The organism is Candidatus Cardinium hertigii, from assembly GCF_050864855.1.
Classification (GTDB): domain Bacteria; phylum Bacteroidota; class Bacteroidia; order Cytophagales; family Amoebophilaceae; genus Cardinium; species Cardinium hertigii_C.
Genome location: NZ_JBOZWW010000048.1, coordinates 1 through 57,671, shown reverse-complemented (window position 1 = coordinate 57,671; position 57,671 = coordinate 1). Strand labels below are relative to the sequence as shown.

Annotated in this window: 44 protein-coding genes, 2 tRNA genes and 4 pseudogenes (1 of these 50 running past the window's edge); 23 read left to right on the top strand and 27 right to left on the bottom strand. The window is 35.7% G+C overall.

Going from position 1 to position 57,671, the window contains the following annotated elements; all coding sequences use genetic code 11:
• From priA to ACRRVB_RS02150, 4 genes and pseudogenes are all read right to left on the bottom strand, one after another.
• On the bottom strand, positions 1-47 hold the 5' portion of the coding sequence (priA, locus tag ACRRVB_RS02165) for a replication restart helicase PriA (protein ID WP_432466359.1). It extends 2,332 nt beyond the left edge of the window; only the first 47 of its 2,379 coding nucleotides appear in the window; its start codon is at positions 45-47; its stop codon lies beyond the left edge, outside the window.
• 92 nt (positions 48-139) lie between these two features.
• Positions 140-288 (bottom strand): annotated as a pseudogene (locus ACRRVB_RS02160) (IS481 family transposase); the annotation flags it as partial.
• 17 nt (positions 289-305) lie between these two features.
• A pseudogene (locus tag ACRRVB_RS02155) lies at positions 306-515 on the bottom strand (IS982 family transposase); the annotation flags it as partial.
• A 209-nt stretch (positions 516-724) separates the two neighbouring features.
• A complete protein-coding gene (locus tag ACRRVB_RS02150; protein ID WP_432466345.1) occupies positions 725-1,525 on the bottom strand; it encodes an exonuclease domain-containing protein in 801 nt (266 codons plus the stop codon).
• Between the two features lie 138 nt (positions 1,526-1,663).
• Here ACRRVB_RS02150 and mutY point away from each other — a divergent pair, with 138 nt between their 5' ends.
• From mutY to ACRRVB_RS02135, 3 genes are all read left to right on the top strand, one after another.
• A complete protein-coding gene (gene mutY / locus ACRRVB_RS02145; protein WP_432466344.1) occupies positions 1,664-2,806 on the top strand; it encodes an A/G-specific adenine glycosylase in 1,143 nt (380 codons plus the stop codon).
• Between the two features lie 237 nt (positions 2,807-3,043).
• Entirely contained in the window at positions 3,044-3,253 is a 210-nt protein-coding gene (locus tag ACRRVB_RS02140; protein WP_014934820.1) for a cold-shock protein, read from the top strand.
• Between the two features lie 91 nt (positions 3,254-3,344).
• Positions 3,345-4,472, top strand: coding sequence for a DEAD/DEAH box helicase (locus ACRRVB_RS02135; RefSeq protein ID WP_432466343.1), 1,128 nt, complete (start codon positions 3,345-3,347; stop codon positions 4,470-4,472).
• 202 nt (positions 4,473-4,674) lie between these two features.
• Here the strand turns inward: ACRRVB_RS02135 and ruvB are convergent, their stop codons facing one another.
• Complete coding sequence (gene ruvB / locus ACRRVB_RS02130) at positions 4,675-5,697, bottom strand: Holliday junction branch migration DNA helicase RuvB (protein ID WP_432466342.1); 1,023 nt, start codon at positions 5,695-5,697, stop codon at positions 4,675-4,677.
• A 47-nt stretch (positions 5,698-5,744) separates the two neighbouring features.
• Between ruvB and ACRRVB_RS02125 the strand changes: the two genes are divergently transcribed.
• The 3 genes and pseudogenes from ACRRVB_RS02125 to ACRRVB_RS02115 all read left to right on the top strand — a co-directional run.
• Positions 5,745-6,542, top strand: coding sequence for a CPBP family intramembrane glutamic endopeptidase (locus ACRRVB_RS02125; protein ID WP_432466341.1), 798 nt, complete (start codon positions 5,745-5,747; stop codon positions 6,540-6,542).
• An 11-nt stretch (positions 6,543-6,553) separates the two neighbouring features.
• Positions 6,554-7,879: a UDP-N-acetylmuramoyl-L-alanine--D-glutamate ligase gene (murD, locus tag ACRRVB_RS02120; protein WP_432466340.1), complete on the top strand. Its 1,326-nt coding sequence runs from the start codon at positions 6,554-6,556 to the stop codon at positions 7,877-7,879.
• 158 nt (positions 7,880-8,037) lie between these two features.
• Positions 8,038-8,265, top strand: a pseudogene (locus tag ACRRVB_RS02115) (transposase); the annotation flags it as partial.
• Positions 8,266-8,348: 83 nt separating this feature from the next.
• On the opposite strand, the gene ACRRVB_RS02110 reads toward ACRRVB_RS02115, so the two are convergent.
• From ACRRVB_RS02110 to ACRRVB_RS02070, 9 genes are all read right to left on the bottom strand, one after another.
• Positions 8,349-9,112, bottom strand: a protein-coding gene (locus ACRRVB_RS02110) for an IS5 family transposase (protein WP_432466339.1) whose coding sequence is annotated in 2 segments (ribosomal slippage) — positions 8,349-8,740 and positions 8,740-9,112 — 765 coding nt in all. Because the reading frame shifts where the segments join, the coding sequence is not laid out codon by codon here.
• A 79-nt stretch (positions 9,113-9,191) separates the two neighbouring features.
• Positions 9,192-9,347, bottom strand: a complete 156-nt coding sequence (locus tag ACRRVB_RS02105; RefSeq protein ID WP_432466338.1) for a hypothetical protein — start codon at positions 9,345-9,347, stop codon at positions 9,192-9,194.
• 170 nt (positions 9,348-9,517) lie between these two features.
• A complete protein-coding gene (gene ileS, locus ACRRVB_RS02100) occupies positions 9,518-12,805 on the bottom strand; it encodes an isoleucine--tRNA ligase (protein WP_432466337.1) in 3,288 nt (1,095 codons plus the stop codon).
• Between the two features lie 74 nt (positions 12,806-12,879).
• On the bottom strand, positions 12,880-13,434 hold the full coding sequence (locus ACRRVB_RS02095) for a DNA-3-methyladenine glycosylase (protein ID WP_432466336.1): 555 nt from the start codon (positions 13,432-13,434) through the stop codon (positions 12,880-12,882).
• A 66-nt stretch (positions 13,435-13,500) separates the two neighbouring features.
• Complete coding sequence (locus tag ACRRVB_RS02090; RefSeq protein WP_432466335.1) at positions 13,501-14,076, bottom strand: hypothetical protein; 576 nt, start codon at positions 14,074-14,076, stop codon at positions 13,501-13,503.
• Between the two features lie 196 nt (positions 14,077-14,272).
• A complete protein-coding gene (locus ACRRVB_RS02085; RefSeq protein ID WP_432466334.1) occupies positions 14,273-14,929 on the bottom strand; it encodes a LysE family translocator in 657 nt (218 codons plus the stop codon).
• Between the two features lie 68 nt (positions 14,930-14,997).
• Positions 14,998-16,839: an ABC transporter ATP-binding protein gene (locus ACRRVB_RS02080; protein WP_432466333.1), complete on the bottom strand. Its 1,842-nt coding sequence runs from the start codon at positions 16,837-16,839 to the stop codon at positions 14,998-15,000.
• A 66-nt stretch (positions 16,840-16,905) separates the two neighbouring features.
• Positions 16,906-18,084, bottom strand: coding sequence for a radical SAM family heme chaperone HemW (gene hemW / locus ACRRVB_RS02075; protein ID WP_432466332.1), 1,179 nt, complete (start codon positions 18,082-18,084; stop codon positions 16,906-16,908).
• 33 nt (positions 18,085-18,117) lie between these two features.
• Positions 18,118-20,625: a valine--tRNA ligase gene (locus ACRRVB_RS02070; RefSeq protein ID WP_432466331.1), complete on the bottom strand. Its 2,508-nt coding sequence runs from the start codon at positions 20,623-20,625 to the stop codon at positions 18,118-18,120.
• Positions 20,626-21,036: 411 nt separating this feature from the next.
• On the opposite strand from ACRRVB_RS02070, the gene ACRRVB_RS02065 reads away from it, so the two are divergent.
• The 3 genes from ACRRVB_RS02065 (at position 21,037) to ACRRVB_RS02055 (ending at position 23,558) form a co-directional block, all read left to right on the top strand.
• Positions 21,037-21,879, top strand: coding sequence for a lysophospholipid acyltransferase family protein (locus tag ACRRVB_RS02065; protein ID WP_432466330.1), 843 nt, complete (start codon positions 21,037-21,039; stop codon positions 21,877-21,879).
• A 344-nt stretch (positions 21,880-22,223) separates the two neighbouring features.
• Positions 22,224-22,607, top strand: a complete 384-nt coding sequence (locus ACRRVB_RS02060; protein WP_432466329.1) for an MFS transporter — start codon at positions 22,224-22,226, stop codon at positions 22,605-22,607.
• 51 nt (positions 22,608-22,658) lie between these two features.
• Positions 22,659-23,558, top strand: a complete 900-nt coding sequence (locus ACRRVB_RS02055) for a hypothetical protein (RefSeq protein WP_432466328.1) — start codon at positions 22,659-22,661, stop codon at positions 23,556-23,558.
• A gap of 317 nt (positions 23,559-23,875) precedes the next feature.
• Here ACRRVB_RS02055 and lipA read toward each other — a convergent pair whose 3' ends face one another.
• The gene (lipA, locus tag ACRRVB_RS02050) at positions 23,876-24,745 is read right to left on the bottom strand and encodes a lipoyl synthase (RefSeq protein ID WP_432466327.1); all 870 of its coding nucleotides are present in this window, start codon (positions 24,743-24,745) and stop codon (positions 23,876-23,878) included.
• A gap of 280 nt (positions 24,746-25,025) precedes the next feature.
• Between lipA and ACRRVB_RS02045 the strand changes: the two genes are divergently transcribed.
• Complete coding sequence (locus ACRRVB_RS02045) at positions 25,026-26,627, top strand: ABC-F family ATP-binding cassette domain-containing protein (RefSeq protein ID WP_432466326.1); 1,602 nt, start codon at positions 25,026-25,028, stop codon at positions 26,625-26,627.
• A 113-nt stretch (positions 26,628-26,740) separates the two neighbouring features.
• On the opposite strand, the gene ACRRVB_RS02040 is transcribed toward ACRRVB_RS02045, so the two are convergent.
• Positions 26,741-28,504 (bottom strand): ABC transporter ATP-binding protein, encoded by a 1,764-nt coding sequence (locus ACRRVB_RS02040; protein WP_432466325.1) that lies wholly within the window; start codon positions 28,502-28,504, stop codon positions 26,741-26,743.
• Positions 28,505-29,071: 567 nt separating this feature from the next.
• On the opposite strand from ACRRVB_RS02040, the gene ACRRVB_RS02035 reads away from it, so the two are divergent.
• Entirely contained in the window at positions 29,072-29,818 is a 747-nt protein-coding gene (locus ACRRVB_RS02035) for a YebC/PmpR family DNA-binding transcriptional regulator (RefSeq protein ID WP_432466324.1), read from the top strand.
• A 117-nt stretch (positions 29,819-29,935) separates the two neighbouring features.
• On the opposite strand, the gene ACRRVB_RS02030 is transcribed toward ACRRVB_RS02035, so the two are convergent.
• The 7 genes from ACRRVB_RS02030 to ACRRVB_RS02000 form a co-directional block, all read right to left on the bottom strand.
• Positions 29,936-31,498, bottom strand: coding sequence for a hypothetical protein (locus ACRRVB_RS02030; RefSeq protein ID WP_432466323.1), 1,563 nt, complete (start codon positions 31,496-31,498; stop codon positions 29,936-29,938).
• A 425-nt stretch (positions 31,499-31,923) separates the two neighbouring features.
• On the bottom strand, positions 31,924-32,418 hold the full coding sequence (locus tag ACRRVB_RS02025; RefSeq protein WP_432466322.1) for a glutathione peroxidase: 495 nt from the start codon (positions 32,416-32,418) through the stop codon (positions 31,924-31,926).
• 252 nt (positions 32,419-32,670) lie between these two features.
• A complete protein-coding gene (gene dnaE, locus ACRRVB_RS02020) occupies positions 32,671-36,108 on the bottom strand; it encodes a DNA polymerase III subunit alpha (RefSeq protein ID WP_432466321.1) in 3,438 nt (1,145 codons plus the stop codon).
• A gap of 259 nt (positions 36,109-36,367) precedes the next feature.
• A tRNA-His gene (locus ACRRVB_RS02015) sits at positions 36,368-36,443 on the bottom strand.
• A 280-nt stretch (positions 36,444-36,723) separates the two neighbouring features.
• Positions 36,724-37,155 carry a Holliday junction resolvase RuvX gene (ruvX, locus tag ACRRVB_RS02010; RefSeq protein WP_432466319.1) on the bottom strand — a complete coding sequence of 144 codons (432 nt, stop codon included), beginning with the start codon at positions 37,153-37,155 and terminating at the stop codon, positions 36,724-36,726.
• Complete coding sequence (gene lpxB / locus ACRRVB_RS02005; RefSeq protein WP_432466318.1) at positions 37,136-38,314, bottom strand: lipid-A-disaccharide synthase; 1,179 nt, start codon at positions 38,312-38,314, stop codon at positions 37,136-37,138. The genes ruvX and lpxB overlap by 20 nt, the downstream gene beginning before the upstream one ends.
• A gap of 385 nt (positions 38,315-38,699) precedes the next feature.
• On the bottom strand, positions 38,700-39,182 hold the full coding sequence (locus ACRRVB_RS02000; protein ID WP_432466317.1) for a hypothetical protein: 483 nt from the start codon (positions 39,180-39,182) through the stop codon (positions 38,700-38,702).
• Between the two features lie 584 nt (positions 39,183-39,766).
• Here ACRRVB_RS02000 and rfbD point away from each other — a divergent pair.
• The 4 genes from rfbD to ACRRVB_RS01980 all read left to right on the top strand — a co-directional run bounded on the left by rfbD (position 39,767) and on the right by ACRRVB_RS01980 (position 43,862).
• Positions 39,767-40,687: a dTDP-4-dehydrorhamnose reductase gene (gene rfbD / locus ACRRVB_RS01995; RefSeq protein ID WP_432466316.1), complete on the top strand. Its 921-nt coding sequence runs from the start codon at positions 39,767-39,769 to the stop codon at positions 40,685-40,687.
• A 137-nt stretch (positions 40,688-40,824) separates the two neighbouring features.
• Complete coding sequence (der, locus tag ACRRVB_RS01990; RefSeq protein ID WP_432466315.1) at positions 40,825-42,129, top strand: ribosome biogenesis GTPase Der; 1,305 nt, start codon at positions 40,825-40,827, stop codon at positions 42,127-42,129.
• 149 nt (positions 42,130-42,278) lie between these two features.
• Complete coding sequence (locus tag ACRRVB_RS01985) at positions 42,279-43,175, top strand: MlaD family protein (RefSeq protein ID WP_432466314.1); 897 nt, start codon at positions 42,279-42,281, stop codon at positions 43,173-43,175.
• Positions 43,176-43,265: 90 nt separating this feature from the next.
• Positions 43,266-43,862 (top strand): phospholipase D family nuclease, encoded by a 597-nt coding sequence (locus tag ACRRVB_RS01980; protein WP_432466313.1) that lies wholly within the window; start codon positions 43,266-43,268, stop codon positions 43,860-43,862.
• Positions 43,863-43,899: 37 nt separating this feature from the next.
• Here ACRRVB_RS01980 and ACRRVB_RS01975 read toward each other — a convergent pair whose 3' ends face one another.
• The 3 genes from ACRRVB_RS01975 to ACRRVB_RS01965 all read right to left on the bottom strand — a co-directional run bounded on the left by ACRRVB_RS01975 (position 43,900) and on the right by ACRRVB_RS01965 (position 46,711).
• On the bottom strand, positions 43,900-45,678 hold the full coding sequence (locus ACRRVB_RS01975; protein WP_432466312.1) for a hypothetical protein: 1,779 nt from the start codon (positions 45,676-45,678) through the stop codon (positions 43,900-43,902).
• A gap of 153 nt (positions 45,679-45,831) precedes the next feature.
• Positions 45,832-45,918 (bottom strand) — tRNA-Ser (locus tag ACRRVB_RS01970).
• Positions 45,919-46,099: 181 nt separating this feature from the next.
• On the bottom strand, positions 46,100-46,711 hold the full coding sequence (locus tag ACRRVB_RS01965; protein ID WP_432466311.1) for a DUF502 domain-containing protein: 612 nt from the start codon (positions 46,709-46,711) through the stop codon (positions 46,100-46,102).
• Between the two features lie 593 nt (positions 46,712-47,304).
• Here ACRRVB_RS01965 and ACRRVB_RS01960 point away from each other — a divergent pair.
• The 8 genes from ACRRVB_RS01960 (at position 47,305) to ACRRVB_RS01925 (ending at position 57,294) form a co-directional block, all read left to right on the top strand.
• Positions 47,305-47,964 (top strand): metal-dependent transcriptional regulator, encoded by a 660-nt coding sequence (locus ACRRVB_RS01960; RefSeq protein ID WP_432466310.1) that lies wholly within the window; start codon positions 47,305-47,307, stop codon positions 47,962-47,964.
• Between the two features lie 39 nt (positions 47,965-48,003).
• Entirely contained in the window at positions 48,004-48,903 is a 900-nt protein-coding gene (locus ACRRVB_RS01955; protein ID WP_432466309.1) for a metal ABC transporter solute-binding protein, Zn/Mn family, read from the top strand.
• Between the two features lie 240 nt (positions 48,904-49,143).
• Positions 49,144-50,043: a metal ABC transporter solute-binding protein, Zn/Mn family gene (locus ACRRVB_RS01950; RefSeq protein ID WP_432466308.1), complete on the top strand. Its 900-nt coding sequence runs from the start codon at positions 49,144-49,146 to the stop codon at positions 50,041-50,043.
• Positions 50,044-50,045: 2 nt separating this feature from the next.
• Positions 50,046-50,807 (top strand): metal ABC transporter ATP-binding protein, encoded by a 762-nt coding sequence (locus tag ACRRVB_RS01945; protein ID WP_432466307.1) that lies wholly within the window; start codon positions 50,046-50,048, stop codon positions 50,805-50,807.
• Positions 50,808-50,998: 191 nt separating this feature from the next.
• Positions 50,999-52,369 (top strand): ATP-dependent protease ATPase subunit HslU, encoded by a 1,371-nt coding sequence (hslU, locus tag ACRRVB_RS01940; protein WP_432466306.1) that lies wholly within the window; start codon positions 50,999-51,001, stop codon positions 52,367-52,369.
• A gap of 136 nt (positions 52,370-52,505) precedes the next feature.
• The gene (rseP, locus tag ACRRVB_RS01935) at positions 52,506-53,810 is read left to right on the top strand and encodes an RIP metalloprotease RseP (protein ID WP_432466305.1); all 1,305 of its coding nucleotides are present in this window, start codon (positions 52,506-52,508) and stop codon (positions 53,808-53,810) included.
• Between the two features lie 100 nt (positions 53,811-53,910).
• Positions 53,911-56,397 carry an endopeptidase La gene (lon, locus tag ACRRVB_RS01930; RefSeq protein ID WP_432466303.1) on the top strand — a complete coding sequence of 829 codons (2,487 nt, stop codon included), beginning with the start codon at positions 53,911-53,913 and terminating at the stop codon, positions 56,395-56,397.
• A gap of 465 nt (positions 56,398-56,862) precedes the next feature.
• Complete coding sequence (locus ACRRVB_RS01925; RefSeq protein ID WP_432466302.1) at positions 56,863-57,294, top strand: hypothetical protein; 432 nt, start codon at positions 56,863-56,865, stop codon at positions 57,292-57,294.
• Positions 57,295-57,324: 30 nt separating this feature from the next.
• Here ACRRVB_RS01925 and ACRRVB_RS01920 read toward each other — a convergent pair.
• Positions 57,325-57,671 (bottom strand): annotated as a pseudogene (locus ACRRVB_RS01920) (hypothetical protein); the annotation flags it as partial.

Sequence of the window (57,671 nt, the reverse complement as noted above, 5' to 3'; positions counted from 1 at the left end):
TCTTGGTACTTAGAAGGAATAGCGTAGGTTAAAGGTTTAATAGGCAAGGGGAGTATAATATCTACGAATTTTTTCAAGTGCCATACATTTTAAAAGCATCTGTAGAAGTAAAGATTTAATCTTACAGACAGTAAAAAAATTATAGTTTATAGTTGTCGTTTAAGTTTAGATTGTCAGATGTTCCTTTAATATATGCGATTTGATTATTTTTTTCAAATACTAATTTTTACTATCGTCCCAAGTTTGTATAGCTGTTTTACCATAACAATATTCCCCAGAATGGGGCCGTCATTAGAATGAAATTATTGTAAATGAAGATAATTAAATTTAAAATTTCTAAAGCCAATTACATGAAAAGCAATTGGTATGGTCATTATTTCGCTCAAAGTCAGTGAACATGTTCTAGTAGGTTTTCTCTGAGATGTAGTTAATAACTGGCTTTCCATATATGGAACAAATTTTTTTAAAAATTCATCAACAGTATAATATATTTCTACTAGTTTTGATACATTCATAATTGGCTCCTTTGCTAATTTGGTTTTTTGCATCTCCAAATTTAAAAGACAAAGGAGCTTTTTTAACCTTTTTCTATTACTGTCTAATCCAGAATTGACGTTAAGAGGAAAGAAAAAATAGTTAGTTGTAGACTGTTTCAGTCTTATAGAAATATCCTACGAAACAACATTTCTAAAAACCTGTCTGGTTTTTTCAGTCTATTATACTTTTAGTCTATTATACCCATTTTAATTTGGGTTAACTTCCGCTTGGTATCCAAAGAAAAATCACCTTGTATCATCCATTTATAATAAGAAGGTTCCAGTTTTAGCACCTCTGATACACTTTTTCCTTTGTGTTTGCCAAAGTTAAAGATGGGTATATGTTGCTCATTGTAGACCATTCTACCTGCAAAATCCACCATGTTCGTATTGGTTAAATTATGTAGGGTAGCCACATCGTTTTTTACGATACCCAATGAATGACCCAACGCATCTACTACTGGCTGATTTTCATATCTTTTTATTTGCTCCATCAATACCTCTAACGTAGCTTCTATGTCTACCATAGCGTTATGAGCGCCTTCTAGTTCCTTTTGACAATAAAATAGATAAGCTGCCTTTAAAGTTCTTTTTTCCATTAAGTGAAAAAGCTTTTGAACATCTACAATTTTACGGTTTTCTACTTTAAATGCTAATTCTGCCCGTAAAAAACTTTCTACTAATATAGGTATATCAAAACGCAGCAGATTAAAACCAGCTAGATCAGCGCCTCTTAAAAAGAGCATTAATTCTTTTCCTATTTGTTTAAACGTTGGTTTATCTTTTAGGTCTTCCGCATAAATCCCATGGATTAAACTAGATTCAATAGGAATAGCTTGTTCTGGATTGATTCTTTTATAAAAGGTCAAGCGATTACCATTGGGCATAAGTTTAATCATTGCAATTTCTATGATGCGATCGTGTACCACATTGGTACCTGTAGTTTCTAAATCTAAAAAAACAAGTGGATTGGTTAGTTGTAAAGGCATAGTAGTTTTTTTCGTGACGCTTGTCTTTGCAAGGATATTATTTTTTTACATAAAAAATGGTTTGCTCCCCTTTACATTTGTCTATGCTTGCCTATATTGCGCAATAGTTATGAATTATTAAGTGTATAGCAATACTGCTTGTCAAATATAATTAAAATATACATTACACTTTCTATTATGGTATCGTCTATGTTAATTAATACCATTAGCCATCTTATTTTTCGTAAGTTATTGCTTGCTTGGTATAAGTTACATCAGCGTTCTTTGCCTTGGCGTACTACTAAAGATCCATATAAAATCTGGTTATCAGAAATTATTCTGCAACAAACAAGAGTTGTGCAAGGGCTCCCCTATTATGAGCGCTTTATTGCCCAATATCCTTCTGTAGTCGCACTATCCCGTGCTGCAGAGCAGGATGTGCTCCGTTTGTGGCAAGGGTTGGGTTACTATGGTAGAGCGCGCAACCTACACCATTGTGCGCGAACTATTGTTGAAAAATACAATGGCATCTTTCCTACTAGTTACCGATCACTCCTTACATTGAAGGGAGTAGGCCCCTATACAGCCGCAGCGATTGCTGCTGTTGCTTTTAAGGAAGTAGTAGCTGCTGTAGATGGAAATGTCTACCGCGTATTGGCACGTATTTTTGGGTTAACCTATGATATAGGTACCTCGCAAGGTAGAAAACAAATGCATCAGTTTGCTAGCCTATTAGTAGATCCTATACAACCCGACACATATAGTCAAGCGATTATGGATTTTGGTGCACTCCAGTGTACCCCAGTAGCTCCTTTTTGTACTACCTGTATTTTCAACAGCTATTGCATAGCCTTCTATACCGATAAACAAAAAGTATTGCCTGTGAAAACCAATAAACTACATAAACGAGTCCGTTATTTCGACTATTTCATTTTTCAGTATAAGGAAGTTATATATATGAAAAAGCGTATAAAAAAAGATATTTGGCAAGGGATGTATGATTTCTATTTGTTAGAAAATAAACAGCGTTTGGTGGTAGATCAGATGGAAGATCCTTTGTTTAAATTAGCTAAAAACCATCATTTGTCCATTACTAGCTTTGAAAAAGAAGCGTGCCATTTGCTTACCCATCAGAAGTTGTTGGTAAAATTTCACAAGATCGAAGTTACCTCAGCTTTCTTGGAAGCAGCCAACGATCTATTTAATCAATTTTCCTTAGTATCATTTAATCGTTCACAGATTCAAACTTTGCCTAAACCTATATTGATTCAAAATTTTTTAAAAAGACTAAATGTTGTTTAGGTAAAAATTTTGAATAGCGCTTTGGTATCCATACCAGTATAGCCTCTATTTACTTAATTGGGTACCATTTTCGTAAGAAAAATTTTATTTTTTGAATAAAAATATTTACCTTGCACCACGCCTTTTTTCTAACCTTAAGTCAAGGTGCCTATAGGTTGCTCATTTAACAATTTTATAAGTAAAAGGTAGATTAAGGTGCTTCGCGTTTAATTTTTAATAATAGTTTTTTTGTTTTCCATGATGGAAGGAGTAGTAAAATGGTTTGATCCAGCCAAAGGTTATGGATTTATAAAGCCAGTAAATGGCGGTAAAGATGTTTTTGTTCATATAAGTGCACTTGTAGCCTCTAGAGTAAGCATGATAGACCAAGGTCAATCAGTAGGTTTTGAAATAACCAGTGATAGAGGAAAGGAAGTAGCTAGTAACATTAAGGTACTTGATGTGTAAGGAACAGAAGAAGAATGATTTAAATTTTAATATTATACTTTAATATACATTGCGTAATACTTTTCAAAAATATAATTTGCCATCAGCTCTTTTGGGAGCGTTGGCCAAGATGCAGTATGATTGTCCTACTGCTATTCAAGACCAAGTGATTCCAATAGCTTTAACCGGCCAAGACATTTTAGGTTCTTCTAAAACAGGTAGTGGAAAAACAGCTGCTTTTTCTATACCTGTAGTTGCACAGCTTATGAATGATCCTAAGGCCAGTGTACTGGTATTGGCCCCTACACGAGAGCTTGCTGAGCAAGTAGCAGGTGTGATGTCCAGTATGGTGCGTGGTTGTAGCCACTTGCGTACGGTATTATTGATAGGAGGTGAGCCCATTGGGAAACAGTTAATGCGTTTGCGTATGGATCCTAATATTATTGTAGGTACACCTGGTCGTGTGGAAGATCATTTATGTAGGGGCTCACTTCACTTGCATCGCACTACCTTTTTGGTATTGGATGAAATCGACCGAATGTTAGATATGGGTTTTTCTATTCAAATAGATAAAATTATTAAGCGTTTGCCCATAGAACGACAAACGTTGATGTTTTCAGCTACCTTGGATAGAAATATTGAGCGATTGGCTGGATCCTATTTAAGACAACCGGAACGGATTAATGTAGAAGTTTCTGATGATGAACCTAAAAACATACAAGAAGAATCTCTTTATGTGCCAGAAGCTGCAAAGTTCCAAGTTTTATTGGAGCAACTTAATCAACGGGAGGGATCTATTATTGTTTTCGTAAGAACTCAAATAAAGGCAGATAGCATCAGTTATCAATTACAGCAAGCAAATTTTAAAGTTTGCGCCATTCATGGTGGATTAAAACAACACCAACGAAAGCGTGTCATAAAGGACTTTAGAAATAAGCATTATACGATTATTGTAGCAACTGATGTGGCTGCAAGGGGATTAGATATTGATCATATCAAGCATGTAATCAATTATGATTTTCCCCAAGCTGCTGAAGATTATACCCATAGAATTGGTAGAACTGGTAGAGCAGGTGCCACAGGCTTTGCTTTGTCTATGATTTCTTCTCCTCAAGAAAGGAGGCTCTGGCGTATTATTCATAATGATCCAGTAGAAAAAGAGGCAAAAAGGCCATTTAGACAAAGCACAAATTTTAATCGGTTTAGGTCTCGTTCTTTTGGACGTAGTGTTTCAGGTTAAGTATTTTATTTGTTTCACTTAAGGGTTAGCTTTTCATCCATTGTTAAAAGCTAACCCTTTTTTTATAAAGAAGGTCCTGTCCTGTCTGTCTAAAAAAGGTTTAAATTAAGTTTTTAGTTTAAAACTTTAGTAGTTTATTATTACGCCCATATTATTGCCCTATTTTAAAGAATTTTGTTCCTCACAAAGGCAAAAACGGCCGCTATTTGTCGAAAAGCTCAGTGGTATAAGGCAATCCCAAATGCTTATAGGCAGCTTCTGTTGCAACCCTTCCACGTGGAGTGCGTTTGATATATCCTTCTTGAATAAGAAATGGTTCATATACTTCTTCTATGGTTTCTGCTTCCTCTAGACAAGCCGTTGCAATAGTAGTAAGTCCTACGGGACCACCCTTGAATTTTTGAATAATATTGGTAAGAATCCGTTTGTCCATTTCATCGAGTCCATTCTCATCTACATTCAAAGCTGTTAAACTTAATGCGACAATATCTTTGGTAATATGTCCATCCCCTTTAATCTGCGCAAAATCTCTGGTACGTTTCAGCAGATTATTGGCTATACGTGGGGTGCCTCTACTGCGCCTGGCAATTTCATAAGCAGCTGCTTGATCAATAGGACTACCCCATATACTACTGGCCCGCTGAACAATTTTAGTCAGCAAGGTGGTATGGTAGTAATCCAATCGCGCATTAATACCAAAACGGGCCCGTAGTGGTGCGGTTAGCAAACCTGAGCGGGTGGTCGCCCCAATTAATGTAAAACGATTAAGTGCCAATTGTACACTACGTGCATTAGGACCTGCGTCCAACATAATGTCTATTTTAAAATCCTCCATGGCGGTATATAAGTACTCTTCTACTATGGGATTCAGACGATGAATCTCATCTATAAAAAGTACATTAGAAGGCTCTAAACTGGTCAAAATACCAGCTAAATCTCCTGGTTTATCCAATACAGGTCCAGAAGTAACTTTTATATTGGTATTCAGTTCATAGGCAATAATATAGGCCAGTGTTGTCTTACCTAAACCAGGGGGACCATGTAGCAACACATGGTCTAAAGCTTCTTTTCTTTGTTTGGCAGCTGCTACAAATATTTGAATATTTTGGACTAATTTTTCTTGCCCAAAAAAATCATTAAATTGAAGAGGCCGTAAGGCTTTATCAAGTTGCTCTTCTGGTTTTTTAAGCACGCTACAGGGGCCATTGATAAGATCATGCTCCATTTTTTTAACTTTAACTCAATGAAGAATATACATAAAAAATAGCAAAAATGTGGTTAAAAATCAGATTACTCAAACGATTAATCCTATTTTGTATAGGAATTTATCTGCCTATTAAGTTTTTCATTCTATGGATCAAGTCAACGAATAAACCTTTATGGCATCATTACGCACTTGATCACTGTATATTGCGCATCATCATTTGTTGCATTGCTTGTATCTATTATTTACATCTGCAACAAAACAAAGGCACAAAAAATGGTATAGTACCCTCTATGCATCGCTACAAATTAATGATTCGTACCGTATTATTGCAACTCACAATGACATTTGGGTTACTATTACTAAGCAGTATTCAAGCAACATTATGGCATCCTAATGTACAGCCTATACGATATTTTAGTAGCAACATTGATTTTGTATACCGTGGGCTTGTAGAAATAACTTGCCTGGCTGCTATTTTAGAAGAACTGCTGTTTCGAGGTATTTTAGAAAAACTACTCTACAAAGTCATTTCTACCAGATTATGGATTACGCTAACTAGTGCGCTAGCTTTTAGTCTGATGCACGGTAATATGCGCAATAACCTATTGTATTTTGTGATGGGATGCTTTTTCAGCCATCTATATTACCAAACCAAAGACATTATTTATCCTATTATCGCGCATGGACTACACAATTTATGCGCCACATGTATCATGTATTTCAAATGGGATGAGCGATTAGATTTAGCCATAAATAGTTTAACAATTGTAACACGTATCATACTAGCAATTGGCGCTCTCTTAGGAGTGTATCAATATGTAAGCTATAGACTGATTCAGCCAAAAACAAAAAATACTATTTAAACCATACAAGTATGCAATTGGTTATATTAGGTGGAGGAGAAAGTGGCACAGGTGCAGCACTACTAGCCAAACAAAAAGGCATAGAGGTATTCGTTTCGGATATAGGTATCATTAAAGGTGATTATAAACATTTACTGAAAACTTATGCCATTCCATTTGAAGAAGGCCACCATACAATAGAAAAAATAAAAAGAGCTGACAAGGTCGTCAAAAGCCCTGGTATACCCGATGAAGCTGCAATCATTCAGCAGCTCCATGCATGCCGTATACCCATTATAGATGAAATAACCTTTGCAGCACCCTATGCAAAAGGTAGTATAATAGCTATAACAGGTTCAAATGGAAAAAGTACTACAGCACATCTGATTTACCATTTGCTCCATACAGCAGGATACCATGTAGCTTTGGCTGGGAATATGGGGTATAGTTTTGCAAAATGTCTTACAAAGGGTAGTTATGATTACTATGTATTAGAGCTTTCCAGCTTTCAACTGGAAAGCGTTAAAAATTTTAAACCAAATATTGCCTGCCTATTAAATATTACACCTGACCATTTGAATAGATACAATTATTCTATAGAAACCTATGCAAAAGCTAAATTGAATATATTGCGCAATATGACTCCATTAGACCACTTTATTTACAACAAAGCGGATCCAATCATTGCTGCATATCTTCAACCAGAAAATATTTTGCCCAAACTGCACCCTATTGATCCATGCTCTATTTGGAATAACGATGGATTATGCCAGTGTAATGTGCATGGCACTTCTTTTTCTATTGGCAGGGAACAAATCGCTTTACCAGGTAGACACAATGCATACAATGCTATGGTTGCCATTACAGCAGCAGCATTAGCAGGGGTAGCACCTAGAACCATTTCTGCTGCTTTACCTAAGTTTCATGGGCTATCGCATCGACTAGAATGGTGTGGTGCCCCACAAGGCATAAACTGTTATAATGATTCAAAATCCACTAATGTAGCCTCTACAAGGGCAGCATTGCTTAGTTTTAACCAACCTATTATCTGGATAGCAGGGGGAGTAGATAAAGGAAACGACTATAGCCTACTATTGCCCATTCTACAAGAGCGGGTAAAAGCAATCATCTGCTTGGGAAAAGACAACCGGACCATTATAAAAGCTTTCGGTCTGATAGAATTGCCCATACAAGAAACCGATAACCTAGATAAGGCCATACATATGGCACTATCCATTGCATCGCCTAGAGAAATAATCCTTTTATCCCCAGCATGTGCTAGCTTTGATTTATTTAAAAATTTTGAAGATAGAGGCAACCAATTTAAAAAAAAAATAAACAAACTAACTCAACAGTAAGTGCATCAGGCTATTTAGTCGGTCCTAAAATACCATATAATTAGTCAGTCCTGAAATACCATATAGTTATTTGTTAATCAGCAAATAAATGGTTGAATTTATATATGGTTAATAACCAGTTTTTACGTTGTTTTGTATAAAAAGCTTGCAAAATAAGGATAAAATCTAAGAAAATAAATCATAGCCTTGAGCGTTTGTTTGAGCAACGCTTGTCTAGTTTTCTTAACTCGAAACATCCATTATTCCAGTTATCTAATTCGATTCCTTGGCACTCCTTAGCATCAGATTTAGACCGCGGTTTTAGCTATGGACCTGGTCAGCCTCCTTTGCCTATTCGTTTAATTATAGGTCTCCTTATTATCAGTCATATGTATGGTATTTCTGATGGCACGCCGGTACAGGTGTGAAACAAATGGGGTGAAAGTCCCCAGACTCTAATTTGTCTATTTCGGAAGTCTAGATAGTGTCGTCATAAAAAGTTAGCCCATAAATGGATACATCTAATTTGGACAGCTGCCAAGAAGGATGCTGTGTTCTTTGCATACCTAGTGGAGATTCCTCTCCATTGCTTAATTTTGAGAAACATATTCTCAATAAGATGTCGGAATTTATATAAATTCTTGTCAAAATAACGTTTTGTTTTTCTGTTTTTCTTGGAAGGGATAACAGGAACAATACCTTTTTCTATAGTATATTTAATGATTTTATCGGTATCATAGGCACGGTCTGCCAACAAATGCTTTGGAGTTATCCCCTCAATAAGATATGGAGATTGGCTACAATCAGCTCTGGTACCTTCTGTGATAATAGCTCTGATCGGCATACCAGACGCATCCACGGCCAAATGTAGCTTCGTATTAAGCCCCCTTTTGTTCGACTCATAGATTGGTTGCCTCCTTTTGCACCCGTTCCATGTATATGTACTTTAATATAAGTAGCATCAATCATAAGCCATTTAAAATCAGTATTATTAATCAGTTTTTCTAAGATCCTCTCCCATATACCATTATCTCTCCAGCGAGAAAATCTACGATGAGTGTTTTTCCAATCTCCATAGCTCGATGGAAGATCACGCCAAGGAGATCCTGTACGTAAAATCCAAAATACTGCATTAATAAACAGTCTATTATCTTTGGCAACAGCTCCCCAACCTCCTTGTTGACCTGGAAGTAGAGGTGATAAAATAGACCATACTTTGTCTGAAATATCATGACGGTGAATCCATTTAGACATCTATAAATATAATTGATGTTATGATCTAAAAATATAATATGAACTACAAAACAAATATACAAAATATTTCATGACGACACTATCTAGCCTTATAGGCAGCATTCGTTGATGTAAGTTCCTTATCTTTTTTACTATGATCCTCTATAAGATTTGGGGAAATTTTATGGGTATGATTTATGCCACCACATCCGGCTAATAGTAGCAAATGCAATGCAAAACCTTTTTTTATTTTCATAATTATAATTTATTTATTTAGGTATTCATAATGTATGCTACTTATTTTAAAGGGGCCGTTTAACTACCCGATTTTATAAGCAGCTATATCTACTATAATGATACTAAATAGATCTTTAAAATCAAATTTGCCAAAATTCTATCTATCTATCTATCTATCTATCTATCTATCTATTCCACTTTGGTAAGTAGAACCGCTATGTTTAGATCCTCTATATGGCTTTCGAAGCCTACTAGTTCGGATACAAATTGTAGTTGTATGGCTTGTGTTTCTGTACAAATATAATCTTTATAGGTGATAATAGCCTGATTTATAGAATTTTCATATTGTTTTATATCAATGATAATTTTGTCTTGAATATTGAAGTTCAGGGTTTTACGCAATTGCTGAATACGGTGGACAAATTCACGTGCCATGCCTTCTTCTTGCAGCGCGTTATCCAAGGTAGTATCTAGTACAATGGTTATTTCACCCTCTGTGGCCACACACCATCCAGGTATATCTTCTGTAAGAATACATATATCTCCTAAGGTAAGGGGAATTACCTCATCTTGTAAGTGTAATAGATGGGTGTTACCTTGCTCTAAAGCATAAATTTCAGATGGTGTTAAGGCAATAATAGCCTCGTTAAGCTGTTTCATTTTAGGACCATACCGTTTACCTAAAAGAGAAAAGTTAGGTTTTGCTTTTTTTAGATGCTGGGTATTATCTAAGTAATGGATCTGTTTTACATTAATTTCTTTTTTAATAAGCGCTTCTAAACCAGGCCATCCAGCTGAAACAAAAAGACCTGCAATACTGATGCTAGATAAAGGTTGGCGCACCTTAATGCTATGTTTTTTACGTAAAGCATGTGCCAAAGAGACAATTTTTTGTACTTGTGCCATCTCTATTTCTAGACTTGGATCTAAGGCTTCTGATGCTGCTACTGGAAAATCTGATAAATGGACAGAATCATGCTTTTCTTTTTCGGTAACATGGTTCAATGCTTGATAGAGGTAATCTCCATAAAAAGGCGCTATAGGTGCCATTAGTTTAGCAACCGTTATCAGGCAATGATAAAGAGTCTGATAAGCAGCTTCTTTGTCCTTATCTTGTTGGTTTTTCCAGAATCTTTTTCTATTCAGCCGTACATACCAATTACTCAAATCATCTATTACAAAATCTTGAATCATTCTGGCCACTGGTGTAGGCTCATAGTGTTCATAGGCCTCTGTTACCACTTTAATCAATGTATGTGAGCGAGAAATAATCCACCTGTCACTCTGGGTTAGGTCGCTATTCGTAAGTAGACGTTTATTAAAATAGAACTGATCTAGATTGGCATAAAGTGCAAAAAAATTATATGTGCTGTGTAACGTAATGAAAAATTTACGTACTACCTCTGCTACGCCTGTGGCATCAAATTTTAAATTATCCCATGGATTGGCATTACTAATCATATACCAACGTATGGCATCTGGACCATATTGTGTCAATAGTTCCGTTGGATCAAGAGTATTACCAATGCTTTTAGACATTTTATTACCATATTTATCCAATACTAGTCCATTGACTACTACATTTTTAAAAGCAGGAATTTCAAAAAGTAATGTGGAAATAACATGTAAGGTAAAAAACCATCCTCGGGTTTGATCTATCCCTTCTGCAATAAAATCAGCAGGGAAATTTTTTTCAAATATTTCTTGATTTTCAAATGGATAATGCCATTGTGCACAGGGCATTGCACCAGAATCAAACCAAACATCTATTACAGATGCCTCTCGATACATAGGCAATCCATTGCTGCTTACTAAGACAATATCGTCTACATAAGGACGATGCAAATCAATATCTTCTGGTAGCTGCTGTTGCATGAAACCAGCCAATACAGCTTGCTCTACTTCAAACCTTAGTTCGGCTAAGGAGCTGATACACTTTTCTTCTTTTTGATCAGCTGTACGCCAGATAGGGAGTGGCGTACCCCAGTAACGTTCACGACTTAGGTTCCAATCTACCAAATGCTCTAGCCAACTACCAAATCGTCCTTTTCCTACAGAAGCAGGCTTCCATTGAATGGTATGATTTAACTCAATCAATAATTCTTTATAAGCTGTTGTCTTAATAAACCAGCCATCTAGTGGATAGTAAAGAATTGGTTTATGGGTACGCCAACAATGGGGATAATTGTGCTCATATTTTTCTACTTTAAAAGCTTTGTTTTCTTGCTTTAGTTTCGTAGCAATCAATAGGTCTACAGGAGGTAAATTGGATGTTTCTTCATAAGCCGATTTTACATAACGTCCGGCAAAATCAGTAATTTCTGGTACAAAACGACCTTGTCTATCTACAATTGGAACAGATGCACCTGATGCATTGGTCACCATAATAGGGGCAATATTTTCTTTTTGAGCGACTCGGTAATCATCTGCACCAAAGGTAGGCGCAATATGCACAATACCAGTACCTTCTGTGGTGTTGACAAAATCAGCTGCGATTACCTTAAAAGCATCTCCTTTCGGCTGTACATAAGGTAAAAGTTGTTCATAACGCATGCCTACTAAATCCGATCCTATATAGCTGTCGACAATCTCCCAAGGTAAAGTAGTGTGATCCGATGTAGGATCAGTCTGGTAGCCATCAAAACTAGTAGGTACACCTGTAAAAAAACGTTGAACAGCATCTTTGGCCAAAATAACGTAAATAGGCAGGTGGGTATAGGGGTTAATGGTGGCTATTTTCACATAGTGAATCGTAGTCCCTACCGCTAGCGCACTATTTGCAGGAAGGGTCCATGGTGTAGTCGTCCATGCCAAAAAATATTCATTGTCTTGTCGTTTAAACTGTGCTACAATCGAAATGTCTTTGACCAACTTATAGCAGCCTGGCTGGTTTAATTCGTGGGAACTTAGTCCTGTGCCAATAGGAGGGGAGTAGGGTTGTATAGAATAGCCTTTATAGATCAGTTTTTTATTGTAAAGTGCTTTCAGTACGTACCAAACCGACTCAATATAATCGCGTTCATAGGTGATGTAAGGATTTAGGTTGTCTTTCCAGTAACCTAGTTGCTTATTCAATAATTCCCATTCGCTTTTGTAAGACATAACCGTTGCGCGACATGTCTGATTGTAATCGGCTATGCTAATTTTTTTACCAATATCTGACTTGGTAATACCTAATTTTTTTTCTACTTGGAGCTCTACCGGCAAACCATGCGTATCCCAACCACTTTTGCGACGTACATAATAACCCTGCATGGTTTTATACCTAGTAAAAAGATCTTTAACGGTCATGGCCAAAATATGGTGTACACCTGGTGCACCATTGGCTGAAGGAGGCCCTTCAAAAAAAACAAAAGGCTCATTGCTTTCACGTTGCTGCATAGAGCATGCAAATGTTTTTTGTTCCTCCCAAAAGAGATCTATTGTTTTTGCAATGTCTAGCAAATTAAGTTGCATTTGCGTTTTGTATTTTTTCATCTACGTGTAGGTAATTAAATCTTTAATGCAACACACTATGTGCTACAATTTAATGAAAAAGTTAGGTCCTATTATTACAAAATAGTGGTACAAACTAGCTTAGGTGGCATAGCTGGTATACAATCTATATCTGTCACAACATAGCGCCATATTTTATCTAACCCTTTTGAAATCCCTATTCTGGGTGTTGAGTGATAAACTAATTGACAACCTATATCTTTAATATATAATGTTTTTGATACGGTTACATCGATCGCATTATGCATTAAATTAATGCCTAAATACTGACAAAGTTTGCCTGGACCATTTAGGTAAGTATAGGGTGGATTGATTAGTTTTATACCTCTAATAAGTGTAGCAGCTGGAAAATTTAAAGCTTCCGTAACAATATTTAAACAGTAATATTTGCCATATATAAAATATACATAGCTAAATCCAGCTAGTCCAAACATGACTTTGGTTCTTTTGGTCATACCTTTAGCTGCATGACAAGCAGGATCATCTGTACCAATATAACTCTCCGTTTCAGTAATAATTCCCTTAAATTTATGAAAACATAATAGTTTACCAATTAAATTGGTACTGACCGTATTGGTATCTTGTATAAAAAAAGATCTATTGAGGACCATTTGGGATTATTGGATCTTGTTGTAATCACATTTATTATGCTTTACTTACGATCGAAATATTTTATATTACTTAGACGGTAAAGGTCTAAAGATGTACAGGCTTTTTATATTGGAATAAACTACTTTTACATATAAAATTGCAGCTAAACATAGGCATACTACACATGTAAAGAAGGTAGTATACGTTGTTTCTTTATAAAATATTAGGCAAACCTTATCTATAGGAAATTCTTTAATGAAAAATAGAGCCATTATCAAATGGTCGACCAATGCAGCAAGTAATAAACTGATAAAATTGCTTACCACAAAGCTATATCTAGCCTTTAACTTTAAGAAAAGTTTGAAACCTATATAACCAGCAACCAATATAGCAAACAAAGAAGTTCCTATAAGTCCACCAATAGGTTTCCCAGCGATGCAATATTGCTTATGGTATAATAACCCAAATGAAGTAGTGGTTGATAATAGAATGCTTGTAGTTGCTTTTCGATGGCCATGGCCATTTGCTATGCTATTTAAAATAAATGTTAAAAAAGTAAATAATAACGCACAGTATACTACTTTAGAAGTAAAATTCATGCAGAATACAGATGCAAATAATATACCCACTTGACTGTAATAGTTTTTTAGTATTTTTTTCATATTGCTTAATGTTGAATTATACGCTTACATAAAATATCCTAAATATAGCCATTTATATGGGTTAATACCCTCTAATTTCGTAACCCATTTTAATATATGCATCTGGCAATACTATAGATGCTATCTAACTGTTTAGCTTAAAAATTAAAAATCTATTGCTGCAATCGTCTGGTCATATTAACGTATCTACTTTAGTTTAGCCTATAAATAGTATTTTAAAAGCAATACCTATCAAACTAATGCCACTTAACCACCTGATCCATGGAAAAAAACTATATAGCTTCTTTGTCAACATGGGATGAGAAAAAAGAAAAACCATACATGTATACCAAATAAAAGATGTACAAATCAATATTAGTACATAGCAAAGTCGGATTAAAAAAGTAGTTTCTGGATGGAGGGTAGAAGAAACAATAGTCATAAAACCAAATAATGCCTGAGGATTGAACATGTCTGTTAAAAATCCTATGCGAAAGATTGGTATATACTGCATAGAAGATTTGCTTAAAGCTTTGTCGAATACAATAGCATCTAATTTTTTTTGCACTGTCTTCATAGTTATAGAATGCCACAAGTATCCAATTCCTAAGTAAAATAGGTACATACAACCCATATATTTGACCAATTGGAAGCACCAAAATAGTTTAGTAGTAATAAAACCAATGGCACAAATGGCACATCCTTTAGATATAAAGGCACTAGAGACAATCCCTATAATAGTCATCATACCTGCTTTTCTAGAAATGGTGCTACTATGACATGTTATAATGGCAAAATTAGCACCTGGCGTTAGAAGATTAAACAGGTTTGCCGTATAAAATATGATAAAATCATCTATATAAAAGTTTTCCATAACCAATAATGTTTAGCAACCTGAATGTAGTATTAAAGGTTAAAAATTATCTTGAAAAGACATTTAATCTAACCTTGGTGTCCTAAAAATAATTTTTTATAAAGTCCTTCTTGTGCCAATAGTTTTGAATGGGTGCCCTGTTCTACTATTTTTCCTTGCTCTAATACAATAATTTTGTCAGCATGACAGATGGTACTTAACCTATGGGACACCACGATAGAGGTTTTATCTTTAATAAATAATTCAAGACTTTCTTGTAGCCTTCGTTCAGAAGCAGTGTCTAAAGCTGAAGATGCTTCATCGAAAACTAAGATGGGTGGATGGCCTAATATCGCTCTTGCAATACAAATACATTGTTTTTGACCACCAGAGAGTTTATTTCCATTTTCTCCAATAATGGTATCATATGCTTGAGGCAAACGCATAATAAAATGATCCGCACAAGCTATTCGAGCCGCTTCTATCACCTCTTTCTTGCTAAATTCTGCTCTGTTGAGGGTAATATTGTTAAAAATTGTATCGTGAAATAAAATAGATTCTTGTGAAACAATGCCCATTAAACGATGTAATGATGGCTGATTAATATGGGAAATAGGTAGATGGTCTATTTCAATGGTTCCATCACTTGGTTGATAAAGGCCTGATAGAAGCGATAAAAGAGTAGATTTTCCCGATCCAGAAGCACCAACCAATGCAACTGTTTCACCTTTTTGAATCGTAAAATTAACCCGATGTAAAACCTTTTTTGCATCCTTATAAGCAAAAGAAACATTGTTAAAAATGATTGTACTTTTGAATGTGGTAGTGGTATAGGTTTTTAATTTTTTTTTCGACTCAGATTTTTCATCTAGTAAATCAAAAATACGTCTTCCAGCAGCCATGCCTCTTTGAATATGGCCCATACATCTTCCAATCATTTTAATCGGTATAAGTGTCTGGGAGCAAATAATAATGTAGGCAATAAAAGAACTGGTTGTAAGCATGATGCTACGATCTAAAAGAAGCAAATAGCCACCGTAAGCAAGTATAATGGAAACTGCTCCTACACTCAATGATGCAGATATAGGCGCAATCATATAGCTTTTTTTAGCTACCGCCATATGGGTACGGACATACCACTTTGCTTCTTTTTTAAACTGATCAATAGCATATTTCTGGGCCCCAAAATTTTTTATAACCTGTATAGCGCTTATCGTTTCTTCAGTTACATTCATTAAGTTACCCAGTGACTTTTGGGTTTGATCGGTCCATTTACGCAAAGATTGTATAATTTCAGCTATGCTCCATCCAGCAATCGGTAAAAATAGTAGGGTAAATAGGCTAAGTTTTGGCGACATGTAAAATAGAACAGCTATGTAACAAAAGAGTTGGGTCGGTTCTTTTAAGAATACCCGTAAAGTATCCGCTACTGTATGTTCTATTTCTTGAATATCAACAGTAATACGTGCTATTAGATCCCCTTTCTTTTGATGGGTAAAGTATTGAGTAGGAAGGGATAAGATGTGTTTAAAGAGTGAAAGACGCAAATTATGCACTAGATTTATGCGTACTTTAGCCATGGAAATATCTGCTACATACCTAAAAAAGCCACTAATTGCGTTAGACAACATAAATAAAAATGCCAACCAAAAGAGTGCACCTATTTTACCTTGATGTATAATGATGCTTATAAAGCAGTAATTAAATAATTTGGTTAAATAATGTGTATCAAGGTGCGGTTTTGGAAAGGATGGCTGGTCTAACAGTAGATGGTTTAACGCTTCTTGATTAAATAATATTTTAAGCAAAGGAATCACTAAGCCATAGGTGGCCAATCCAAAAAAAATGGATAAAAGGATCGCAAAGAAGTAATACAAAGAGCGTCTTCCCAAAGGCCCTGCGTAATCTAAAATCCTAGAATAAGTGCGCATTGAAAATAAATATTACGCTTATTGATCTAACCATAAAAATTAGATTGGATGATACCATCTCAACTATCAATCCTCCACAAAAAGATCACTAGCTATTTGATCAGCTACTAATTTACCACTATTTGTTAAATAAAGTGTATGACCGCTTATGCAACCCAATCCCCATAGTATAATTTTTTCTAAATAATCTTTTTGTATGTACATCAGGTCAATAGCATATTTTTTATAAATCCAATCAAAATCACATCCCCAGCAGGTTCTAATACTGGTCATAATGTATTCATTGATGTGATTGGCAATGGTTAATATTTCTTCGGTATAGGGAATTTTACCATCTTGAATCGCCTTAACATAAAGTGGATTATGATCAATATTCCATTGTCTTTGTGACCCATTGTAGCCATGTGCACCGGGTCCTATACCTATATATGGACCTGATTTCCAGTAGTTGGTATTGTGTCTGGAATATTTTTCTGGCTTGCAAAAATTAGAAATTTCATAGTGCACGTACCCTTGTTTAGAGAAAGTTTCTATTGCTGATTCAAATTGTTCTGCCATTAGTGTTTCATCTGCTTCAACCATGATGCCTTTTTGATGCCAATAACCCAATACGGTTTTGGGTTTAATGGTTAAACAATAGGCAGCAATATGATCTGGTTCCAAAAGTAGAACTTGCGTTAAGTCGGCAGACCAATCCTGTGTAGTAGTAGCAGGAAGCCCATACATAAGGTCTATATTTAAATTATTAAAACCAGCAGCACGTGCCCACGCTATACTTCTTTGGGCCATTGCACCCGTATGGGTTCTATTCATATAACGCAATACAGTATCATTAAAAGACTGTATCCCTATACTCAGTCTATTGATACCCATATGGTACCATCCTTGCAATTTTTCTAAGGTGATGTCATCAGGATTTGCCTCTAACGTAACCTCTGCTGATGGCGCTATAGGGAAATAGCGTATCACTTGATTCAATAGTTGGTTTATTTCTGAAAGAGATAATAAAGAAGGCGTACCTCCTCCAAAATAAATACTGGTAATGGGCATACGTTGTAAATCATTTTGACGTAGCACAATTTCTTTAAGCATACTTTTGACTACCAATGATTTAAGCTTTAAATTTGTGCTAAAATGGAAGGCACAATAGTGGCATGCTTGTTTACAAAATGGAATGTGCAAATAGATGGCTGCATGACTGTTTTCTTGTATGGAGATCAATGGTATAAGTTGGTTGCGATACATATAAGCCTTGGGGTGGTATTGATAATAGCTTGGTTAGCTCCATATGATCCATATCATGCATTGTTTGCCTACTACTTGTACGCCCGTATGATCCAATAGTGCGTCACTAAATACTATGTGTGTAGCAGCTGTGACGGCTTTTAGCTCTTTTTTTAAATCTTCTTCCAAAGCCATACCCTGAATGGTTAGTAGCTCAATTGGAGCTTTTATAGAAAGTTTACCATCTGCTTTGGCTTTGCGTACCAATTTAATAATTTCTCTAAGGTGCGCTACTTGATCCAGTTGTATTTGACTTACAGAAAGCGCTAATGGCCATTTGGGCCAATTACCCCTTTGGTGTATAGAGCCTTTGTGTGGATAAAGTCCATGGGAAAGTTCCTCTGTAATGTGGGGCAAAATAGGTGCAAAAAGTTGTAATAGACCATAAAACGCATGGTAAAGCGTTATAATGGCACTAGTCTGACCTTGATGATCCTCCTCCATAGCATTGTAGACCCTAGTTTTACTAATTTCGATATAGTCATCACAAAAAACAGACCAAAAGAATTTTTCTACACACTCTAAAGCCTCTGCATACCCGTAGGCCAGCCAATGTAGAGAGACCTTTTCAGTTAAGGCAGCTAGTGACTGCAAAAGCCATTTATCTAAAGTATGGGTAATCTTTAATAGATTAAATGGCAGAGGCTGATGTAATAAGTCTACTTTATCAAAATGGCTCAAGAGAAATTTACCAGCATTCCACAATTTAGTAACCAGTCGTTTCCCATTTTTCATCACATCTTCAGAATAGCAAGTATCTACTCCCAAACGGGCATTGGCGGCCCAATAGCGGATTACATCAGCCCCATATGTTGCCAACAATTTTTCAGGAAGGAGTACGTTTCCTTTAGATTTAGACATTTTTTGTTTATCTGGAGACAGGCACCATCCATTAATCATAATATTTTTCCAAGGAAGACTGTCTTCATGCAAATGAGACTTTAGTAAAGTATAAAAAGCCCAAGTACGTATAATTTCATGGGCCTGGGGCCGTAAATCCATTGGAAACAACTGCTGGTGCCTCTTATAGTCTACACTGAAGTCTTTATGAATCGCATGGGAAGAAAGTTGTGGCGAAATACTACTGGTGGCCCAAGTATCCATTACATCATAGTCTGGTTCTACCTCTTCTCTTGTATAGCCTGTGGGTAGATTCTGAAGTGGGTCTACAGGTAATTCGTCTAATTTGGGTAGCAATATTTTCCCTTCTTCACCAGGTCTTTTAGAATACCATACAGGAAAAGGAACACCAAAATAGCGTTGACGGCTAATGCACCAATCCCAAGCAATACCATTGATCCATTCTTCCAGTCTATGCTGCATCGCAGTAGGATGCCATTTTAGTTGATTGGTTTTAGCCAAAAGGGCTGCTTTGTGCTCAATGGTTCGTACAAACCATTGGGGGGTAGTAAGGATTTCTAAAGGGGCACCAGAGCGTTCTGCGCATTTTACAGACTGATGTATGGCCGTTTGTTTGACCAAAAGTGCCTGATCTTTTAAGATTTGAATAATTTTTTCACGTGCTGTTGTTACCTTTAGCCCTTCTAATGGACCAGAATGGGTTATCTTACCTTGTTTATTCAAAATAATAGCAGTAGGCAGTTGATGTTTTTTCCACCATACTACATCTGTTTGGTCTCCAAAGGTGCAGCACATTACCAAGCCTGTTCCCTTATTGGGTTGTACCAGTTCATCTGATAAAATAGGGACCCTGATATTAAATATAGGCGTAATTGCGTGGGTATGCGCCAAATGTTGGTAACGCAAGTCATCTGGATGATAGAATAAAGCGACGCAAGCTGGCAACAATTCTGGTCGAGTAGTAGCAATAGGAAGAGGTGTTTGCGTTGTTTCATGGACAAATAGGATGTCATTCATATGGGACATGCGCGTTTTATCTTCCATATCGGCTTGTGCCAAAGCAGTACCATCTACTGGATCCCACCACATAGGCTGTGCCTTACGGTATAGTGCACCTTTTTCAAAAAGTGCTAAAAAAGAAAGCTGTGCAAGCTTACGCGAAAGTGGACTAATGGTTTGATATTCTAAGCTCCAGTCAACAGAAAGAGCTATAGATTTAAAAATATGTCTAAACTTTTCTTCTTCCGCAACTACTACCTCCTCACATAATTTTATAAAATCAGTTCTATCCATATGGGCTGCACGGACCCCTTTTTGTTTTTCTACCAATCGTTCCGTAGGTAAACCGTTGTCATCAAATCCCATAGGATAAAAAATATTTTTACCCAACATACGTTGAAATCGGACTATAAAATCTGCTTGTGTATAGCTACAGATATGGCCTATGTGCAGCTGTCCAGAAATGGTAGGAGGGGGGGTGTCTACAACAAAAGTATCTGCACGAGGTAATGTGGGGTCCCAGCTATATAAAGCTTCTGTTTCCCAAAAGTGGTGCCAATGTTTTTCTCGTTCTAAAAAATTGTAATCCTTAGGTAAGGAAGGTATCGCCATTGGTTTTGGATTGGAAAAAGGTTTAAGCATTAAAAATATGACAAATATAATTCGCTTCTATGCATTATCCTATCATTTAACTGCCTAAAGCATTTTGTTCATAAGCAGAGGTAATTTTGTTATTGGTCTATGTTATTGCTCTATATGAAATGGAAATACCGTATATTGCAACTAATTTTGATATATTCACAATCAGCTTATTTGGTAATTTGTTTATTCTTTTCATTTTCAAATTTAAAACATAAAAATTTTTAACCTTTTTTAATTGCTAATCCCGATCCAATATTGAGGTTATTTGATTAAACAAACTCGATAGAATCTTTATAGCTGGTTTGTATTGCTACTATAAGTAGGATTAACAACCCCTTTACTATTTGCTTAAAGCAAAGTAAATGTAAAATGTATTACGGATAATTGTTTTCCAAAAATTTCCTTTTGGTCATGTCTATTGTATACGCTTTATGTTATCTACTTTCTTTTTTACCGCTTTCTCTATTATATTGTGTATCAGATTTATGCTATATAATAGTCTACTACCTGATCGGTTATAGAAAAGAAGTAGTCGTACAAAATTTAATGTATGTTTTTGCTACTAAAACGGTTCGTGAACGTAAACAAATAGAAAAATTCTTTTACCGATGTCTATGTGAGCTACTATTAGAACAAATAAAAGCTTGCACGATAACGTCTCAACAACTTTTGCAACACATTACCCTTGAAGATATAGAAGCTATAGAAAAATTTTATAAAAGGAATCAATCGATTATATTGGTTTCGGGTCATTTTGGCAATTGGGAATGGGCTGCAAACGCCCTTGCGTTACAGACATCTTATACCATATGTGCAGGCTATCAACCCTTACACCATAAAGGCATAGATCGTATGGCACTGCGTATAAGAAGCCGTTTTCAACGAAAAGCCATTCCGATGGTTAGCCTATTCAGACATATGACTACCTACAAAGGGTCTCCTCAGGCTACTACACTCTTAATAGACCAAGCTCCATTGCATAAGCGAAACGGCTATGGTACTACTTTCTTAGCCCAATCGACCACTGTTACCTTAACCGCCGCCAAACTAGCCCAAAAGTATAACCATCCCATTTTTTACATTCAAACAGAGCGCATCAAACGGGGACAATATCGAGTAAGGCCTATATTATTAGCAGAAACACCTGTCGAACTATCGGTTCAAGAGATTGCAGAACGTTATACTCAAAGACTCGAAGCAGATATTTTGAACAATCCAGCCTGTTGGCTTTGGTCACATAGAAGATGGAAATAAAAACCATTTTTAGTGGTATCCCAAAAGGCTGTAGATACTCCTCTATACGATCCCCGTGCATTACAATACATCGATCTAGAAAAAATAAAAATAAGCCCTACTATATATTTGGATATAAATCAGAATTTGCTTATCATTTTTAATAACACAACGCTTAAGCTTAATCCGATAGATTAAGCAAATTTATAGCACTGATCTACAAATAAAACAAAAAAAATAACCATATGCAATTCATAAAAAACAAAACAATTCATACTGCAAAATGGTTATTAACCAGCAGCGGAATGCTGATACTAAATAGCAATACGTGTACCTCGAAGACCCTCTCGTCATCTCAGCAAAAAATGCTACAACCAGATAGCGCATATACTTCGATTATATCTAACCCAGAGAAAAAACAAGAAACAATTGAGAAACTCGCTGCGCTAGAAGATGCCTTTAAGAGGCTAGCAAGTAATTCTAAAGCAGTACGAAGACTATTATCCGAAGAGATATCCTCTATACCACAGCCATCATTGGATCCCACCTATAACCATCCTATCATCTATGCAGAGCCATTTGAAAACATCAAAAAGCAATCTATATATTCAGATCCTATTGATACAAAGATTGAAGAGCCTATCTATGCAACCATAGGTGAAGAGAATCCTGAAGAGCATGTCTATTCGGAGCTATTTGAAGGTCATACCTATGGAAACTTAGTTAAAGAGCAGACTACCGAATTGTAATCGAAAAAAGAAGCAAACGAGTTAGTATACTAAACATAAAATAAAAACTATATGAAACGTTTATTAACTAAGGGCCTCGTGTGTTGTGCCACACTAGTTTTAACAGGGCGTGCATGTAAAGAAGCCATCCCATCTAAATTTAAAAGCACTAAAAAACCAATACATACTGATCGTATATTAAATAACCACCAAATATGGCAGCAAAATAAAGTAAAAGGTCAAGGTATCTTAAAAACTATAGATATAACGATAGAAGAGGCATGTAAAATGGAGGTCTGTTTGAAGGAATGGCTCACCAAACTAGGATCATTAGATCGTAGAGAAAATAGAGTGGAACCACATAGTACATCTACAATGGCTAAAGACGATGCATATAATGATGAGATGGTTCAATGTGCAAGTAGATCAACCATTCTTGAAAAAACAGAAGGAAAACAAATACCAAATATCAGGCCAACTTCCGAAAGAGATTCTATAAAACCTATACAATTCTTTACGTCAGATTTCAAATCAAATGTAGCCAATGTACATCAACATATACCCCGTATAAAAGAATTGAATATGGACAAGACGCTAAAGACAATACAAGATCGTATAAATATGATAATATATACACGTAAAAAAGATGATGATGGTCAACTAAGAGATAAACAAAAAGAAAAATTAAGGGAACTGAAACTTATAATAAAGCATGCAGGGCAATACGATTCATTCCGGAATGTTATTCGATTTTATAGTAAAATCAATGATAATATAAACAAGACAAATGGAGAAATAAGCAAACATGATTTAGAATCATATTTCAAGGAAGCAAAAATTACAAATAATATACTATTAGCATCAAAGGTTATAGAAGCTATCAATGACCTAATAGATATGATGAAAATTAAAAAAATTAAAAAAATTAAAAATAATCAATTAGTACCATCTATCATGAAAATTTTTAAATAGGGAAGACAATAGAAATAATTCAATTTTATTATCCTAAAGGCTTACGTTTATCAGGCAAACCTCTATAGTTCCCTTTTTTATTTAAAATGCTCTTGCTTGAGCATTGGTATGGATTGAGTGACTACTAAGTCGAAGAAGAAGTCAATGATTGTATTACTTTTAACTCACCTTTCTAAACTTATGGTCGCATAATAACCAAAATTGAGGATAAGACAGATGCCTATACAAAATCATCTACAGACACGAGAGGGCCAATTAAAACTATAGGAAACAATTTAATTATTTTTCTGTCCTAATTTTTCTGTCCACTATAAGCTTTATTTTTGTACGTGTCGTTCTGCATGGTATGAGGAGCGTACAAGTGGACCTGATTCTACATAGGAAAAGCCCCGTTTGAGGGCCTCCTCTTTAAAATGGGCAAATTTATCTGGATGTATAAAAGCAGCTACTTCAAGGTGTTGTTTGGTAGGCTGCAAATATTGACCCAGCGTTAAAACATCTAATCCATGCTCGCGTAGATCATCCATTACTTGATAAACCTCTCCATCTGTTTCTCCTAATCCAAGCATAATACCCGATTTAGAGCGTTTACCATATGCTTTAATCCGTCTAAGCTGCTCCAAGCTTCGTGCATATTTAGCCTGAGGACGAACGGTTTTATAAAGACGTTCTACCGTTTCTATATTATGAGAAACCACGTCTTGTCCCGCACTAATCATCCGCTCTAATGCCCACCAAATGGCCTTTACATCTGGAATTAATGTTTCTATAGTGGTAGTAGGATTCAAAGCTTTGATGGCTACTACCGTTTGATGCCAAATTTCTGCCCCACAATCCTTTAGTTCATCTCTATTTACTGAAGTAATAACTGCATGTTTAACCCCCATCAAATGAATGGCTTCTGCAACCCGTTTTGGTTCTTCCTCATCATAGGTGGTAGGCCGTCCGGTAGCCACGGCACAAAAGGCACAACTGCGCGTACAAATATTGCCCAATATCATAAAAGTAGCCGTACCCGCTCCCCAACATTCTCCCATATTGGGACAGTTCCCACTGGTACAAATCGTGTGTAGTTTATACCGGTCTACAATGTCACGCACAGCTGTATAGTGCTTACCTATAGGTAACTTAACCCGCAACCAATCTGGCCGTTGGATGGGTGTAATCAATGGTTTTTTTTGTTTCATACAAAAGGTTAAAAAATAGCTTAAAGCTTCATAGTCTATACCACCTCAATATATTAAAACTTGTAAAATATTTAGTTTGCTTGCCCAAATATAGGCTATACCTTCTAGCTGATCCATTCAGTGTCCATGGCATAGTGGGCATATTATATATCGAAAATTATCTTATATTTGCATGCTATTAAGATAGAAAAAACCGTTTAATTGCCTTTTTAGCGGTATAATTTCTGTTTGGAAGCGATACTTTCCCCTAAAATATGCTAAAAAAACCAAATAAAATTACATGATTGTAATCAATGATCTTACCTATCATTTGGGCAAACGAACTTTATATGATTCAGCTTCGTTACATATTAAACCCAAGGATAAAATTGGCCTAGTAGGTCCTAATGGAGCTGGAAAGTCTACCCTGTTAAAGATTATTACGGGTACGCTTGCACCAGATAGTGGAAAAGTCACTAAAAGAAAAGAATGTTCCATTGGTTTTCTCAATCAGGACCTACTTTCTTATCAATCTCAGGATACCATTCGCAATGTGGCCATGCAAGCTTTTAGTACAGCATTGGTTACGCAAAAAAAGATTGAATCTTTGTGTCAAGAGATGGAAGTAAACTATTCTGACGATTTGCTGATGCAGCTATCGAATCTGCAAGAAACCTTTGAAAGAATAGGAGGATATGATATACAGTCAAGGACCGATGCCATGTTAGAGGGTATGGGTTTTGCGACCAAGGATTTAGACCGTTCGCTTTCTGAGTTTTCAGGCGGATGGCGCATGCGCGTTATGTTTGCAAAATTGCTTTTGCAAGAGCCTTCTTTGTTGATATTGGATGAACCAACCAACCATCTAGATTTGGTGTCTATTAAGTGGGTAGAATCCTATTTAAAGAATTACGATAGTGCTTTTATAGTAGTTTCGCATGATAGAAGCTTTTTGGATGGTACTACTACTAAAATTGTAGAAGTTTGTGATAAAAAATTTACCATTTATGTAGGCAACTACAGTGACTACGCCATACAAAAAGCAGAAAGGAGTATGTTACTAGAAAACGCTTATGCCAATCAACAAAAACAGCTTAAACACGCGCAAGAATTTATAGACCGTTTTAGAGCAAAGGCTAGTAAAGCCAAACTGGTCCAGTCTAGGATTAAAGCATTGGATAAGGTCGAGAAAGTAGAAGCACCCACTGTGCATCGTAAAACAATAAAGTTCCAGTTTACGGTCAAACAAAATCCAAGTAAAATTATTGCCGTAATAGAAAAAATAAATAAGTCTTATGGTGGCGTAAATATTCTAAAAGATGCAACTGTACAAATTGACAGAGGAGATAAAATCGCATTAATTGGTGCAAATGGGCGAGGTAAAACTACGTTGCTGCGTATTATAGCTGGTCATGCGTTAGCCGAGCAACAACAAAGAAGTTTTGGTAATAATGTAGAGATGGCTTTTTATGCGCAGCATCAGTTAGAAGCTTTGAATATAGAACATACCATTATAGAAGCTTTGCATGCCCATAACAGCAATGAGCGCACTGAACAAGAGCTGCGTGCCATAGCAGGTATGTTTCTTTTTACCAAAGATGATGTATATAAAAAAATAGCCGTTCTTTCTGGTGGCGAAAAAGCACGCGTTGCCCTAGCAACGGTACTGCTTTCTCAAGCAAACTTTCTAGTACTCGACGAGCCAACCAACCATTTAGATATGCAATCTATTGATACACTCGGACAAGCCCTACACGAATATGAAGGTACTTGTTTGTTTGTATCACATGATCGTAACTTTATCCAGCAGTTGGCTAATAAAATTTGGTATATCGAAAACAAGAAAGTAAAGGTATTTCCTGGAAGCTATGAAGCATTTCAAGAAGCGGTGGATCTGACTTAAATGGGAATTGTATGTAGTTTTTGTACATTTGTTCAATAAGTTTTTTGTTGAGGTAAAAAAGTATTTGTTATAAAAATCTTTTTATACTAACCTAAGAAGGTATAAAAAAATACCTATTCCGATATAAATCCATTTGCTTGTCGTTCCCAAAGTTTTGCAAAATGTCCATTTTTAGCTAGTAATGCTGGTATAGTTCCATCTTCAACAATGATTCCCTTATCAAAAACCAAAATCCGATCCATATGATTTAAGGTAGACAAACGATGTGCAACAACCAAGGCAGTTGCATGCTGGGTTACTTCTTTCAAATTTTCTTGGATCCACTTTTCCGTAATAGAATCTAGTGCAGAAGTAGCTTCATCCATAATCAGTATGGGTGCATTTTTTAAAATCGCACGCGCAATTGCAATACGTTGCCGTTGTCCTCCAGAGAGCTTTACACCACGTTCTCCAACCATCGTTTGAAATCCTTTTTTCATATTTTTTATAAAATCAATACAATGTGCTAATTTGGCTGCTTCCAGTACCTCTGCTTCTCCGGCATCTAAACGACCATATTGGATATTTTCAAAAATCGTGCGGTGAAAAAGAATCGGATCTTGAGGAATCATGGCGATTTGTGCGTGTAAAGAATCTTGGGATACTTTTGAAATATCCTGATTATCTATTAATATCTTCCCACTATTTAGGTTATACAAACGCAATATTAGATGGACGAAAGTAGTTTTTCCTGAGCCAGATAGACCCACTAAACCGACCTTTTCTCCACCTTTAATCTGAACAGAAATTTCGTTAAACATATTCGTCTTCTCTTTATAATAAAAAGTGACCCTATCCAAATAAATAGCTCCTTCGCTAATAAGTAGGGGACGTGTGTTGGGATAATTTTTGATCTCGTGTGGCGCACTTAAAATAGAAAGTGCAGCATTAGAAATACCAATTTCTTTGGCAATCTGTGTGATATGAAAAGCACTATGCCAAACTAATCCCATTAGATTAAAAAAAGTCATGGTAACCAGTGAACAATCCCCTATGGTAATCCAGTGGTTGTTCCATCCATAAACCAATGTAGAAAATGTAATTACCACAAAAATAAGGGTAAGCCACCCTTTATAAAAATTAGCTTTTTCAATGGCCCAAGAGGCTTGCTCAGATTTTTTTATTTCATCTGTTTGATATTTATTTAGATACTTGAGTTCGTAGGATGTGCGTGCAAATAAACGTACGGCCAACATAGCACCCAGGCTATCTACTATTTGGCCATCTAGTTCAGAAATGGCTTCTGCATGCGTTTTGGCTGTATGATTTATATTTTGCATGTTTAAAATGGTTACTGCCACAAAAATGGCTACAAAAACCAATAAAATGAGTCCAAAAAGAGGATGTACCTGTAGAAGCAGTCCCAATGAAATGCAAAAAGTAAGTATAGTAGAGAAAAAGTTAGATATAAAAATATCTAAAATGTGGGCACATGCACGGGGTAACTCTGCAATTTTATTCGCTAGTCCTCCTGTAAAATGTTCAGAAAAATAGCCATGAGCGTGGCCTTGTGTATAGGTAAGAATGCTTTCTCGAATATCTTTTCGAAACCTTGGCCAAACATACATAGATACCATACCATGAAATCTGTTGGCAATTTCCATGAGCAACCAAGAGGAAAAGAGTCCAATTAGGGGAAAAGCTAGTAAGTTAAAAGGGGCATCTATACCTGGTCTAAGTAACAGAAGCTTATTAATCAATATTTTGATAAAATAAGGGCATAATGATTCATTCAGTGGCCAAAATATCATGGTAAAGAACATAAAGCTGAAATGGACCGATTGTCGTTTTACAAAATATAGAATAAAAGGAAAGAGATTTCTCGGTAAGGCATTCATTTCTTTAGGCATTGTAGTTATCTTGTTGATAGGTAATCAAAATGTTTTACAATAAGAACGTTGTGTGTAAGAATATAGGACTTAGTGTTTCTATGTGTTTCTATATCACTTGACCCATAGCATGGGTTCAATCCATTATTTTAGAATAATGTTTCTAAAAATAGCATTTAGTATAGAGTTTGTATAAATTATGCATTACAACAGCTGCTAACATTTTTTATTAATGCCAATAGACCAAATAAATATCGCTAAAAAGAATTATGTAAACAATAATAGATGATTGGCGAGGTTCTGCTGATTCTGTCGCCTTTATTTTAAATGGATATTATCTTGGTGTTTGCATGGACTAAAAGAGAAAAATCTTCTCTATCTAATATATATACAACTGATTTACAATAATTCTAATCTAGAATTGACGTTAATTTAAGCGTTTTTTTTAACAAATACGACAGAACTACAGGATCTAACTATATTTGTATAGGCCCATTGGTTGGATAACGGCCGTTCTCTACCACAATCTATAGGGTCAATATTTTTTACATATTTTATTTATAATCAAGTACTAAAATGGCAGGACATAGTAAGTGGTCTAATATAAAGCGTAAAAAGACTATCAATGATGCAAAAAAAAGTAAAATATTTACCAAGCTGGTTAAAGAGCTAACCGTAGCGGCCAGAACGGGTAGCGCTGAACCAGAATTTAACCCACGATTGCGTTTGGCCATTCAAAATGCCAAAGGGGCTAATATGCCAAAAGATGCTATATTACGTGCGATTAGTAAAGCAAGTAGCCATGATGTAGCTGCGTATCATGAAGTGACCTATGAAGGATATGGGCCACATGGAGTGGCGATTATGGTGGTCTGTATGACCGATAAATTGATTAGAACCGTAGCCAATGTGCGGGCTCTTTTTGCCAAATACGGAGGCAGTTTAGAAAAAAATGGGGCCATTACTTTCTTGTTTGATTACAAAGGTGTTTTTACCATTGCTTCTGTTGATATTAAAGATTATGATGATTTTACCTTAGGCTTAATAGATGCAGGCGCAGAAGCATTAGAAAACGATGGGGCATGTGCCCATGTGATTTGTCCAGTAGCAAACTTTGGAAACATACAAAAACACTTGGAAACAGAGTCTATTGCCCCAACTTTTGCTGGTTTAGAGTATATCGCCCATACTTTTGTGCAAGTAAACGATGCTACACTGCTTAAGCTTATCAAGCTTATAGATGGCTTAAAAGATGACGATGATGTACAAAAGGTTTACCATAATATCGACCTTCAACCAGATCAGGAAGCTTTATGGGGGTAAAAGTCTAAATGGTATTGCCATGAAGGCAATCTACCTCTAAAATATTTATACACTTAAAAAGAAAGATTCCTGTATTATATTACGGAGCACATAATTTATTAGCTTGCTTTGTTAAAGCTACACTTCGTCATACCCGAATGGACACAGCTCTTTTAATCGCTCTTTCTTTTGTTCTGCTTTCTGAATGATGCCTTCTGTTAATGAGAGTATCTCTTTTTTAACTTGCCCTTCTATATTTATTGCTTCTTGTAATAGTTGTTTTATTGTTGTGCTATTATTTATGTATTGTCTAATACAATCAGTGCATCTATTTTTAATCGATTTTATCTTTTGTTCTTCTAATTTTAAATTGAATATCATATATTCTATTAGATTCATACTTTTAATTTTGTCTGTTCTAGATTGTGATTGTATTGTTTTTTGCAGAATGTCTATATCCTGCATGAGGCTGATATATATTAAATTAGGGGTTATTATATCTTTTATAAAAATCAGCATATTATCTACTGTTTTTATATTTTTTCGCATCGCTATTAACATTACTATTGTTTTTGTTCCAAAATTTCTGATCTCATTTAGTTGAGAAATTGGGATATATAATTCATTTTTACAATCATTAAATAATAGTTTGTTTAAATAACTAATATTTTCATAAAATATTTCTTTACAATTTTCTATTGCGTTGTCGACTATTTTTGTTCTAGCATCAATGGATGGGTGTGTTGTAAATACAACACGTAGTAAGCTATCCAATTCATTTACTACTGATTGAATAAGGTTTTGGAATTCTTTATATGGCTGAGTGCTTGTATCATTTTCATAGTAATTTTTTATTACTGCTAATTTTTTCTTCAATACTTCTATCTTTTTCAGTACTGTAATAGATTGCGTTTCTACTTTATCTGTCACATTTTCTATTATATTGTCCCGTAGTATATCGATTAATGGAAGTATTTCGATGCTTTCTATTAGTTTTTTTACTTTTTTTTGCTTTTTTATAATATTTTCTGTATATTTTATAAGTTGATAATGCTCTAGATGCAAATTACTCATTACAGGACAAGTGTGAAAGGCCTCACTAGAAATACTAGGGCAACTCTCTTTGAGTCCTGATTCTGCTAATAAGTTTTGTTCTTTTGATTCGATATGGTTAGTAGGCTCAATAATCTCAAAGCAATCATTGGAAACTACACTCGTGTTAGATAATGGACTTTCTTTTTTTAAAAGTGCTATAGGATCTTTAGTATTGTTATCAGTATTTAGATTAGAAGCATTCAAGGATTCAATAGCAATACTAGGGCAAGTCTTTTCGGATTTTGATTCTCCTAATAAGTTTGGCTTCTTTGGTTCGATATTATTATTAGCATCAATAGTCTCAGGTAATAGTGAGTTGCCTTCTAAGTTCAAGAGGACCAGTGGGTTATTTTTCTTTTCTGGAGATAATCCAGTAGTTGCAATCTCCTTGGAGGGTAATGTTTTGTTTTGCAGCCTATTTTCCGAAAGGGTTGGCTGTGCTACTCCTATATTAGTAGGATGGGTACCATTAGGTTGCTGCTTAGTATCTACTACAGATAATCGTTTATTCTTTTGTGAAAGAAATAATGGTATGAATCGGGAGTTTACTTCCCTTTTTAAGAGTAATGGCTCTAAAAAAAGGTCGTTTCTATTGGATTTGTACAAGTTTTTTCCTAGATTAGTAGGATAAATTTTTCTACTACATGTAAATCCTGTGCTTGATAGCAGAAAAGTACTAGACAGTCCTATTAAAAAAGAAGCAGAAAAAAGCTTTTTAGTTAAAGAATAGGTAAAAATATTAGAAATATAACTAATTTTAGTCTTTTCTAAGCAGGTCTTATTGGTCTGTATGTGCAAGTGTCTCATCTTTTTTACTTTTAATAATGTTTTAATGATTGTTTAAATGATAACTAGACTATAAAAGAACAGTATATTTTTTTATTGAAAAGTCCAAGCTTTTTATTTTGGATCTATTAAATATGTAATACAAGAGCTTGTATTACTTCTTAAAAGTATGGCGCAACAAAGTCCATTAAGAGATATATGTAATATTTAGAAAGTTAATGCTCAAATAAATAGTCTGAAAAAGGTTACTGGTTACCTAATGCAGCCTCTATTGCTTCTACCACTTTTGGGGCCAAAGGATCTGTTGAAGAAGCAAACCATGTAATGCATTGGCCATCTTTCCCTATCAAATATTTATGAAAGTTCCATTTTGGGCGTCCACACCAAGAAACTTGCGTGGCAGCCCATGCATAAAATGGATGAATGGATTTTCCACGAACAGCTGTTAACTCCGTAATGGGAAAAGTAAGGCTACTCCATTTGTTTTGTATAGCCGTTGCTATATCGCAAGACTGTTCAAATTCTTGCTTGCCAAAACTTTGAGAAGATACCCCAAGCACTGTAAAACCATGGATATGGTATCGATCATGTAGCCTTTGTAAGGCATCAAATTGACGGGCAAATCCACAGCGCGAAGCCGTATTCACTACCAAGACTACCTGTCCATTACAAAGATGAAAAGTCGTGCCATCTAATAGGGTAAACGAAAAATCTCTATCCGAGCTGCTATTGGTATCCATACTTTTTACAACTGTTTAAAACAATAGGTTAATTTCTGATTCACTAAAAAAATGCTCAGCTCACAAATTTAAACTTTTTTAGTTAAAATTAAAATTAAAATTAAAATTCTATTTTTTTAGTACAAAAGGTCCGTTGATACATTTGAATCGCAGATTAGATGACAAAACATGGATCTAAATGGTATGTGTTTTACATGTAAGCTTTAAAGCTTACATAGCAAGAAAAGATAGCAATTCATCAACTATATCTGATTAAGTACACAGGTAAAAATCTATAGAGAGGGCTTGCAATAATCCAAATAGTTCGTTGGTGAGCGCTACACGGTATAGAATAGAAAGGGTTGGAATCGTAATTTGGGATTCATGATCTATAATGGATATCTTTATAAAAGATTTACCTGGATAGCGTTTGATGCAAGCTTCCAATTCGTTCACTAGCTCTTCGGTGATATGGTCTTGCGTCAGCTTTAAATGAATGCCTTTCGCCATTTTTTCCCGCATCTCTTCCAATAGGTTAATCGTTCGAGGCTTAAAGGTTTGCATTTCTTGATTGTCATAACGGATGGCTACATGTCCAGTCAGGAAAAGTAAGTGTCCAACTTCTAATAGATGCTTGTATTTTAAATAGTCTTCTCCAAAAAGTGCAAAATGTAATGATCCATGGTAATCATCTAATGTGAGTAACGCAAAAGCATTTCCTTTGCCATTTTGCTTAATGGTAGAAGCAGTGAGTATACCCGCTATGGTTACAGTTTTTCGACTAGCAGTTAGTATATTTTGTGTAGTTACATTGCAAAAGCTTTCTATATCTATTTTAAATGCATCCAATGGATGGCCAGAAATATAAAAACCAACTAGTTCTTTCTCTATACGCAGTTGTTCCAACGGACTATAAGGGGTACAATCAACGGGTTCTGGCCTTTTAATTTGACTATAGCCACTAGCTGCAAAAAGAGACTGCGCTGCTTCTATCTGTTCTTTTTGTATACGATTGCGGTATTGGATCAATTTTTCTATAAAACTGCTACCCGATGCTTCATAGAGATATTGTTTTCTATGTAAACCCTTCAAGCCATCAAAAGCACCCGATAAAGCAAGTGACTCCATCGTTTTTTTATTTAGGCTTTTAAGGTGAATGGATTCGACAAAGTCAAAAATATCTTTAAATGTCCCTTTCTCCTTTCTTGCTGCTATAATAGCAGTGACCGCTGTCTCACTTGCTCCTTTGATCGCACCTAGTCCAAACCTTATTTCTTTATGGAGGCCTGCACTAAAATTGACTTGGCTGGTATTTATATCAGGGCCCAATACAGCCAGTCCTTGCTGGCGACTTTCTTCCATAAAAAAAGCAATTTTTTCAATATCACCCTGGTTATGGGTTAATACAGCGGCCATATATTCGGTAGGGTAGTGGGCCTTTAGATAAGCCGTTTGATAGGCAATTAGGGAGTAGGCTGCTGCATGCGAACGATTAAAACCATATTGTGCAAACTTTTCCATCATCTCAAAAATATGCAATGCTTTTTCTTTAGGGATTTTATGTTTTTGAGCGGATCCAGTGATGAAAATATCACGCTGTTTGGCCATTTCTATTGCATTTTTTTTCCCCATAGCTTTGCGCAACAAATCTGCACTACCTAGGGTATAACCCGCCATAGTTTGTGCGGTTTGTATGATTTGCTCTTGGTAAATCATAATGCCATAAGTGGGCTTTAAAATAGCTTCCAAAAGTGGATGAGGGTATTCAATAGCTTCTTTACCATGTTTGCGGGCAATAAAATTAGGAATAAACTGCATAGGACCTGGTCTGTAAAGTGCATTCATCGCAATCAGCTCTTCCATTGTAGTGGGTTGTAATTTAATCAGCCATTGACGCATGCCTTCTGACTCAAATTGAAAGGTCCCTTTTGTATTACCGGATTGGTATAGTTTAAAAGTAATGGGATCGTCTAGTGGAATAAGATCTATATCTATGGAAATGGCTCTATTTTGTTCAATCAATTGCAAGGCATCTTTAATAATACTAAGCGTCTTTAAGCCTAAAAAATCCATCTTCAACATCCCGATTCCTTCCAGTACCGATCCATCGTATTGGGTAACCAATAAATCGGAATTTTTATCTGTTTTTACTGGGATATATGCTACAATATCATGGGGTGCAATGATGATCCCTGCTGCATGAATACCTGTATGGCGGACCAACCCTTCTAATTTTTCTGCTAAATCCAATACGTTACCTTCTGGTGTGGTAAGCCCTTTCTTCAGCTCTGCCAGTTCTTTTACTTCTTCAAAAGCTTCTGATAAGGTAATCCCTAGTTTATCGGGTATCAATTTGGTCATATAGTTGGCCCGTGCCAAAGGCACCCCCAACACACGGGCTACATCCCGTATGGCAGATTTAGCGGCCATACTACCAAAGGTAATAATCGAGGCTACTTGGTTTCTACCATATTTTTGAATCACATAATCAATTACTTTTTTACGTCCTTCATCATCAAAATCTACGTCTATATCAGGCATAGAAACCCGCTCTGGATTCAAAAAACGTTCAAAGAGCAGATTATAGCGTATGGGATCTATTTTGGTAATGCCGATGCAAAAAGCGACTAAGGAGCCTGCTACTGATCCTCGACCTGGCCCTACCACCACACCTAATGTTATAGCTGCTTGAATAAAGTCTTGTACAATTAGAAAATAGCCAGCAAAACCGGTCTGAGCAATAATAGCCAATTCATAGTTGAGTCTGTTTTCTACCTCTAGAGGAATGGTCCCATATTTGGCACGTGCTCCGGAAAAAGCCAAATGGCTTAGATAAAGATTGGTATCTGAAAATCCACTCGGAAGTTTAAAAATAGGCAACAGCACATCACGTGTTAAGGAAACGGTTTCTACTTTTTCTACTAAGGCTAGGGTATTGGTAAGGGCCTCTGGTAGGTCTGCAAAAAGCAACGCCATGGCTTCTGGTGACTTTAAAAAAAATTGATCGTTGTTGAAACGCATCCGATTGGGATCGTTGTAATCTTTTCCAGTTTGTAGGCAGAGCAACACATCTTGCGCAAGACTGTCCTGTTGCGCAACATAATGCACATCATTGGTGGCAATCACTTTCACATTGTATTTTTTAGCCCAACGGAGCAATAGGGCATTACAAATTTCTTGTTCCTTGATGCCATGTCTTTGTAGCTCTATGTAGTAATCTTCACCAAATAGCGCAAGCCATTCTAAAAAAAGCTTTTCTGCTGCTGCTTCACCATGGCGTATAATGGTTTTAGGAATCTCTGCACTTAAACAACAGGTAGTGGCGATTAAACCCTCTTTATATTGTTTGAGTAAAGCTTTATCAATACGTGGTTTATAGTAATAGCCTTCTAAAAAACCTAGGGAGCATAGTTTGGTAATATTTTGATAACCTATGCTATTTTTAGCCAATAATATCTGGTGGTAACGGGTTTTGTCTTTATGGTCGTGCCGATCAGGTGCCATATAAAACTCACATCCTATAATGGGCTTTATTCCTTCCTTACCAGCTGCGGCTACAAAATGGGGGACCCCAAACATATTCCCATGGTCGGTAATGGCCAATGCATCCATGCCCAATTGTTTATTGGTAGCTATTAAACGTGTGACCTTAGCGGCTCCATCCAATAAAGAATATTCTGTATGACAATGTAAATGGCAAAAATTGGACATGTTGGTATGAGATTGTAGCCCTGCTAAGGGCTGTTTATCGAGCTATAAAAGTGTCTTTAATAGCTTATTTTTTTATAGGGAAAAGGGTATTGTGATATAGTTAAACATTTTTGGTATAGTAAACAGCATAACATAAATATAGGAAAAGGATATTTTATAGCGATACCACCGAGTATAAATGGAGATTTTGCAATTTGATACCTATTGCACTAAAAAACTATTGACTAAAGGGATGCGGACTATATCAGGTAAAATATTAGGGTGAAAGACGGGATTCGAACCCGCGACCCTTGGTACCACAAACCAATGCTCTAACCAGCTGAGCTACATTCACCATAAAACTAAACTTATGAACCTATTGAGTCAATAGATAACTCAAATATAAACAAAAAAAATAAAAATTGTGCACAAGGGCTCTCTCTATCTAGCTCCTAATTCCTTGACTAGTTGATGTCATAGATTGTAGTCAAGTAGCCATCCATAAGATATTATCTATAGCTATAGACCGAGCACTAAAGAAAATTAGTGACCCTAGAGTAATGTAAAAAGGTCATAGGCTAAAGGTTGCCTTTCAAGTCATTCAAACAGGCTTCCTGTAAAAAGTTGCGATTGGCATCATATAACCGTCTGTTTATTTAAAAAAGATTGTAAGAGAATCGCAGCACTTACCTTATCTATATTGCTTTTGTCTGCTCTATCCTTTTTAGAATAACCAGCTTGGTAGAGTCCCTGCAAAGCCAATTTAGAAGTAAATCGTTCATCTTGGTAATACAAACTTTGCGCTGGAAAGGCTTTTTTTAATTGCGTGCCGATTTGCTTTATGATATTACCCATTTTAGAAGGTTTTCCATTTAAATGGGTGGGCATACCCATCACAAAGGTGACTACATTTTCTTGTTGCAGATAATCCTTTAAAAAGGGCAATAAAGTAGGGGCAACAATGGTTGTCAAAGGGGTAGCAATGATTTGTAAAGGATCGGTAACAGCAATACCGACCCGTTTGAGCCCATAATCTATGGCCATAATCCTACCCAATTTTTTTTCCATGATTTCGTTGGGTTTGAAGGAACTGTTTGGCCTGGGATACGATGCACTTTGCGGCTGTTGCAACGCCATTTTTTGAACTTAGTAACCGGCGAACTGTTGGATAGACTGCTTGTTGTTTGGCCCTAGCGTTGCCCGATAGCAGCTTGGTTAAAGTGGCATAGAGATTTTTGTCTGTTAGTTGATATTGAATGAGTTCTGGAATAACTGGATGATCCATCAAAAGGTTAACCAAAGAGATGTAATCTACCGTAATAATGCTTTTGTAAAAAAAATGGGCCAATGGATGGAGCTTATAGACCACTATTTGTGCGAGATTAAATAACGCGGCTTCTAGACTAGCGGTTCCAGAGGCAACCACCGCCACCTTCGCAGCGGCCATTAGGTCATAGGTTTGGTCATAAACAATTTGAACCGTAGGCGGGCATAGCGCCTCATACAAACGCTTTGGCATCATACTTAATCCAGCTACTACAAACTGATGGCCTTTAAAATGGGCTGCCTGGGCAACCATTCGAGGCAATAGACGCTGAATTTCACCCAATCTACTACCCGGCAATAAGGCTATAATCGGCCGATGGTCGAGGCGGTTTTCTGCCCTAAAAAAGGGATTGATGGTATGATTGGCAACTTTTTGAATCAATGGATTACCGACATAGTCAATGGTATGGTAGCCTTGCGCACGATAATAGGCTGCTTCAAAAGGTAGGATAGACCATATTTGGTTTACATTTTGCTTAATTTTTGCAATTCTTTTTCGACCATGTGCCCATATTTTAGGCGGTATATAGTAGTGTACTAAAAATCCATTTTGTTTAGCAAATGCAGCAAGCCGCATATTGAAGCCACTGTAGTCAATTAAAAGAACGACAGCTGGCTGGTAGTGCTTTAGACTTTTTTGGCAAAACTTTAGCAACTGCCATAGGGTATACCACTTTTTTAAAAAATCTATCCCCATATAAGCCATTTTTGAACCATCTACGTTGCAACGCCTGCCCATCGCTTGGGACATCGCACTTCCTCCACAACACCAGAAATCGGCGTGGTGATCTACTGATTGGATTGCTCTAATCAAATCAGCGCCATGCATGTCTCCGGAGTGCTCACCCGCAATAATGTAATAACGCATGGGTATTTGGATGTTAGATGGTGCCTTTTCCATACAAATATGGAGGCAATAGGCCAAATAGGGGATACTTAATAATACAATTACACAATATAGATACTTTTTATAATATTTAGTAAGCCCATTTTAGCTTATATATCTGAAAACAGCGGACTTCCTTTACTATCAAAAATTATGGAACCTATGCATCTTAATAAATTTTAGCTTTACATCAGAACGGTTGTACGCAACCTATTGCTTAGAACCGTTCTGAAAAAACAAAGAGGAGCAAAAGTAAGGGATCAATCGCTTTAGCCTGGTTGCGCTTTTACATAACCCTTTCTTTTTTTTAAGTGCAGGGTTGCACTAAAGCCAGTTGCCTGAATGTATACTGTACAAGTTAATTTATAAATGTATTTTTAGGGTCTATTTTTATTTTTTTCTAAAAAATTCCAAAGATTTTTTTCTTTTTTTTTCTTTTTTCTTCTTTTTTCTTTTTTTCTTTATCTATTTTTTTATCATCATCTGATTCAGTAAAATTTCCTTTATTGTCTGAATGTATAGATTGCTTATCTTCTTTTGTTTCAAATACATTTTCCTCTTCCCCAGATTGATCTTTTTTAAGAGGATGTCTGTTTTTTGCTTCTTGTACATCTGGTACAGCAGTTTTAACTTCCGTTCTAGGTTGGTCTTTGTTGTTTTCTTTCTCTTTCTCTTTCTCTTTCTCTTTCTCCTGGCTATTTATTTTTGCCTCAGCAGTTTCAAGATCATTTAAGGGAATAACATCCGTAGCAGTTGCTGTTTTGCTGGCCGCAACCGTAGGGGCGTTTCGTTTCAGGTTTCTGTTTTTGGTATCAGTGCATTTTTCTGCTGTTAAGACAGGTAAAAGTAATAAAAAAATTAGTTTGCTTGTAGATGTGGACATAATAATGTAAATTTGAATCGGTTAAATAAAATTTAAATAATAGAATATGCCCTTAGCATGTTTCCATAAATTAGTTTGGTATGGTATGTTGCATACAGCATATTTAATTGGTTGTGCATAAAAAAACAATACCTTAAAGCAGATTATCAGGTATATTTACTTTTTATATATAGAGTTGGCTAATGCCCCTAATGCAATTAGCTTAAGAAACTTGATAAATATCAATTATGCATTAACTTTTTACTGTCATTGAAGCAGTAATCTAGATTATACACCTAGATTCTTTTTTGTTTTTTATACATCTTAAGTCTTATCCTATTGCAATAGAAGCAATATTTCCCAAAAAGCAAGTAAAAAGCAATAGTTTTCCTGGTTAAGTTCCTAAAAGCTTCCTGCATTTTCTTGACTTAATTGCTTATATATAATGGTAATAAAAAACAGCTACGTTTGCAATATTTTTGAAGCCAATAATAATGCTTGTCTGTGTTTTTTATATTTTTTTAAAGTTAGCCTGCATATAAGGGAAAATAGTAACGCTTCTTTTGCCCCATTATCTACTTTTATAGGTCCTTTTACCAAAGGCTATGTCTGTTGTTTTAGTTACTGGTTCAGAAGGCCAGCTGGGTCTTGCTTTACAGGCTACTTTTAAAGCGCATCCTTTGTTTGCGCCACTTTTTTGCAGCAAGTCCATGCTGGATATTACAAATGGTGGCCAAATAGAGGCTTGTATCAAAGCCCATTCCGTTCGATACATTATAAATTGTGCGGCTTATACAAATGTCCAATTGGCAGAGCAAGAAGCAACAGCCTGCTTTAAGGTCAATAGCCTAGGTGCTGGCTACTTGGCGACATTGGCCGCAAAGTATGGTATTGTGTTCTTCCATATTTCAACAGACTATGTGTTTGGCCTCACAAAAGGATGTCCATTAAGCCCCAGTGATCCCACCGATCCACTGAATCAATATGGTCGATCCAAACGAGCCGGAGAACAAATGGTGGCAGCACGCGCTACCCATTTTTATATCATTCGAACCGCATGGCTATATGGCGAAAAGGGGCATAATTTTTTTACTAAGATGGTGGCATTGGCCCAAAAAGGCGATGTAATACAGATGGTTGATGACCAAATAGGGAGTCCTACGTATGTCTATGACTTGGCAGCAGCCATTTGGGAAATAGTCGAAAAAATAGCAAAAAATAATCTAGCCGACTACCCCTTTGGCATTTATCACTATACCAATGAAGGCGTAGCCAGTTGGTATGATTTTGCCTATGCTATTGCTGCTGCTTTACCCAATCGTTGTGCCGTAATCCCCCGATCATCTGCTGCAGTACGACTTAAAAGGCCTTACTATAGTGTATTAAATAAATCTTCTTTTCGAGAAGTATTTCAAATAAAGATTCCCCATTGGCAAGATAGCTTGGCCCTTTGTGTAAGAAAATGGCAAAACCGATTAGGTTGCTTTTGGATAGGATTTATACTAAATTTAAGCCTTTATATTTAATGCTTGCTTCCGTACGTGTATCCCTCTACAATTGTGCTGTATCTGGTACATTATATAAGATAATCAGGTGATCCACCAGAGGTATTGCGCTGTCGAGGCAGCATGCTGGCTTCAAATCTTTAATTTTACATTAATGTATGGCAAATGTAGTGGCCATTGTAGGCAGATCTAATGTAGGTAAATCTACTTTTTTTAATAGACTGATCGAAGAAAGAAGAGCCATTATGGACGGTTCTGTCCATACTACCCGTGACCGACACTATGGTTATGCACAGTGGAGCAATAGATTTTTTACCGTTATTGATACAGGGGGGTATATGTCTGGTACCGATCATACTTTTGCCCACGGTATTCGTGAACAAATTCAACTTGCATTAGATGAAGCCAACTTGGTACTCTTTATGGTAGACTGTATAGAAGGACCAACCGATCTAGATAAAGAATTTGCCCATGTACTACGGAAAATCAATAAGCCTGTTTTTTTAGTAGCCAATAAATCAGAAGGTCTAATGGCTGAAATGGCTGCATCTAGTTTTTATGCTTTAGGGCTTGGTCCGCCATTTCCTATAGCAGCAATAAATGGTTCTGGAACAGGTGATTTGCTAGATGCCTTATTGCCCCACTTAAAAGAGGTACCGATAGCTCCATCAGATCAGCTCCCTAGATTTACCATTCTAGGCCGCCCAAATGTAGGCAAATCTTCTTTTTTAAATCTATTGTTAGATGAAAAAAGGAGTATGGTCAGTCCGCTCTCTGGTACTACTAGAGATGCAATAGATACCCCATACAACCGCTATCATAAAAAGTTTATCCTTACTGATACAGCAGGCATACGGAAAAAATCAAAGGTTCGCGATGCCATCGAATTTTATTCCGTGTTGCGTGCCGTAAAAGCCATGCAAGACGCAGATATTTGTTTGATTATGATAGATGCCCAACATGGTATAGAAGCACAAGATATTTCGCTTATTGCACTAGCACACCGGTATAAAAAAGGTATGGTTTTAATAGTAAATAAATGGGATTTGATTGATAAAGAGGCTACAACCGCTGATAGCTATAGAAAACATCTATTGCATAAACTAGCTCCTTTAGACTATTTGCCGATTGTATTTGTTTCAACTATAAAAAAACAAAGGGTCTACCAAACCATCGAGAAAGCGCTTGCTGTTTATCAAAATAAAGTAAAAAAAATTTCCACTTCCGAGTTAAACAAAGCCATCTTACCTAGTATTGAAAGAAACCATCCCCCTGCTGTAAAAGGGAAGCACATCCAAATTAAGTATTGCACGCAAGTTACTGGAAATGCTCCCACATTTGCTTTCTTTTGCAACCATCCAACCTATATTCAGCCTAATTATAAAAGCTATTTGGTCAATCAACTGAGGTCCCATTTTAACTTTGAGGGTGTGCCTGTTCAAGTGGTATTTAAGAAAAAATAATCTTTTGGTATACATTTACTCTGGCCATTGGCTATTAAACCCATTGGCTGGCTGCAAATCATTGAGTTATTTTGTAAATTGCTTTATTATAAAATGATTTTTTTACTTTATATTATTTTCTTTTACCCAAGCATGCAAAAGATACCAATATGAAAATAAATAAGAACTATGCGATAGGCTTATTAGTGCTATCTTCTTTGGGCATTTTGTATTATGGTTTTTTATTTCTAAAAGGCCACAATATATTTTCTAAATATAATCATTACCAAGTTTCTTACCCTGTAAATAAGAACTTATGCGTTTCTGCACCTGTCAAACTAAAAGGTCATATAGTAGGCATGGTAACAAAAGTGGAAATTCAGCCTAAACAAAATTATAGCACACTGGTTACCATTGAGATAGACAAACAATTTCCTTTGACCCATACCAGTAAAGTTATGTTGAATAATGCCGGTATGATGGAAGGTAATGCTTTAGAAATTGAGCTCCAAAAAGGACGTCCTATCAGTAGGCAAGACATTATCATTGGTCAGATCCATCCAGATTTTAATGATATTGATCTTAAAGCAATGACGGCACAGGTTGCAACGGTTACCCAAAACCTGATCAAAACGACTGAAGGCGTAAATGCGATTCTAATAAATTTTGAAAAAACAAGTGCAATCTTAAACAGCACTATGCGTCAGCTTGAATCTAACATAAATACTATTGCAAAAAATATAATTGCTATTTCTTCACCATTGGCAGATTCTAAAAAAGGTATACCGGCTATATTTCCCACTATACATAGCCTAATTATGGAGGTACAATCTATTCCGTTTAAGGATATATCTGTTAGCGTTAACCATACGTTACAACATCTGGAAAAATTTATACAACAGACCACTAGTGGGCATGGCAGCTTGGCACTGCTTATAAATGATCCAACACTCTATCATAGGTTTCATCATAGTGTAGAAAACTTGGATGCATTGCTCTTTGACCTGAGAAAACGGCCCTCGCGTTATGTACACTTCTCTTTATTTGGTTTAAAAAAGCATAAATAAAAAATATACCAAACTGGTTTACTAAGGCAAATTTTTATCAATTTTATTTCCTTCTTTGTTCTATTTACTAGCCATCTATTAGAACGATTTATGAAACAATCTACCATTCGAAAGTTGCGACGTATCCCCAATATGTGGGTTAAGTGTTTAGGAACTGCGCTCATTGCTTTTAGTAGTTTATTGGTTAATTATACCGCTTGTAACCCCTACAATCGCTCTGATGATCATCTAGCGATAGAAGTGTGGTTTACACCGCAAGACCCTTGTATGGATCTTATTGTAGAAAAAATTCTATCTGCCAAAGCATTTATTCTTGTGCAGGCCTATCTGATCACCTCTAAAAAAATTGCAAATGCACTGATACAAGCGCATCAAAATGGAGTAACGGTTCGGTTGTTAATAGATAAAGATGCACAAACTACAAAGGGGAGTAAAGTAAACAGTTTATTACAACATGGTATTCCTATTATAATTGATAAAACAGTTGGTTATGCACATAATAAAGTAATGATTATTGATGATACATATGTGATTACAGGTTCTTTTAATTGGACAGATGGTGCGCAGGTTAGAAATGCAGAGAATTTAGTGATCATAGCAGGGCAAGCGATCAATAAAAAATTTAAAGATAATTGGTATATAAGGGCAGCAAATGGAAAACGATTAAGATCCATCTATACCTATTGATCCTTACGATCAAGGAAACTTGCTTCTCTTCATCCATTTAAGATTTTATTTTTAGTGGATGGAAAGGTATAAATTTATCTTTTTCAAACCGTAATACTGGAATATGCTGATTCGTATGATGCTTTCCATAGGATACACCCTGAAAAATAAGGCCACTGTAGTACATGTTTTCCCATTTTTTTTGAAAATAAGTACCATACTTACCTAACATTCGACCAAAAAACAGCATCATTTCGTAGCCAATGTAACTTTTTTCATTGGGTTTTGTTCCATTTTTCTCAAAAAAATTTTTCCGAAATATGCTTAACGTAGCCCTACTATAGTCAATATAATTTGGAGATAAGAATAAAATAGGCAACCTTTGTAGTTGGTAAATATTTAATATCTCATTTTTTATCCATTGCTCATGGCCTATAATTTGTGGCTTAATACCAAGTTTTAAGCAGAGACTTATTACCGTAGAAACGACCAACTCATCTTGAGAAGGTACATAAATATGGGTTAGTTTGGCTAAATCTAATTGCGTTTGTTCGGTATCTTCAATATTTTTTTCTTTTTCTTGGGTGGTATTTTCTTTCAAAAAATTTTTAATGCTTTTATCAGAAAGTTGTACAAATAGATCTATTGACTTACCTAGCTGCTGCTCAATCCTATGTTTATATAAGGTGGCTTGTAATATATCCTTCTGTTTCATACCATAAAATACCCCTATACAAGGTTGCACGGTTGCTTTACCATATATATCACTTAGTGTAAGCGCTGCTGCTCTTTGTGCACAAGTTTCTAAATCAGGCTGAAAAAGAAAGGCGAATGGATTACCGTGGGTTACCGTAGAATTATCAGAAATAGGATTTACAAAGTTAATTTTGTTTTTTTTAGCAAATGCAGCAACCAGTGGAATCGTATCGGGATAGAGTGGACCTATGATGAGATCCATATAAGCCATGGCTTCTTGTGCCAGCAATGCTTTGGTAACTTCTACGTTTTTTTTCGTATCAAACGTAAAAAGATTAATCACAATACCATCTTGAGCAAGTCTTTCTATGGCCAACTGTATACCTTGGTATAGATCAATAACAAATTGATCTGTACATGCCTCATAGTCCAACTCATCTACAAACAAAGGAAGTAAAACCGCTACATCATAAGCTGCTTTATGCTTAGACTTTACTTGTTTCAAAGGATCGTATGTATAATCTGCAAAATTATATTTCTGTTTTAACTGATTGACTAATGAAAAATCTTGCGTAAGATAGGCCTCTCGTGCCACTTTTTTATGTAAAATAGTTTTAATAATAGGGTCATTGGGAAATTTTTCAATTAGCTCTTCTAGATATGCATCATCTTCTATTTTTTTTAAAAAAAATTTTTTTAGTTGTAGAACCGATCGCGCCATATGCTTATCTTTAATCAAAGCAAGTGCACCCAAAGCCTCTTCAACACGTCCCTCTTCAAAGCTACATTGCGCACACCAATAATGGATCTCATTTTGCTTGCTCCAAGCTGGAAATTTTGCTTGTATTTCCAAAAACGACTGATGGGCAATTGCTTTTTCTCCATTGTGATAGGCGGCTAATCCATAGTAAAAATGTATATAAGGAGAAAGAGAAGGAGGATGTTCTATTTTTCTCAGTGTATCAAATAATGATTTTGCCTCAGCATAAGCTTCTATCTTGTAAACTTTTTTGGCTGCTTCGTATTGGGCCAATAGAAGTTTTGCATGGCGATCTAGCATACCCAATCGTAGGTTAGGTTTGGCTACGGCAGTATGTTGGTATATAAGACAGAATAAGGTCAACCGTAGATAAATGTTCATAGTGGTGGTTACTTTGTGTATAGCAAATCATATTATAGATGGGTCCAACTATTTGTACGTACAAGCGCAGCGCAACTAGCCATTTTTTCTGGCTAAATAGCTGATTCCTCGGCATCTATATTTGACTTTATGTAGGGCTTTTTTTATTAAATGAGGAGGGTGAGGGATTCGAACCCTCGGTACTTTTAACAGTACCACGGTTTTCAAGACCGTTGCATTAAACCACTCTGCCAACCCTCCTAATCCATATAGTAGGCTAGATTTATGGTAAATTTAAGACCAATTTTTAGCAATACAATGAACTGTTTAATCTTTATAGGTTGTGCTATATTCTACCATTGGATAACAATATTACAAAATAAAATGGAGCTTATAAAAGTTTTTTGACAATACCTTATTTCGGTTTATAAGCTGCCTACTGCTATACTGTTGCATCTACATCTGGCCCATTTGCTTTGGTACCTGTATTTTTTAGTGGTGTCAGTCCTCCAGAAAAATTGAATTTCATTACCTCAGAACCAGGTAAATCCAAAGGCGTAACCAATTCCGGAGGAACGATAACAAGCACGCCAGCTAAATCATAAGCATTCGGTAGGTAAACAGCTATATGACTAGGCATAGAAAGCACTTCTAAAGCATCTTTTGTAATAAACCCTATTCGATAGACTTGAGTCGTTTTATTTAGTAAGATAATAACCGGTTTATTAAATTTTCCTTTGCTGCTTACAAAAGCTGAAGTAAAATCCTTTAAGTAAGAATAAAGTGCACGAATGAATGGAACCTTTTTGATTAGTCCTTCCGTAAAGCCAAATACTGACTTAACAAAAAGGGTAGTACCTATATATCCTAGAAGAGTTATAGAGGCCACTACAATGCACATCCCCAAACCTGGAATACCCAGACTAATAAACCCATCTATTTTCCGCAACACTACTGAAATCAAATAGAGTGTTCCACCTAATGGAATGATCAATAGTAATCCTCTAAAAAAGTAGCGCATCAGCCTATTAATAAGCGGTTGCTTGGTGCTCATGGTGTCAACATTTGTAAATATTAAAAGCAGTTTAATCTTCAACTATACCAGCCTCAATTTAAAGAAAAAAGATGATACAAAATAATAGCTGGTAGGCTCATACGCTAAATTATATATTAAAGTAAAACTTTATCAATTATATATATATAATTGATAATGAAATAACATAATATATATAACAATATTTTATTCGGCCAAATATTCAAATAAGTGATTTACTATCATCTGTATAGGTATATATTTATTAAAGTTTATGTTTAATAAAAATATTTTTTATTGTGATTATGAAATATATTTATATTTAATCTGAATAATATTTATTTGTATTTTTGTTCTTTGTTAGACCATTTGTGCGGTCATTTTGTTGACAGTCTGTTCAGTAGACTGATGGGACTATTTTTATTGTAATCTCTTTACAAGATTTGATTTAGTAGATTGGTTATACAATGATGTATACATATATTTTATCAATTTTAAAATTGATAATCAATTATAAAAAAATAATACAATCCAGCATTTATCTTAAATTAGATTAATTTTTTAGGTTTGTCTAAAAAATTATTTAAATTTGTCTAAATCTATCTAATAGAGGTATGAAACGTACACATGCAGAAGAAAATTACTTGAAAGCGATTTATATGCTTTCAGAAGGGAAAGAAAGATTGGTTTCAACTACTGCCATGGCGGAATTTTTATCTACCCGTGCTGCCTCTATTACTGATATGATGCAAAAACTACATCATAAGGGCTTGGTAGTCTACCGTAAATACCACGGCGTAACCTTGACAGAAATAGGCAAACAATTGGCTATAAAAATTTTACGCAAACATTTACTTTGGGAAGTTTTCTTAGTAGATAAATTAAAGTTTGGATGGAATGAAATACATGAAGTAGCGGAGCAACTAGAACATATTGATTCTGATATACTCATAGATCGATTGGACCATTTTCTAGGCAATCCATATTGTAATCCCCATGGTATAGTCATTCCAAATGCAGATGGAAAGATTGTAACCAAGCCTAGACTATTGATGACAGATCTATCTGAAGGCACAAGTGGTATAGTAAGTGCCATTAAAGATGATTCCGTTGCTTTTTTACAATACCTCGGTAAAAGAAATATCTATTTAGGCGCTAAAATTACCGTTATTGAAAAAATTAGATTTGATGAATCGATGGATGTAACTATTGATAACCAATATAAAATTAATATATCGCGTAAAATAACAGATAATATTTTAATCACTTTATAGTATTGTAATAAGATGGCTATTTGTATAAAACATCTCTACTTGAATAGATATAAGATTTTTTATTTGTTTTTTTGTTTAGGCCTATTTTCCTGTACCAATCATACAGATGAGTCATTTACTATTTTGGCCACCACAGGTATGCTGGGAGATGCCGTTAAAAACATTGTTAAAGAGGATGCACATGTAATAAGCTTAATGGGGCCTGGTATAGATCCTCATACCTATCAAACTACTCAGAAAGATGTACAACAGCTTAAAAATGCCGATATAGTATTTTATAATGGTCTTGACTTAGAAGGAAAAATGACTAATTTATTGAAAGGAATGGCCCAACAAAGACAAGTTTATGCTGTTGGTGACGCACTCAATCACACACAGCTGCTATACGATGGTACGATTGGTGTAGACCCTCATATCTGGTTTGATATAAGTATATGGAAGCAGGTGGTTCGTTTTATCAGTCAAAAACTCCAAGCAGGAAGGCCTGAGTCGGCAGCCTATTATCAAGACAATACAATAGCCTACTTAGAGACCTTAGAGGCATTACATCAATCGGTTGCACGTCAAATTCAATCCATTCCAAAGCAACAACGGGTATTGATTACTGCACATGATGCTTTTGGTTACTTTGGCAAGGCTTATGATATAGAAGTAGTTGGTTTACAAGGAATTTCTACTGCATCCGAATGTGGATTAAAAGACATTAAACGTATTGTATCGCTTATTATAAAGCGAAATATTAAAGCAATTTTTTTTGAAACTTCTGTTTCAGATAAGTCAATGCGTGCTGTATTAGAAGGTTGTGCCCACTATGGACATAAAGTAGCAATAGGAGGGTACCTTTATTCAGATGCACTTGGTGCACCTAATACAGTAGAAGGAAGCTATTGTGGAATGATCCGTACCAATACCCTAACAATTGTTAATGCACTGAAATAAAGAAACCCTCTAAAGACAACATAAAGTAAAAATAAATTACTGCTACAAATAGTAAAATTATAGGGAAAAAGTTAGCTTTGCATTGTCTTTCGTATAAAATTACAGAGGGCCAATATTGGGTTGGCTTATCTAAGCAGTAGGAAAGATGTAGTAATCTATAACGATCATGGTTCAATCAATAAAGTGTTAAATATAATATTCTATATCCTGGCCAATCTTACTAGATTTATATCATCTAAGATGTATGGTACTGTTTGTCTATTTTTTTCTTTGATCTTATCCTCTTGCTGCACTACTTTAGATCAACCATTTGTTATTTTAACCACTACAGGCATATTAGAAGATGCTGTTAAAAATATTGTAAAAGACGATGCTCAGGTAGTTAGTTTAATGGGCCCTGGTATAGATCCTCATATCTATCAAACTACTCAAAAAGATATTCAACAGCTTAAACATGCCCATATAATTTTTTATCATGGCCTTGATTTAGAAGGTAAAATGACTGACTTATTGCAAAAAATGGCCAAAGAAAAAAAAATGTATGCCGTTAGTGATGCCCTTATGCCAAAACAGCTATTATACGACGATATGTGTGCTGTTGGTATAGATCCTCATATCTGGTTTGATGTAAAACTATGGCAACAGGTGGTTGGTTTTATTAGTCAAAAGTTACAAGAAGCAAGGCCTGAATCAGCGGCTTACTATCAAAAAAACACATTGGTTTATATGGAAACATTGGAGGCATTACATCAAGCCGTAACTGCACAAATTCAGGCTATTCCTTTTAAGCAACGGGTATTAATCACTGCACATGATGCTTTTGGTTATTTTGGTAAGGCTTATAATATAGAAGTAGTTGGGTTACAAGGAATTTCTACTATATCTGAATGTGGCTTAAAAGATATTAAGCATATTATAGCCCTTATTATAGCACGGAATATTAAGGCAGTTTTTTTTGAAACTTCTGTTTCCGATAGATCAATGCGCGCTGTATTAGAAGGTTGTGCCCATTATGGATATAAAGTAGAGATAGGAGGGTGCCTTTACTCGGATGCACTTGGTGGGGCTGATACTTTAGCAGCTACCTATTGTGGCATGGTTAGCGCCAATACTACCACTATTGTAAATGCACTAAAATAAAGATGATACAAACAGACACGCATATTGTACAGATAAAAGATTTAACTGTTTCCTATCCAAATAGCAAGGTTGTATTGGAAAAAGTTAGTTTTAATCTACCATCACATAAAATCATTGGAATAATAGGTCCCAATGGGGCAGGTAAATCTACCCTATTGAAGGTTGCTATGGGGCTTATTCCTTATCAACAGGGGGAAATAAAGTTGTTGGGATCATCTATTCATAAGGTAAGAAGACAGATCAGTTATGTCCCTCAAAAAGAATCAGTAGATTGGGACTTTCCTGCTTCTGTATTTGATATTGCTCTTTTGGGTAGGTATAATCGATTGCGTTTTTTTGAACGGCCTAATAAAAAAGATAAAGCAATAGCTATGCAGTGCTTAGAAGAATTAGGTATCGCACACCTTGCCAAACAACAAATTGGAGAACTATCTGGAGGGCAACAACAAAGAGTATTTTTAGCTAGGGCGTTGGCCCAAGATGCAGCCTTATATTTTATGGATGAACCTTTTACAGGTATAGATATTACTACAGAAAAAATTGTTATTGCACTGTTAAAAAACATGGTAGCAGCAGGTAAAACCATTGTAGTCGTACACCATGACTTGGGGTCAGTAGATACCTATTTTGACTGGCTCGTCTTACTTAACCATAAACTTATAGCTGCCGGTGATATAAAAAAAGTCTTTACAGCTGATTTACTTGAAACAACCTATCATAGTAGATTGCCTTGTTTGAACCCCTCTTCCAATAAGTGCCGGTGATAGGCTTGCATATAGCATCTCTACCGTTCAATTTACATAAATAGGAATAGAACCGTTATATTGACCTATAAATATTAGTAAGTTATTGTATGTTCACGGTTGCATCCATATAGCGTGCGTTTGATGGTTTTTTGCGTAAGAAAAATAAAATATACAAACAATTTATATAAATTGAACCAATTATAATAATTATGTCAACTGATCAGGACACTCTTACACCTAGAGAAATTGTAAAAAAACTAGATAAATATATCATCGGTCAAGCAGAAGCCAAGCGCAATGTGGCCGTTGCCTTGCGGAATAGATGGCGCAGAATGGAGGTAACAGGAGTGTTAAAGGAAGATATTGTCCCAAATAATATCTTAATGATTGGGCCAACTGGAGTAGGTAAAACAGAAATAGCTAGGAGATTAGCCAAAATTGCAAAAGTTCCTTTTGTAAAAGTAGAAGCCTCTAAATTTACAGAAGTAGGCTATGTTGGACGTGATGTAGAGAGTATGGTAAGGGACTTAGTGGAACGTGCTGTAGCCATGGTAAAGTCAGAAAAAATAGAAGCAGTCCAGCATAAAGCGGTTGAACAAGTGGAAGCAATTATTTTAGATATATTACTTCCCCCGTTTCAACCAAAAACAAACGAAGAGACCTGTTTAGATAGTACAGAAAGCAGCGATACTACGCGGGAACGCTTTCGTGAAAAATTAAGAAGTGGTCTACTGGATCAACAACAAATAGAAATTAAAATAACTAAAACCGTTCCAGCTGGTAATATAAATAGTCTAGGAGCAGGTCCTTCCATGGACGAAGGATTCGTAATGAACTTTCAGGATATGCTGAGCAGTTTTTTACCCAAACAAACTAAAAAAAGAAAAGTAACTATTGCAGAGGCACGTACCTTGCTATTGACAGAAGAAACAGCCAAACTGATTGATATGAATGCGGTTAAAGAAGAAGCCTTAGTAAGAGCTAGCCATTCTGGTATTATTTTTATAGATGAAATAGATAAAATTGCCCACACTGGTCAAAGCAATAGTCCAGGTATAAGTCGGGAAGGTGTTCAGCGCGACCTTCTACCCATTGTAGAAGGGAGTACAGTACAAACCAAACATGGTCCCATTCAGACAGATCATATTCTTTTTATTGGAGCAGGTGCTTTTCATATGGCTAAGCCATCTGACCTTATTCCAGAATTACAAGGTCGGTTTCCGATTCGTGTGACTTTAGAAAATCTTTCACAAAAAGATTTTTATAAGATTCTAGATGAACCTAAAAGTGCCTTACCTATTCAGTATCAAGCACTGTTAGCTGTAGAAAATGTTAGGTTAGATTTTAGCCCAGAAGCCAAACAAGAAATTGCTGCCACTGCCTATTTGCTCAATGAAGAAATAGAAAATATTGGTGCGAGACGGTTACAAACTGTGATGAGCCATCTATTAACGCCTATTCTATTTGATGTTCCAGATACGATTAGGCCCCATACCGCCATTACCATCACCAAAGACATGGTCCAAGAATCGCTGGCTAACTTAATAAAACAGAAAGACCTTAGTGCGTACATTTTATAATGCATGCTATTCCCAAGCCACTTTTTTGTAGCCTCTATTACGCAATATAGACCATCTGTTGAAGATGTATGTCCTATTTTTTGCTTATATTTAAGCACTGCTCCCTGTAAGATTAACCTAATAATTGCTACACTATATGGCGTTTTTTATTAAGACCATTCAATTTTTAGCCGCTTTATTCATCATAGTTGGTATACATGAATTGGGCCATTTGCTTTTTGCTAAGCTATTTAAAATGCGGGTCAATAATTATATGATTGGATTTCCTCCTAAACTATTTAAAGTCAAATGGGGGGAAACAGAATATGCCTTAGGATCGATTCCCTTAGGTGGAGCCGTTCAGATTGCAGGTATGGTGGATGAATCATTGGCCATTAATCATTTGGAAAATAGTCCACAACCTTGGGAATTTCGTTCAAAGCCAGCCTGGCAGCGGTGCTTGACTATATTGGGTGGTATTATCTTTAACTTACTCAGTGGTATATGCATATGGATTGGTTTAACTTATATCATGGGACATACCTATTTGCCTAGAGATGAAGTAAATAAATATGGCATCATACCAAGTGCACTAGCTAGAGAAATGGGCTTTAAAATAGGGGATAAAATCATCAAAATCAATGGGAAAAATTTTGATGATTTTAATGACGTTTTATCACCCAGCTTTTTACTACGTAGTAAAAGCTATTATACCATCAACAGAGATGGTCAGTTATTAACATTGCCCATTCCAGAAAAGCTCCTAGAAAGCTTATCAGATATAAAAAAAGATTTTTTTATAAGGCCCATTTTTCCCTGCTTGATTCACTCCGTTCGCCCAAACAGTAGTGCTACCCTAGCAGGCCTAATGGCTGGAGATCAAATTATTCAGCTAGCTGGCCACTCTATCTTTGATGTATATGGCTTAATAAGGATAGTTAAAACTTGTTTGGATAAAACAGTTGAAGTAGTCTACTTGCGGAATGGCATAAAAATGGCTACCCAGGTCCAGATAGACCAACAAGGATTAGGTATTGAATTGGCTCAGCCTAAATATAGGCAACTACATTATTCATTTATAGGATCTATTCCCATTGGCCTAAAAAAAGCTCTAGAGTTGATGGAATGCCATTTTCTAACCATATGGAAATTAATCACAGGCAAACTTGCTTTAAAAAAATCTTTGGGTGGTCCGATTAGCATAGCCCAAAATTTTGACAACGAATTTATTGGATATAAATTTTGGACCCTGGTTGCTTTGTTATCTATCACGATTGGTTTAATCAACTTACTACCTATTCCAGCATTAGATGGAGGGCATGCTTTATGTATATTGTATGAAGTGCTATCTGGAAGAAAACTTTCTGATAAATTTTTACAAAGTACTCAAAAATTGGGCATGGCCCTTATGTTTTTACTTATGCTTTATGCATTGGGTAATGATATTCGTAAGCTATTATAAGTAGTTATAACTATATTATTGTTACTTTTTGGCATACTATTTAAGTGTACAATCATATAGGTCATGCTAAAAAGATAAATTAGGAATTATTTATAACCATATGTACTTCAATAAATCACTAGTAATGGATGGAGGGATTGCTTCTGCATGGGGTGAAGACGGCATAGGCGGTATGGTAGAGCTGATTGTTTCTGATGAAAAAGAACAGCTCTCTGATGACCATACCCAAGGTAGAATACCCTTGTTGGCACTTCGTAATATGGTTCTTTTTCCTAACGTTGTGGTTCCTATTGCCGTTAAAGAAAGGCAGGCGATGCATTTGATAGAAGTCATACATGAAAAAGATGGTTTATTAGGCATCATTGCACAGCGCAACCCAGAAAATTTTGAAGGTAAACAAACAGATGTATATCCAATAGGTACACTAGCCAAAATTATTAAAATTATTAATTTACCAAATGGTAAAACGATTGCTTTGGTACATGGTAAACAAAAATTTCAAACCATTCAACTCTTTACAGAATCATTAGGATTAGAAGCTACTATTCAACTACTAAAAGATCAACCTTATAAAGAAGACAAAAAAAATCTTGCACTGATGCAATCCTTAAAAGATGTAGCGATTAAGATTCTTAAATTTCGACCTGATGGTTCTAGCGAAGCACAGGCGATGCTAACCAATATTAAAAGTCTTGATTTTCTAACCTATTTTTTGGCGTCTAATTTAAATACAGATATCCACTACAAGCAAAAGTTACTAGAGTTAAGTAATAGCACCAAGCGGGCCAATTTGCTTTTAAAGCATCTTTTAAGAGAATTAGAAATCTCAGAGCTTAAAAAAGAAATTCAAGATAAAGTACACTCTGATATTAATCAGCAACAACGAGATTATTACTTAAGGCAACAAGTTAAAGTGCTACAGGATGAACTAGGCGAAAACGAAGTTTCAGACGAAATTGATACATTACGTGAAAAAGGAAATAAAAAACAATGGCCTAAAGAGGTAGCCAATTATTTTAAAAAGGCATTGGAAAAAGCTGAACGGATGAGCCCACATAGTCCAGATTATTCCATTAGCATCAACCATGCAGAGCTGGTCGTAGAGTTGCCTTGGGAGCACTATACCAAAGACAATTTAGACCTGACCCGAGCCAAGAAAATTTTTGATGCAGACCACTATGGTATTGAAAAAGTCAAGGAGCGCCTTTTAGAATTTTTAGCAGTTGTACGGCTAAAAAAAAATATGAAGGGACCTATTTTATGTTTATGTGGTCCTCCTGGAGTAGGAAAAACTTCTTTAGGAAAGTCTATTGCCAAAGCAATGGGTAGAAAATATGCACGTATTGCACTAGGTGGGCTAAATGATGAAGCAGAAATACGTGGACATAGAAAAACCTATATTGGTGCAATGGCTGGAAAAATTATCTATAACATTCAAAAAAGTGGTTCATCTAATCCAGTTATTGTACTAGATGAAGTAGATAAAATAGATGGAATGCGTGGAGATCCAGCATCTGCGCTACTAGAAGTGCTAGATCCAGAACAAAACAATGCTTTTGTGGACCATTTTTTGGAAGTGCCATATGACCTTTCTAAAATTCTATTTGTAGCCACTGCCAATTCAATGGACCGCATTCCATCTGCTTTGCAGGACAGAATGGAAGTCATTGAAGTAAGTGGCTATCTTCTAGAAGAAAAAATAGAAATTGCAAAAAAATATCTCTTCCCGAAACAAAGAAAAGAACATGGCCTTAAAGCTACTGATCTAGCCATACAAGATGATGCCTTAGCTACAATTATAGCAAGTTATACGCGTGAATCTGGCGTACGTGAACTATCTCGTCAAATAGCCAATATTTGCAGAAAGACCGCAAAATCGATTGCTTTAGCGGAAACTTATACTAAAAAAATAAAACCAACTGATGTTATTACTTTACTAGGCCCAGAGCCATTTGACCAAACACCTTATCAAACCACATCTTTACCTGGTGTTTCGATTGGTTTAGCCTGGACAGCTGCTGGTGGTGAAATTCTCTTTATAGAATCTGTCTTGAGTAAAGGGAAAGGAAGGATTAATTTGTCTGGTCATCTAGGAGAAGTTATGAAGGAATCTGCTATGACAGCACTTTCTTACTTAAAAGCGAATGATCAGTACCTTGATGTATCGCATGGTGTATTTGAAAATTATGATTTGCATATTCATGTTCCTTCTGGGGCAGTGCCTAAGGATGGTCCTTCTGCAGGCATTACCCTTTTTACTTCATTAGCCTCTTTATATACGCAGAAAAAGGTAAAAGACTGCTTGGCTATGACAGGGGAAATTACCTTACGTGGTGAAGTACTACCAGTAGGTGGTATTAAAGAAAAAATTCTAGCTGCAAAACGTGTAGGTATGAAAGAGATTATACTCAGCAGCAAAAACAAAAAAGATGTACAAGAAATAAAAGCAATCTATCGTGAAAATTTAGTATTTCACTATGTAGACTCTGTAGATCAGGTTTATCGTTTAGCGCTTCAAGAAAATAAAGTAGCTAATCCAAAAGTTTGGGATGGCGCTTTAGCGGAGCTGATAACGGAAAAAAAATAAGACGTTTACTTAGTTCTTTGAGTAAGCCCCCTCTGTCAAAAAGGGTTTATAAATCTACTCCTGATTCTACTTTCAGAACCTACTTGATTTTTTATATTTGTAAAGAATAAAAATTAATGTATTTGATACAAAATTTAGAAATCTTAAAAAATATTTACACGTGTAAAACGGTATCTAATACCAGCACTTGAGCGACCTTATTCCAGCTCTTTAATTAAGATAATTTTATTGCAACGGACTCAAACGGACTCAAAATGTTCCAATATTTCTTTTGCCCGATAAGTTATATAATATATATTATGTTAAGTAGAAACTATCGCCAGGAGAGAGGAAAACAAAACTCTTCTAAAATCATTGGAACTAAAAACTAATTTTTTGTGTTTAAGACTTAATAATATTAAATTAGTGCTTCATAATTTTAAAATGTTTATAATGTTAAATATCAAAACTAATATGGTTTTTTTATTGCATGCCCTAATATTAGTTGGATGCAATAGAACGAATAATATGATAGAGACACAATCTAAAAAACTAAGCCTATATAATTGTTTACACTCAACTAATAAGACTAAAGTTCATTTTTCTTCTAATCGTGATGATTGTTTAGTTTCTTATTCTACTAGGGCTTCTGAGGTTGCTGCTGAGGCTTATCTTCTTGCTCATCGTGCCCGTCTTAAGGCTAATGATGCTGCTAATACTGTTCGTAAATATGATTATATTGATTCTGATAATTTTGTGAATTCTGCTACTATAAGTTTTAAATCTGCTACTATATTTGTTCAACGGGCTACTAATCATTATAATGAGGCTTTCAAGTATGCTGATCTTGCTAATCACTATGCTACTAAATTCCGTAATGCTCCTTTTTTGAATATGTCTCTTAGTCTTGCTACTTAGTCGGCCCTGAAATATTATTTTTGAATAAATTTATTGAATGGATATTTCTTTATAATATATATGGTTTATCAGGCGCTCTATTTTTCTTACCCAAGATATAGGTATAACTGGTTTTGGATTAAGAATTTTAATTATATAGGTTTTAATTTAATAGCTTTTTTTAGAGCAGGGGTTATACCCCTTTTAGAACCACTTATAAATATATCACATTCATTAACAGGAATATTATGACCTCTATAGGCTTTATCTACGAAAGCATATTTTACCTTGGTACCAGATAATTGCTCGGCTTGTAATAAACTCTTCTCTAAAGTATGGCCATCATAAGCATTAGGATGTATCGCTTCTGTAGAAACAATTAAACCTTTTTTATGGGT

Coding starts and splice junctions, on each gene's coding strand:
- ACRRVB_RS02150 (WP_432466345.1), bottom strand. CDS start 1,525: ATGCCTTTACAACTAACCAATCCACTTGTTTTTTTAGATTTAGAAACT.
- ACRRVB_RS02140 (WP_014934820.1), top strand. CDS start 3,044: ATGATGGAAGGAGTAGTAAAATGGTTTGATCCAGCCAAAGGTTATGGA.
- ruvB (WP_432466342.1), bottom strand. CDS start 5,697: ATGGAGCATGATCTTATCAATGGCCCCTGTAGCGTGCTTAAAAAACCA.
- ACRRVB_RS02125 (WP_432466341.1), top strand. CDS start 5,745: ATGTGGTTAAAAATCAGATTACTCAAACGATTAATCCTATTTTGTATA.
- murD (WP_432466340.1), top strand. CDS start 6,554: ATGCAATTGGTTATATTAGGTGGAGGAGAAAGTGGCACAGGTGCAGCA.
- ACRRVB_RS02105 (WP_432466338.1), bottom strand. CDS start 9,347: ATGAAAATAAAAAAAGGTTTTGCATTGCATTTGCTACTATTAGCCGGA.
- ileS (WP_432466337.1), bottom strand. CDS start 12,805: ATGAAAAAATACAAAACGCAAATGCAACTTAATTTGCTAGACATTGCA.
- ACRRVB_RS02095 (WP_432466336.1), bottom strand. CDS start 13,434: ATGGTCCTCAATAGATCTTTTTTTATACAAGATACCAATACGGTCAGT.
- ACRRVB_RS02090 (WP_432466335.1), bottom strand. CDS start 14,076: ATGAAAAAAATACTAAAAAACTATTACAGTCAAGTGGGTATATTATTT.
- ACRRVB_RS02085 (WP_432466334.1), bottom strand. CDS start 14,929: ATGGAAAACTTTTATATAGATGATTTTATCATATTTTATACGGCAAAC.
- ACRRVB_RS02080 (WP_432466333.1), bottom strand. CDS start 16,839: ATGCGCACTTATTCTAGGATTTTAGATTACGCAGGGCCTTTGGGAAGA.
- hemW (WP_432466332.1), bottom strand. CDS start 18,084: ATGTATCGCAACCAACTTATACCATTGATCTCCATACAAGAAAACAGT.
- ACRRVB_RS02070 (WP_432466331.1), bottom strand. CDS start 20,625: ATGCTTAAACCTTTTTCCAATCCAAAACCAATGGCGATACCTTCCTTA.
- ACRRVB_RS02065 (WP_432466330.1), top strand. CDS start 21,037: ATGTCTATTGTATACGCTTTATGTTATCTACTTTCTTTTTTACCGCTT.
- ACRRVB_RS02060 (WP_432466329.1), top strand. CDS start 22,224: ATGCTACAACCAGATAGCGCATATACTTCGATTATATCTAACCCAGAG.
- ACRRVB_RS02055 (WP_432466328.1), top strand. CDS start 22,659: ATGAAACGTTTATTAACTAAGGGCCTCGTGTGTTGTGCCACACTAGTT.
- lipA (WP_432466327.1), bottom strand. CDS start 24,745: ATGAAACAAAAAAAACCATTGATTACACCCATCCAACGGCCAGATTGG.
- ACRRVB_RS02045 (WP_432466326.1), top strand. CDS start 25,026: ATGATTGTAATCAATGATCTTACCTATCATTTGGGCAAACGAACTTTA.
- ACRRVB_RS02040 (WP_432466325.1), bottom strand. CDS start 28,504: ATGAATGCCTTACCGAGAAATCTCTTTCCTTTTATTCTATATTTTGTA.
- ACRRVB_RS02035 (WP_432466324.1), top strand. CDS start 29,072: ATGGCAGGACATAGTAAGTGGTCTAATATAAAGCGTAAAAAGACTATC.
- ACRRVB_RS02025 (WP_432466322.1), bottom strand. CDS start 32,418: ATGGATACCAATAGCAGCTCGGATAGAGATTTTTCGTTTACCCTATTA.
- dnaE (WP_432466321.1), bottom strand. CDS start 36,108: ATGTCCAATTTTTGCCATTTACATTGTCATACAGAATATTCTTTATTG.
- ruvX (WP_432466319.1), bottom strand. CDS start 37,155: ATGGAAAAAAAATTGGGTAGGATTATGGCCATAGATTATGGGCTCAAA.
- lpxB (WP_432466318.1), bottom strand. CDS start 38,314: ATGGAAAAGGCACCATCTAACATCCAAATACCCATGCGTTATTACATT.
- ACRRVB_RS02000 (WP_432466317.1), bottom strand. CDS start 39,182: ATGTCCACATCTACAAGCAAACTAATTTTTTTATTACTTTTACCTGTC.
- rfbD (WP_432466316.1), top strand. CDS start 39,767: ATGTCTGTTGTTTTAGTTACTGGTTCAGAAGGCCAGCTGGGTCTTGCT.
- der (WP_432466315.1), top strand. CDS start 40,825: ATGGCAAATGTAGTGGCCATTGTAGGCAGATCTAATGTAGGTAAATCT.
- ACRRVB_RS01985 (WP_432466314.1), top strand. CDS start 42,279: ATGAAAATAAATAAGAACTATGCGATAGGCTTATTAGTGCTATCTTCT.
- ACRRVB_RS01980 (WP_432466313.1), top strand. CDS start 43,266: ATGAAACAATCTACCATTCGAAAGTTGCGACGTATCCCCAATATGTGG.
- ACRRVB_RS01975 (WP_432466312.1), bottom strand. CDS start 45,678: ATGAACATTTATCTACGGTTGACCTTATTCTGTCTTATATACCAACAT.
- ACRRVB_RS01965 (WP_432466311.1), bottom strand. CDS start 46,711: ATGAGCACCAAGCAACCGCTTATTAATAGGCTGATGCGCTACTTTTTT.
- ACRRVB_RS01960 (WP_432466310.1), top strand. CDS start 47,305: ATGAAACGTACACATGCAGAAGAAAATTACTTGAAAGCGATTTATATG.
- ACRRVB_RS01950 (WP_432466308.1), top strand. CDS start 49,144: ATGTATGGTACTGTTTGTCTATTTTTTTCTTTGATCTTATCCTCTTGC.
- ACRRVB_RS01945 (WP_432466307.1), top strand. CDS start 50,046: ATGATACAAACAGACACGCATATTGTACAGATAAAAGATTTAACTGTT.
- hslU (WP_432466306.1), top strand. CDS start 50,999: ATGTCAACTGATCAGGACACTCTTACACCTAGAGAAATTGTAAAAAAA.
- rseP (WP_432466305.1), top strand. CDS start 52,506: ATGGCGTTTTTTATTAAGACCATTCAATTTTTAGCCGCTTTATTCATC.
- lon (WP_432466303.1), top strand. CDS start 53,911: ATGTACTTCAATAAATCACTAGTAATGGATGGAGGGATTGCTTCTGCA.